Here is a 53,788-nt window from a genome sequence, read left to right as displayed (position 1 = left end):
ATAGGAAATCAGTTGTCTCTATTTACCAATGATATAAAAATGGTAGATGAATATTACTTTTATCCAATATTAAGTATGATTGTCGATATCATTGTGTCTGTTATTATTTTAATATACATTCTTCGCATCCATGTATTTGTAGGATTCATGATGGTTGTGATTGCAGTAGCAACACTTTTGGTGCCGAAGATGATGGAAAAAAGATTGAAAAAGTATTCGAACCAATTGTCTTCTTATTCAGGTATATATAATTCAAAATTAAAGGAGATATTTCAAAATTTCGATATCATATTGGATTTGGGCGTTCTAAAACAGTTCGTGGATAAAGGAAAAGAATGGATTGAAAACATGGAATATAAACAAAGAAATGTAAATATGGCAATATCTTTGACGGGAAACTGGGCTAATTGTATTGCGGCCACTTTTCAATTGATTTTCATGTTGGTGATTGGATTGATGATATTATATGGACATTTAGATATGATATATATGATGCCAATTGTAAATGTTTCTAATAATTTTATTTCGAATTTAAATGATATTTCAAACAATCTTGCTGGATTTAAGTCGGTGTCGGACGTGAATTCGAAATTATTGAATATTATCGATTCTCATGGACAGGCAAATAAGTTTGTATCGAACTATGATGGAAATATTTATTTGGAACATGTATCTTTTGGCTATACTGAAAGTAAGATGATTATTGATGATTTATCTTTCAAATTTGAAAAGGGGAAAAAGTATGCGATTGTTGGTCCGAGTGGTTCCGGAAAATCTACAATTTTAAAATTGATTTTAGGATATTATCCAGTTCAGAAAGGAAATGTGAGTGTTTTGGGTTCTAAGAATGTTTCTATGATTCATCAGGAAAGTCATATATTTGATGACACGATCCGAAATAACTTGAATATGGAGCTTGTACAAACAGATGAAACACTGTTAAAATGTATGGAATTTGTAGATTTACCAGAATTTAAATTAGACCAGAATATTTGTGAGGACGGAAGTAATCTTTCTGGTGGGCAAGTTCAACGAATAGGGATTGCGCGTACAATCGCACATTTAAAAGAGGTACTTTTGTGTGATGAAATAACAGCAAGCCTAGATGCACAGACGGCCATCGAAATTGAAAATCGAATATTGGATTTAAAAGAAGAAACTGTATTATATGTAACACATAAATATTTTGACGAAACACTAAAGAAGTTTGATTGTATTCTTGTATTTAAACAAGGACGGATTGTTGAACAGGGATCATTTGAAGAACTTATGAAAAATAAAGGGGACTTCTTTAGCTTAAAAAACAAGGGACATATTTAGAACCTCTTTCAACATTCAGTGATGAGGTTCAATTCGTGATATAATTAGGAACAAATAATGAATTACTTTGAGGATTAGTAGGTGGACAGTGCATGAATGATTACAGAGGATTATTGATTAAGAAACAACGAAAAGAGTTAGACATATCATTAGAAGCTTTATCACATGGGGTTTGTTCTCCTTCATATCTTTCTAAAATTGAAAATAATATCTTGGTCGCAAATGATGATATATACAATTTGTTGTTTAAAAAATTAGGGATTTCTACGATGGATACAATTAAAGAGGAAAAAATTAAACAGATGTTGGATCTTTTCTTTAAATACTATATGTCATCGGATTCAAAAGTATTTAAGATAATTAATGAGCTTTTGGAATATAAAGATGAGGTTGTGTCATCCTATTTGTTTGTTCAATATCAATTGTTTTTACTGTATGCTTCCGAAATGAATTCTCAAATCAATATATCACTTGCTGAAGTGGAAGCGTATTATTCATACATGGATGATTCGCAAAGAGAATATTTAAATTTGTTTAGATTATCTTCTGGAAATATCGAACTATCTGATAATGAGGAATGGATATTTATACGTAGATTGAAGGCAAAAGCCAATCTATATATGTATCAAAAAAACACTTTTGCGGCATACGATCTGTACAAAACATGTTTAAATTATGCGATTGAATTAGGAAATAAAAAATTGATTGCAGAAATCCTTTGTTCATTAGGATGGCTTTGTCTGGATATAGATTTAAATCAAGCTGAAAAATATTATACAAGTGCAGCTCAGTATGACTCACAATATAGGATGTTGGCTTTTTTTAATCTAGGAGCAACTATGATACAGCATAAGGATTGTATGGAAAAGGGGAATCAATATTTAAAGAAAGGATTAAAATCATGTACGGATGACTTTTTTGCAGTCAAATATAAAGAAGTTTTATTCGTATATGCGATACTAAAAGATAATATTAGTGATGCGAAAAAAATAATCAAAGAATTAGATGATTCTAGCTATATAGACGTTTTCTCTATGATGCTAAATGAGGATTATCAATTGAATGTAGACTATCAGAATCGATTAAAAGAATTAAAAAATGATTCTTCTTTATTTAAATTTTTATTTATAAAAAATTGTGAATACTTGCATAAATATAAAGAGATTTGTGTCGCAAATGATTTTATATAATTTTTAGTTTGTGCAAGATTACCTAATAAATTGAACTTAATATAGACAAGAAACACATTTATTTCTCAATGACAGTTTCTTGTCTTTTCTTTTGTCTTGAAAAATAATAAGCCTAAGGAAAAGGGGTTATTTATGTTTAAACTTGTTCAGAATCATAAAGTATTATATTTTATTTCGCTTATTCTCATTGTTTCATATTCAGTAGTGGATCTATTGAAATCCATCTTGATGAGCTATATATTTGATGATCATCTTCTAGATTCAATTTCAAGCCTTATAGTGATCGTATTGGTATTTTTAGGTGTCTATTTAATTGTTTCCACTTTACAACAATATGTAGTAGAGGTGTTGAAGAATAAAATACGTTATAGTCTTAATCAAAATTTGTATCAATCGTATGCTTCCAGGAATATAGAATCGTTTCAAAAAAAGGATAGCAGTGAGATATTGAATGAATTTAATAATGAAGTGAATGTGGTGATTGATAATTATGTTTCTTCAAAATTAAATGTGTTCTCATTAACCATTTCATTGATACTTGGAAGCCTATATATCGCAAATCTAAGTGTAGAAATATTAATGTTTCTGCTCTTTTGTGCTTTTATAACGATTTTTATAAATAGTATTTTTAAGAATCGTTTAAAGAAGAATCAAATGAATTATTTGGATTCAATGAAGCAATGGCTTTGTTCTATTAAAAATCTGTGTCGCTGTTTTAGTGATATAAAGATTTTAAATTTGGAAAAAGTATTTTGTGACGGTCTGGACATTGAGAATAAGAATATAGAACAAAGTACTCTAAAAAATAATGGATTTATAAAAATACTTACTTCTATAAATTCTTTTATTTCTCAAGCTATGTTTTTTTTGACATTGCTCTTTGGAATTGTGTTAATACATTATAATCGATTAACAGTTGGACAATTATTAGGGATTGCACAAGCCAGTAATATGGTAATTATGCCAATCGTTAATTATGCAAATCTTCGAAATATGATTCAGTCTTCTAAGCCAGTTCTACAAAAACTGTTGGATAATTCAATATGCTCTGAAGAGAATGAACCCATTATTTTTGATGAACAAATTCATGACATTAAGATTAAGCATTTATGTTATTGTTATGGTGTTCGTCAAATATTGGATTTAAGTAATTTGGTAATAGATCAAGGAAAAAAGTATTTAGTCATTGGAAAAAGTGGAGATGGTAAGAGTACTTTTTTAGACATTTTAACAAAGCAGAAGAAAGCAGATGGCATTTATGTGAACGATAAGGATTTGAAGGATGTTCAATTTAGCACCTATGCCGATAAGTTTTCTTATGTGAATCAAGACAATGACTTATTACCATTTTCCTTTGAACAAAATATTACTTTAGGAAGGAAAATGAGTAAATATTCCTTGAAAGATTTAGTAACTATATTTAATTTAGAATCAATATTTGATAAAGAAAGAGACAATCTTGATTTTGAACATTTAAATCTAAGCGGTGGAGAGAAGCAACGTATTTGTTTGGCAAGAGCAATGTACAGAAATAAAAAATGGCTTTTCTTGGATGAGGCGTTTTCTGCAATTGATAAAACAAATTCAGATCGAATACATCAATTCATTTTATCCAATCCAGATCTTACAGTATTGTCAATAGAACATAAAGTAACAAAAGAAACAGTTTCTTTATACGATAAAGTCTTATTGTTTGAAAACAAAAAGATTGTATCTATGGATGTGGAAGAATATTTAAATAGTAGCTTTTAAAAGAGAATACATAATTACAATTCTTTCTTTTTTATGGGTTTTAAATAATTCTTCTTTAAAGTTCTTTCATCTTCAAAAAAAGCTTTTTCTGATTTTGAAAGAGTATGATTTTCTAATTTTAATTCAGTTAGCTTTAATGTACAAATTAAATCAGCTACTTGAAACAATCGATATTGTGATGGAATTACTTTTCTAAATTCTACGTTTTCTAATAAAGCATTAAAAACAGAAGAGAGAACACGGGTTACTTCCACTTGCCCATTATCATAATATATTTTCACAACATCGAAACTACAAAATAAATCCATATTTTCTCGAATTAGCGAGGATAATTGTTTGCTTAATTTACCCGTGGCTTCGATAGAATCCTTAATATGCTTCTTTTCGATATATATTGTTTTGTATGAAATATCAATATGTCTGATAAATGCCATTAATTTTTTTAATATCTTTCTTCTTTCGTCTAGTGACATTCCTTTATATTCTTCTTCTGAACGAATAATTGGACCTGCATGGACACAGTGATTAGATAAGTTTAAATAAGCTAATTCATCATTAAAATGTGATAAATCAAATTGAATATCATTACTTTGGTTGTGAAAAACTAAGGAAATAATATAGTAAGGAGCGTGATAATCATATTCCCCAAAATCTCCAGATTCATCGACGAAAACACTTAATTCCATTACGCACCCTCAACTATCCAAAAGAAATGGCGGGTGTCTTACCCGCCTTTGTGTGGACCCGGGTCTTTCGACCAGCCCTAGCTTTTAAAAGCCTTTTTACACCTTTATTATAGCCAAACAAGACTTTAAAATCAAACTTTTTTCATTTCTTGTAATTCTTCATTTACATCTTTGTATTTTGTTGGATGTTGATCTGTGCAATGGTATTTATTCTTTAAACGATTCATCATATAAGTAGCAGCACTCGTGCCAACTTCATCATTGTCTAGATGAAATACAATTGTTTTAATGTTTGGATGTCTGCTTAAAAATGATTTTAAAAATATAGGAATATCACCATTTGCTTGATTATTTGCACCGGCTAAAGATAAATAGTTCTTTGTAACAAAGTTCTCATTATTTTCTTTTAAGATGGTCATATAAGATAAAAGATCAATAGCTGCCTCAAATACATGAAGTTCATCCCTATTGGTGTTTGTGTAAGAAAAGCTGAAAGCTTTATTACTTCCTGCATGATCTAAATACAAACAAAATCGATAAGAATAAGTGTGTTCATGAATTTGAGAAACAGTATAAAAATCAAAATGAAACGATTGAATATATCCAAATGAATCAGATCAAAGTCATGAACAGTGGAATAAGAGTAAATTAAATGTAAAATTGAAGGATTGACTATGCTTCCATGTAGAGATACAGAAAACAATCGCTAATGTGCTAAATGTAGTGCTTGATTGTAGAGTTCACTGTTCCAACAGAAAGACAGGAATCCAAATAATGTATGATTTTTGCATAATGTTGTCAGTTAAGAACCTTCATTGCATGCGGTGAGGATGATTTTATCTTGCTGTTCTATCGAAAGTAGTGTTTTCCTTAGTTCAAGCATTTTTTCATTTTCGACAATAATTAAATCATTCTTGTTAGAAATTTGGTGGATATTTATGATAATACACCGTTATATTCATTCTTTTAGAATAAAAAGATTATTCATCTTAAAGATTAAATTTTGTCATTTAATGCATTACCCATTATAATTGACCTATGAGAATTGCAGTATTAGAAGATAGTTTGATTCAACAAAAAAGAATACGAAATCTATTAGATTTAAGTCATAGACTTTGTTTCTTTAGTGCAGTTGAAGAATATATGGAATCCAATTCCTATTTTGATTTATTGTTGCTAGATATTGAATTAGGAAATCAAAATGGCATTGAATTCATTAAAAAACATCCAGATAAACAACGCTTTATCGTCTATGTGAGTAGTCATAGTGAATCTATGGCCGATACATTTGATACAAATGTCTTAGGATTTGTTACGAAAGATCGAATAGAAGAAGCCTTAGTCAAAAAGGTAAATCAAGTAGAGATACGTATTCATCAATTAGAGAAGATTGCACTGAATTTACCGTATGAAACAAGGTATGTGTATAGGGATGATATTTTGTATTTTCAAATTGACAATGGCGTTTTCGTCTTATTGAAGGATGGAACGAAATTATCTTTAGTGAATGAAACATTAAAAGAGATAGAGGCTCAGTTATCGGATTCTTTTATCCGCGTAAATAATAATGTGCTTATTAATTTTTCTAAAGTCGATTATTTGGATGTAAAGAATCATAAAATCATTATGTTAAATGGTACGATTATTTCAGTGAGTGTTCGAAGATGGAAAAAGGTAAAAGAGCACTATATTCAGATGAGGACAAGCATATGAATATTCTAATGAACAGTATGTATTATGTTTGCGAACAATGTTTCTATTTAAAAATAACGAAGAATTCACTATATCCAAAATGCATTCTTTCATTCTTATTAAATGGTTTATGTGTGTTTTTAATCGCTGAATATATACATATAAACTGGCTATCTGTATTTCTGCAATTGTTGATTCCCATTCTATGTTTGAATATTTCTACAAAAGAACACCATATATTGGAATCTGTTATTTCAAATTTGATTGTTGTCTTATTTCAAACAATGAATATCCTTCTATTCCGTTCTTTGACTATAGAATATTATGCATCTTCAACAATACTCACAATCGGTGGATGTGCAATCTTTTATCAAATCTTTAAATATGAAAGTTTAGAATTTGGTAAAAATACGAAATATATAATTTCTATAATCCTATTTATATTTAGCTATCTTTATATGTTGTTGATGACAGACTTGTTTTCTAAAGCAGAATTTACATATATGTATTTTATAAAGAACAGCCAAATCTATGTGTTTATGTTTACCATATCTGTTCTTGTGTTATTAAGTGTAGCTATCATTGTTTTTTCTAGAATACGCTCAAAATTAGAGATTGAGATGTATCGAAATTTCATTGAACTATCCAGTCATTATACAGAACAAATGATTCATGAACAGACGGGAATCAAGGAGTTGATTCACGATATGCGAAATTCTTTGGATGATATAAAGGTTCTGTCGCAAAAGAAAGAATATGAGGCAATTGAAGAACAAATCAATCAAGAGTTAGTAAAATATGGAAAGTTATATCCCAATTCTATATGCATAAATCCATATGTGGATGTGATCCTACAAAACTTTATTCAAGAACACAATTTGGATTATGATATACAGATATATGTTCCTAAAAGAATTGATTCTATGGATACACAAGACTTAACAACACTGCTTACATGCGTATTGGATAGTAGCTTAGTTAAAGAAAATGAGACTTTCATGTTTCATATGAATCTAAAGGAGAAAGAGCTAATTTTACATGTTCAATATTCTTTGGACATAAAGAATATGACACCTTCAAATAAATCCATACTGAATATCATTTTGAATAAGTATCATGGAACAAAAATCATGGATTCAAAGGATATGAAAATCATCTTATTTATCGAATAATCGAAATCAATTGACGGTTATTCGATTTTTTTAATGCTTCTTTTCCTTATGTGTATTAATAAAGAAAAGGAGTGGATGAAATGTGATTAAAATACAGAATCTAAAGAAAGTGTATAAAGATTGTGTGGCACTCGATACGGTTTCTATGCACATAAGAAAAGGGGGATTTGTTGCGATTATTGGAGCAAGCGGAAGTGGGAAAATTACTATGCTCAATATTATTGGTGGTTTAGATACGGATTATATGGGAAGTTGTGTAGTTCGAAATAAAGAGATGTCTTCTTTATCGGATGTAGAGTGTTGTACATTAAGAAGTCGATACATTAGTTATGTATATCAATTTTTTAATCTGATTTCTTTTTTGACAGTGAAAGAAAATGTGTGTTTGGCAAGTCAAATTAAAGGGAAAAAAGTGGATGCAAAAGAATTGAATCAAGTATTGAAATTGCTAGGGTTAGAGCATAAAAAAGATCGTTTTGCGAATGAATTGTCTGGAGGTCAACAACAGCGCGTTGCGATTGCTAGAGCGATTCTTGCACATACAGATATCATACTGGCCGATGAGCCAACGGGAAATTTAGATGGTGAGAATGCTGAAAATGTGATGGACATTTTAAAAGCGTTGAATAAAGAGGGGAAAACAATTGTGTTGGTTACGCACGATTTAAAAATCGCAAATTATGCAGACCGAATTATTCGTTTAGAACAAGGGAAAATTGTATGAATATAGTCAAAAAATATAGAAGTCGTAATAAGAAAAGCTATGTTTTATTATTCAGTATTTTGTTTTTGTGCATATTTCTTTTAACTTCTCTCTTTGTAGTAAAAGACTCTTATGATTTATATCGAATCAATGCAGCCAAAAGTTTTTATGGGGATTATGATGTGAAATATACAACTTTTGCGTATACACAAAATAAAGAATATACAGATACATACCTAGATAGTTTAAGTTATGAAACACCAATGCCCTATGTGTATAAAGGTACTTTTGATTCTTTGGTTTCAACTACAGATTTTAGTGTCTATCCAATACGTTTGATAGAAGGAGAGTATCCTAAATCTAATGAGGTGTTGATTCATAAAAAGTATCGGAATAAATATAAGGTGCAGGATACAATAAAATTATATTCGGATCAGAAGTCTAAAGAATATACGATTAGTGGTGTATATGAAAATCTAAATAATCAGCTCGTCAATTATAGTTTTTATACAGCCACGAATTCAAAAAAGGATGCGATGTATGTCTATGCAAATTTAAAAGATAAATCGGCAATCGCAACACTACCCGTACAGGATTATGAATTGAATTCAGATATGGTGGTTGCCAAATATCATTTGAATGTTGAATATGAAAATATTTTTAAATTTCTAATCTTGTTTATGAGTGTATGTTGTTTCTTGTTTGTTTATAGCGTTCTATCTGTACACTTAAAGAAAAAGCAGGCTTTTTATGATCAACTCTACATATTGGGAATGAATAAAAAGAAAATTCGTTTGTATATGATTAAGGAATATACCTTGCTTTTTGCACTGATTGAGTGTATGGGAATCGGATTTACATTATTATTGTGGGGCTTGTTTTTAAAATGGATTCAAATGAATCTTCCATTTAGTTTACATATATCAAAATATCATCTATGTATTTTATTATTGATTTTATTTGTACAATATATATTTGCATTTGGATTGAGTTTAGTACGACCTAAACATTATTTCTTTAGAAAATTGCATATTTCCAATCTATCTTTAATTGAAACAATGAGAAATGGCAATGGTCTGTTTATTGCACTGATTGTTGCGATGAGTTCGATGTTTATATGTGTATCCATGCAGTCATTAACATCTTGGATTCAAACTAATCAACAAGAAGTACAGTATGAATATGATGTGAGTGCCACATTTAATATATTTGATCATACATTGATTCCTGAATTTATTGAGGAATCAAAAGAAATTCTTAAGTCATATGAGCATGAATTTAATTATAACATTCAATGCGATGCGAATATAAATAATGAACAAATAGAAACCAAGATTACAGATGAATATAATGATTTTGTCTTAAGTAATTCATATGAAGATAATGTAAGATTGCATTTGTATAAACAAAGTGGAGAATTGATTGATGTACTCGATATACCGGTAGAAGAACATATAAATAGTGGGGATAATAAAGTTTTGTATATTCCTGAATCAAAAGTAATGGAATGGCTAAATACATATCCAGATACATTTATTACGGGTGATTTGTGGGTAAATACTAAACAATCATCATTACTAAAAAAGAAGCTTGATCATATCCAATTGTCTAGAAGAGATGATTTCTATGTAGTCGATAATAAAACGGACGCAAAGAATCTTGTTGAAATCATGAATATGTGTCAAAAAATCGTACAGTTCTATCAATTTGTATTGATAATCACTTCGATCGTGATCGTATATATGCAGTTGTATCAACATTTCTACTCACATAAGAATGAGTATGATCTGCTGCATACCATTGGCATGTCTTATAAAAAAATTCGTAGGATGTATATAGTGAAATTGTTGGCTTTCATAATAATACTGGATGTGATTGTATTGTTGATTATTAGAACAATTCAAATGGAAGTGGTAGGTTTATATTTAATTGGAAGTCTAATACTCTGTATTTTATTTACCAAAATGATTTTCTATCGTATATACAAGTAATGGATTCAAAATGAATGCAGAATATACATAAAATCGAGTTCAAATAATTAAGTTAATATCAAAAAAGATAGAGAGGTTTACATTAAAAGGCTTAAAGGTTGATTTATATATTTTGATTCATGTTTTTTACTCCCAACTCATTCTTTTTCTCCCAAAATTAGTGTATAATTGGGAGAAATAGTATTCTCTTTGGGAGGAGAAGGAAATGCGAAGTTTTGATTATAGTAATCTTAAAAATCGTACTTGGGATAATGAAATATTGTTTTATGTTGCTAAAATTCATGAATTCAAGGGAAGACAAGAGCTATATTTGCGACAAAAGCCTGTAGAATTAGAGCGTTTGGTTGAGGATAAAACAATATATAGAAATCGTGATGAAAGAGAAATCTTAGGTTATTGAAATTTAAAATCATAATAAAATAGCTAGAAGTTTGTGCTTCTAGCTATTTTCATCGTCTTTTACATATTCTAATATATCACCAGGTTGACAATTTAATACTTCACAAATGGCTTCTAAAGTAGAGAAGCGAATCGCAGAAATCTTACCCGTTTTCATTTTTGATAAGTTGACATTGCTGACGCCAACTTTCTCAGATAACTCTTTTAAACTCATTTTTCGATCGGCCATGACACGATCTAATCGCAATATGATCTTACCCATAATTATAACGTCTCATCACTCAATTGTTGTAGTTCTTGTCCATATCTAAATATATAAGACAATAAATAGATAAGGGCGGCAAAAACGAGGAAGCTTAAGTGAAGACGAATATCAAAATTGATTTGTGTAACATATTTAGTGTTGAAAAGTAAATCGAAGTTGATGGTTTGTTTAAATTGCATAATACGACATACTTCAAGAATATTAAAGACAATACCACCTACAAGAATATACTTGGCAAGGTTTTTCAGATGATTAGAAACACTAACATCAAATGGAGTATGATTCATCGTAATCGTACAAATGGATTCAATTGTTTGTACAGCTTTATATATAATAAATACAAATATAGCGGTGATTAAGAAAATCAATGGTAACCATATTGACATTTTATCTTTGCTTAATGCCGAATCATCATTAAAAGTTAATTGAAGATAGTCAATTCTTATACTTCCAAATAGAGTATTATATACATCCTTGTTGAAGGCATAAAATAAGCTTAGTCCAATTAACAACGCAACAGAGATTAAACAAACCCATCGAACGATTTTTAAAATAAAGCACATTTTCTTTAATAAATCTTTAGACTTATCATTCATGATATTACCTCCTAGCATTAAATAATTAATGTTTAGCGTTAATTTAATTATATATTACATAAATAATAAGTCAATATGATTTACTTCAAAACGCCAATTTCTTCTAAAAATAATTTGCCTGCAAAAGATAATTCTCGATCTTTTCGAATCAAGAATACACTGGAAATATACATACCTGGATCATTGATAGGACGAATAATCATATCCATAGTATGTCTTGTATCCGCATCAGAAAAAGGGATGATTGCGATTGAGTTAAATGTACGTGCCCATTCGATTGCAGTTTCGTTGATGGAGGTAATAATCGCAACATTATACGCAACGGCATGTTGACCAAACACAGTATAAACTGTATTTGAAATATCAAAAGGAATCGCTAAAGGGATGCCTTGAAATTCTTCGATTTCAATAGGCGTAGTTTTCTTGGATAAAGGATGCCCCTTAGGAATCACAGCTACAATGTCATCTTTTTCATACGGAAAAGTTTCTAATGCCCCATATTGAGGAATGCTTGCACGAACCAAGCCAATTTCTGTAATGTTGTTTAAAACATTGGGAACTACAAAATCACTGGCAATTTCATAAACATCATAATTGATATTCGGATGATTGCTCACAAAATCTTCGAATAACTTATGAATGTAATGAACAGAGTTTCCTGCTGGAATAGAAATTTTCAATTGTTCTCTATAGCCTGTATTCTGACTAGAAAGCGAAGTACTAATACTATTTTCAATACGACAAATTTCACGGGCTTTTGTATAAAATATACGACCCGCTTCTGTTAATTCAATGTTTCGACTTCCACGATGAATGAGTTTAGCTCCATATGTTTTTTCAATGTTTTTTAATTGATTACTCAAAGAAGGTTGGGCAATCAACAATTGTTTGGATGCTGCCGAAATACTTCCACAATTTACAATGGCTACAAAGTTACGATAAGAATCAAGTGTCATAATATTTCTCCTATAATATAAATATTATATAACATAAGTAAAAATAGTAATATTAATATATTTATATTTTGCTTATAATACAATTGTTTTTTATTTTTTTGGAGGAGAAAGGTATTATGACAAACATTTTAACGGACATTTTGGCAATTATTGGCGTTGTTTTAAATGGATTGCCACAAGGATTATTGGCACTTACATTTGGATTCGCATCGATTCCAACCGCAATGGCATTCTTTATTGGAGCAATTGGGAATACACTTACACAAAGCGTAGCTCCTATTTCATTTCAGGCAGAAACAATCACATATGCTGGTAGTGCAGGAAAGAATCGTTCAGAGCGTTGTACGATGATTTTCTTTGGTGCTGTAATCATGGCGTTGATTGGAGCTTTTGGATTACTAACTAAAATTGTAGATTTCATTGGAGAAGATATCGCATTCGGTATGATGGCCGGTGTTGGTATTATCTTGACTAAAGCCGCTATGGATATGATCAAAAAGGATAAATTAGCTGGTGGAGTATCGCTTGCGGCAGCATTGATCACATATTTCATCACAAGAAACGATAGTAATACTTTAGTTTATACCATCGTTATTTCAGTTGTGGCTTCATGTATCGCTAATGCGATTTTCAAGAAGGAAAAAGAAAATATTGTCGTTGTAGATGATAAATTCATGCGACAAAAATTCACAATTAACGCAAATGTCATTATGGGTGCTTTAGGAATGGTTTGTCTTAATATTGGTTCAAATATTTCTTTTGGTTCGATTACTGCAAGTATGGCGAGCAGCGGAAACTATAATGTGGATCACTTAACATTGATTTCATCATTAGCTGATATGGGATCTTCTTTCTTTGGTGGAGCCCCTGTTGAATCGATCATTTCCGCAACCGCAAGTGCACCACATCCAGTATGGGCTGGGGTTGCCATGATGGTTGTGATTGGTGTGATTCTAATCATGGGTGTTCTTCCTAAAATCAGTAAGTATGTACCCGCATCTTCTATTGCCGGCTTTTTGTTTGTCTTAGGAATCTTTAAAACAGTAGCACTAGATGCACCAGCAGCACTAGCCGCAAATGCTGCAGTAGGAGGTTCAACATTAGTTGTTACTGCAGTCACAAATCCATTCTTAGGTATGGTTGCAGGAATTGTAGTTAGAATGTTAGGAATCTAATTGGAGGAGAATATGAAAGAATATACGATGGAATTATGTGGAATAACAAGAACACTTTCTTTTATCCCTATCAATGAAACAATGGCATTCGCAAGCTTTGTGGTTTTGGGTGATACAGAACTTGTAGCTGCATGCGCACCAAAACTTGCAGAAATGATTGGGCCAGTGGATGCGATTTTAACAGCTGAGGCAAAAGGAATTGCCTTAGCTTATGAAGTTAGTAAGTGTCTTGGATTAAATGAATTTATTGTGGCAAGAAAAAGTGAAAAGTCATATATGAAAGATGTTGTGAGTGCATCAGTTCATTCCATTACTACAACTGGGGAACAACACTTATATTTGGATGGTGTGGATGCAAGTAAAATTAAAAATAAGAGAATTTGCATCATTGATGATGTCATTTCTACAGGAGAATCTTTGCATGCATTAGAAGTTTTAGCTCAGAATGCGGGAGCTGAGGTTGTAAAAAAAGCAGCACTACTAGCTGAGGGCAATGCTGCAAATCGAGAGGATATTGTCTTTTTAAAGAAACTTCCATTATTCACAAAAACTGATGATGGTTATGGAGAAATGAAATAATAATTATTCTAATAAAACTCGTTTTTACATATAGACGAGTTTTTTTCTTGTTTATGATTTCAGTGATGTTGCCTTAAAAAGACTATTTTCGTGCAAAAAGCACACTTTTCATCCTTATTAATATTTGTGAATTCATATAAAGTGTTATTAAAGGACATTTGGAAAATAATAAAATGATTCTTGAATAAATTTATCGTTTTGAGAATGGATTAAAAAAAGATGTTCGGTCTTAAATATTCTCTTGTATATATTGAAACAGATTTTCAACAGACATGCCATTTTGAACTAATAATTCATTTGGATCATAGTCTGTGTGGAAAGCTTTTGAGATACCATAATTCTTTACTTTTATATCACTATCTCCATAATAAGATGCGATATTTTGACCATATCCAGATACGAGTTCTCCATCTTCTAAAGTTAGAATGTGCGTATGATTTTTCTTTAACTTTTCTAATAACTCTATATCTAATCCAGTTAAAAATCTAGGATTGATGACTGTAATTTGAATGCCAATTTCTTCTTTTATTTTTTCTGCAACTTTTTTTGCTAAAGCTAACATACATCCAACCGCAAAGATTGCGAATTTTTCTCCTTGGATTTCAACTTTATTTTTAAGTACAGAATAATCTGTTTCATCTTTGATTCCACTAGAAACAAAACTTGCGGGAATACGAATACCAACCGGATGATCCTTTTGTGTAGTCGCGTACTTAAACATTTGTTCATATTCTTCTTTTGTGGTTGGTGCTAAATAAATAAGATTTGGGATGTGCGCAAACATTTGGATGTCGCATAGGGCGATATGCGTATTGGAATTCATGCCATAGACACCAGGACTCAACACAAGCATTACTGCTGGATTATCATTTAAACATAAATCGTGTGAAAGCTGGTCATAGGTTCTTTGAAGGAATGGGGCATAGGTTCCAAATACGGCGGTTCCTCCATTTTTGGCAATACCGCTACTCATTGCGACCATGTTTTCTTCGGCGATACCTACATCGATAAATTGTCCACGATCTACATATTCTTGACGAACATCTTGTGTAAAACCAAGTCCCATTGGTGTTCCTGCATTTAATACAATGGCTTTTTCGTTGTTGTCTAGAAGTGTTTTAATGCTGTCAAATACAGTCGTGTCATTACTTCCACTAGTAAAACGAGGACTACCATCTTCCACATGGAAAGGACCACCTGCATGCCATGCTTCTCTATTTTTTTCGGCATAAGCCAAACCTTTTCCTTTAATAGTATGAATATGTAGTACAACAGGATGATCAATATCTTTTACAGAATTGAATAAATCCACCAATTTAAATAGGTCATGTCCATCCTCTAAATAATGGTATTCCAAACCAAAACTTTTAAAGATATTGTTTGTGCAATTTCCATTGGATTCACGAAGTTCCTTTAAATTTTTATATAAACCACCATGGTTTTCAGCAATACTTTGATCATTATCATTCACAATAATAATTAAATTGTTTCTATATTCTCCTGCATAGTCCAAGGCTTCTAAGGCTTCGCCACCAGAAAGAGAACCATCTCCGATAATCGCAATGATGTTTTCTTTTCCATGATTTAAATCTCTTCCTTTTGCCAAACCCAAAGCTAAAGAAATCGATGTAGATGTGTGTCCAATCGTAAAGAAATCGTGTTCACTTTCTTCTGGGTTTGTATATCCAGTTACATCATGAAAGTGTTCTTCATCCAAAAAAGCTTGTTTTCGTCCAGTTAGGATTTTATGTGGATAAGACTGATGAGAAACGTCAAAGACGAATTTATCAATTGGCGAATGAAAAACATAGTGTAATGCAGTAGTTACTTCGACCATACCTAAGTTAGGACCATTATGTCCTCCGGCAAGGGAAATTTTGTGGATAAGTGCATCACGTGTTTCATCTGCCAAAATACGTAATTCATCTAGATTTAATTTTTGAATGTCACTTGGACCATTAATATTTTCTAAATACATGTCATTACCTCCTGTAATTGAAGGTATGATAGCACCTAAAGTTAACTTTAGGTCAAGTATTTAATGAAATATTTTGCCGTTTTGTTTAGTTCCATTCCTTTGCTAGTAGGAAATCACGGATGTTTCGATGCTTGATGCCATTTTGGCTCATGTCAAATTCATCAAGAGAAACAACGTACTTTGGAAAATTATCTTTAATACGATCATAAGCACCGAATTCACGATCAATTGTTTCTTGGGATGCCAATAGATAAGTGACTTGAACATATATTTTTTCGCCTTGTTTATTGCATACAAAATCTATTTCTTTATTGCCATTTCTTCCTACAGTTACATCAAATCCTCGGCGCAATAATTCTAGATATACGATATTTTCTAAAATAAGATTGATGTCTCGCATATTACCACCGAAAATAGCCTCACGGATGCCGTGATCGGCAATATAATATTTTTCATTGGAAGAAAGAATTTGTTTACCTTGTAAATCTTCTCGTTTCACTTGATAAAACAAGTAAGCTTCACAACAGTATTTGATATAGTTCAAAATTGTTTCCGGAGATACAGTTCGCTTTTCGTTTTTTAAAAACTTTGCGAGTGAGGATGCAGAAAAAGTTGTTCCCACATTCGCAATCACATAAGCAATGATTCGTTCTAATAAATCAATATCGCGAATTTTATTTCGTTTCATGATGTCTTTGAGTTGAACAGAGTTAAATAGATCTTGAAGATATTGTTTAGACGGAGCATCTGCATAACGAATGTTTGAAAGATAAGGCATACCTCCGACAATAAGGTATTTTTGAAAACATTGCTGAATGGATGCATCAGGAGTAATCGAATGATACAGTTCCATGAATTCTTTAAAAGAAAATGGATATATCACAAATTCTACATATCGGCCGCCTAAATACGTTGCAAGTTCACTAGATAGTAGATTTGCGTTTGAGCCTGTAATGTAAATGTCACAATCCAACGATACGCGAAAGGAGTTGATACACTTTTCCCAATCCTTGACTTCTTGTATTTCATCAAAGAATAGATAAACTTTTCCTCCTATTTCTGAGGCTCTTGCACTGATTTCATCATGCAGTGCTTGTGCAGTTTGTAAGTGGGAGTAGTTCATATCTTCAAAATTGATAGAGATAAACTGTTTTGGATTGATACCAGACTCTGTAAGCTCTTGTTGAATTAGCTTTAACATGACGGATTTGCCACAGCGGCGAATCCCAGTCATGACTTTGATTAAGTCAGTTCCTATGAATGGACGGATGCGACTCATATATAGTTCACGTTTGATCATAATTTAAAGCCTCCTTTAATTATAGTTTAACACATTTATAAGTGATGAACAGTGTTAAAAATATAAAATCATAAGTTATAACTGATGAAAAATGAAAATGCACGTAATGTTTAAGGTATAAAAATAAAAATACCCATAAGTACAACATGTACGGTGGGACTTGAAAAGTTTGTCCATTCTGTATTGTCAAAGACAATTAATCCAATTGTATCTGGCATTAGGTTACGATAATCTTTTAATGCCAAACAAACTCGTGGTAATAAGAAGAAGTTGGCTACAAAGATTAGAGTACGAACACCAAAACGTAGTTCATTATATAGTAGATCACGTAATGTATCGCTTGTCACATCATCAGCTACAACGTGTGTTTTGCATGTTTTTCCTTTTGTTTCTACTTAATACATGAGGATCTGCCGTAATCATAATGAATTAATCAAATCCATCATCAATTAAGCGTGTTCCTAGATTTAATATAGATTCAGTCATTGATTCATAATAAAGTTCTCCTAAATAAAATGGAGTTTTTTTTGGTATAAGAAAAGCTGTGGACTAAGCGATGTTAAAATCACTTTCTGTCTCACAGCTTTTTCTTTCTTTTATTATGAATGGTAAATGGAATAGACTAAGTCCAATCACTCCAAGCATGATGACTCTAAATAAATAGATATAGTATCCATGATTTAGGTTAAGGAATGGAAGTCCTTCTAATGGTGGTCTTACAATAAACATAAAGTTTGTATCATAAACTGCCAAAATAGAATTCATATATAAATTAAAAATTAATAACGCAAATAATACGACTAAATTGTTTTTAAATGCCTGCATACCTAAGTTCGCATGTTTGAAACGAATCAAATATAGAGAAAACCATGTTAATGTTGCATGATACATGAAACATTGATATACATTGGCTATATTAAATTCAACGCCATACGTTGGAATCAAGATAGCGGCGATTCCTCCACAAGTACCGACAACCGCAAAGAAGTTGATCATTTTTTGTTTTAGTGGACCATCCTTTCCAAAAGTGATGTAGGCCGCAATAAACAATAAGATACTGCAGATATGGAATGGAAGGGATTGCGGATTTAAGTGCATTCCTCCATGTGTACTTGGAATCATATCTGACATCATTTTTGTGGTTTCGCTAAGTAAACATATAAACATAAAGAAGTAACAAGCGTTTTGTAGCGTGAAATCTTCTTTTTTCGCATAGTGATTCATAATTAGGATAAATAGAATACAAATTCCTATCCATATAAAGTGTTTTGTAGTAAACATATGCCCTCTCCCTGTAGTCAACAGATTATATCATTCAAAACATAAGTAAACAATGATAAATTTCTTAAACTTATCTTAAATACAGTGATATACTTAGTCGTTAGTGAGGTTTTTATGAAACGGATTGATTTTGAAAATGATACAGTGACAAGAAATATAGTAAATGCTGCTTTCCCGTTATTGGTAGCACAAATAATGAGCCTTCTATACAACGTTGTGGACCGTATCTATATTGCTCGAATTCCTAGTATTGGAACATACGCATTGGGTGCAATTGGCTTATGTTTTCCTTTAATTGTGATAATAAATGCATTCGCAAATCTATTTGGCAGTGGAGGAGCTCCACTATTCTCCATTAGTCGTGGAGAAAAGAATAGTACAAAGGCAAACTTAGTCATGAATACATCCTTCACAATGTTAGTATTGTGCTCGATTGTTTTAATGATTGTTCTTTATCCTTTGTTGAAGCCTATATTAACCTTGTTTGGAACATCCTCATCAGCTATGAAATATGCCTATCCATATATGATGATTTATCTAATAGGAACACTACCTTCTATGCTTACTTTGGGGATGAATCCATTTATCAATGCACAAGGCTATTCAACAGCAGGTATGTGTTCAGTTTTGATTGGTGCCATTATGAATTTAGTGCTAGACCCAATGTTTATTTTCCTGTTTGGACTTGGCATTCAAGGCGCTGCCATCGCAACCCTCATTTCTCAATGTGTTTCGGCTATATTTGTGTATTGGTTTTTAAAGAATCGTTCGGAATTAAAAGTAAGATTACTTAAAAAAGAGGAATGGATTGTTTGTAAAAGGTATGCGCAAAATATTGTTAGCTTAGGAAGCAGTAGTTTTATTATGCAGCTCACAAACAGTTTGGTTTCGATTTGTTGCAACAACGTACTATCCATTACGGGTGGAGACATTTATATTTCAGTTATGACTATCATTTCAAGTGTGAGACAATTAGTAGAAACACCGATTCACGCAATCAATGATGGTTCTAGCCCAGTTTTAAGCTACAACTATGGAGCTAGAAGAGCAGAACGTATTCGAAAGGCCATTAAGGTAATTTCTATACTAGTCTTTGGCTATACTGCCATAGTTTGGAGTTTCATTATTTTGATTCCACATATATTGATTCAAGTCTTTAGTTCAGATCCTGTATTAATAAGGAATACCGTACCAGCTTTGAACCAATATTTTTCAGCTTTCATATTCATGGATTTGCAGTATATTGGTCAAAATGTATTTAAGTCATTGAATAAGAAGAAACAAGCCATCTTCTTTTCGATATTAAGAAAAGTCATTATTGTCGTTCCTCTTACATATATCATGCCATTATATCTTCATATGGGTACAGATGGTGTTTTCTTGGCAGAACCTGTATCGAATGTGGTTGGCGGAACTCTTTGTTTCGTAACAATGTTAGTAACAATCATGCCAGAATTAAAGAGAATGGAAAATAAAAATGTGATAGAATGATATCCGCGAGGTAGAAAAAATGGTACAAGATATTTATCCACATAAATTACACAATGAATTTGATCCTAATGTACAGGCAACTCAAGAGGATGTATTGCTGTGTATTGTGAATGGAAAGATTTTAATTCATTTAAATTGTTTTGAAAATAAGGAAGTTGTTTTTCCTAAAGTAAAAGAAATACAAATACATTCAGAATATCGTTATTTATTTTCAATTGATAATACAAAATATTTCTTATGTGATATGCAATTAGGAGAGGACCAGATTCCATCTGGATATGGGTATGTTGAAGAGAGAAGTTTGCGTATTGAAGGGATTGGTCCAAAAGACAATTTGTTTGCGGCCATTACTGGAAAACATTTGGCAGATTGGTATCGAGATACTAAATTCTGCGGAAGATGTGGACATAAGATGGTGCATTCAACAAAGGAAAGAGCGATGGTTTGTCCAGAGTGTTATAACACGGTGTACCCAAGAATTATGCCGGCTGTGATTGTAGGTGTAATCAATGGGGATAAGTTGTTGCTGACAAAATATCGTACGGGATTTAAGTATAATGCGTTGATTGCTGGCTTTACTGAAATTGGAGAAACGGTTGAAGAAACGGTAAAACGTGAAGTTATGGAAGAGGCAGGAATCAAAGTCAACAACATTCGTTACTATAAATCTCAGCCTTGGGGAAGTGCTAATGATATTTTGTTAGGGTTCTTTTGTGATGTAAAGGGCAATGATGAAATATCTATGGATACTAATGAATTGAAATATGCGGATTGGGTTCAAAGAGATGAAATTATTCTTCAACCAGGTGAATTTAGTTTAACGAATGAAATGATGAAATTATTTAAGGAAAATAAAGTAGAGTGAAAGTATCACACTCATTCTTCTAAAAATGATGAGGATATGGTACAATAAAGCGTGTAAAAAATATTTATAGAAAATAGGAGTGAAAAATTATGGCAATTTCTGCAGGTGATTTTAAAACAGGATTAACTTTAATCGTTGATGGTGATCCTTGGGTAGTATTAGATTTCCAACATGTTAAACCTGGTAAAGGTGCAGCTATCTTAAAAACTAAGATGAAAAACTTAAAAACAGGGAATACACAAGAAAGAAACTTCAATGCTTCAACTAAATTTGAACAAGCTAATATTTCTAAAAAAGCAGCTCAATTCTCATATGAAGCAGATTCTACATATTACTTTATGGATTTAGAAACATACGATACTTATGAATTAACAGCTGACCAAGTTGATTTCAACAAATACTTTATTGTTGAAGGTGCTGAAGTATCTTTGATGTTCTTCGAAGGAGAATTATTATCTGTTTCTGTTCCAGAAAAAGTTGAATTAACAGTAGCTGAAACAGATCCAGCCATCAAAGGTGCACCATCTAACCAAACTAAAGATGCAACTACAGATACTGGATTAACATTAAGAGTTCCACAGTTCATCGAACCAGGTGAAAAAATCGTTGTATTCTCAACAGATGGAAAATATGCAGGAAGAGCTTAATCGCTCTTCTTTTTTTAACTATGAATAAAGTTGTATTAATTACAGGTGGTGCTCGTGGTATTGGAAGTGCAATCGCATTGGAACTCGCAAAGCATGGTTATGATATTGTCATTAACTATTTAACTTCTAAACAGCCTGCCAAAGAATTAAAAGAAAAAATTGAATCAGAATATCATGTTCATTGTCTTACAATTTGTGCAGATGTATCCGATGTAGATCAAGTCAATATCATGGTTAGTGAAGTTGAAGAGAAGATGGGTGGCGTAGATATACTAATTAATAATGCGGCTGTGGATCTTTCTAATCTATTTCACTTGAAAAATGCCGAAGAATTTAAAAGAACATTAGATGTAAATGTTGTAGGTGCTTTTAATTGTAGTAAAAGAGTCTATAAACACATGTTGGATCAAGAATATGGAAGAATCATCAATATATCAAGTACCAATGGAATTAATACGTATTATCCAATGTGTATCGATTATGATGCTTCAAAAGCAGCCTTGATTTCAATGACACACAATCTTGCGGCTGAATTTGGACCCTATATCAATGTGAATTGTGTTGCTCCAGGCTTTATTGGAACCGATAATGAACTAGATGGCTATGATGAAGAGTTCTTAAAGGAAGAAACAGAAAAAATCATGGTGAAACGTTATGGAAAACCAGAAGAAGTGGCCTATCTTGTTCGTTTCTTAATTAGTGATGAAGCTAACTTCATCAACAATTCCATTATTCGTATCGATGGTGGACAGATGGGTAGCTGTTAAAAAAGTGGTTAAATCCCTATATTTAAAGTGGATTGACCACTTTTATTCTTTATTGATTGAAGTATCGTTTGAATCGATTTGCAACGATTCGCTTATCGTTGCACAAAATAATGCAACGATTCGACAATCGTTTGAAACAAAAAAGATGCACTTGGCATCTTAGTTGTTTTTCATATTTGTTAGGGCAAGAAGAATAGAGAGTTTTCCATATTCTAATGTTAATCCACCTTGCATATATAAAGTATATGGTTCAATGACTGGAGCATCTGCACTTAGTTCGATTGTACTTCCTTGTGTAAAGCTTCCAGCTGCCATAACTTCATCAAATGGATAGCCAGGCATTGGAGCAGCCATAACACGAACAAATGAATCAATAGGACTTGTGGATTGAATGCCTTGTGTAAAGCTAACAAGATTTTCTTTCGAGCCCAGTTCTAAAGTTTGAATGATATCCGTTCTTTCATCATTATAAGCAGGTGATACATTCTTGTATCCTAATTTTTCTAGCATATAAGCTGTAAAAACGGCTGTTTTTAAAGCACTCTTAACGGCATTTGGTGCCATGAAGATACCTTTAAAGAAAGAGTTATTTAAGTTAAAGTTTGCACCCAAATCCTTACCAATTCCAGGAGCTGTTAAGCGTTCAGCAACCATATTGATCAACTCTTTATTACCAGCTACATATCCTCCAGTAGAGGCAATTCCTCCGCCTAAGTTTTTCATCAAGGATCCAACCACAACATCCGCACCAATGTGTCCTGGTTCTAATTTTTCAACAAGTTCACCATAACAGTTATCGACCATGATAATAACGTCTTTGTTTACTTCACGAATCTTTTTGATGATACGCTCAAGCTTTGAAATGGTTAATGATAAACGGTGGGCATATCCTCTAGATCTTTGGATTTCCACTAATTTTACATTGTTTTCTTTTAAACGCTCAACAATCTTATCATCATCAAAATCATCATTCACTAAATCAATTTGTTCATACTTTACACCATTGGCTTTTAAGGATTGTGTAGAATCCCCACATAAACCAATCATTTCCTGCAAAGAATCATATGGAGCACCCGAAATAGAAATCATTGTATCTCCATATTTTAATAGGGCAGATAAAGTTAAATATAAAGCATTTGTGCCACTCATGATTTGAGGGCGTACCAAAGCATCTTCACATCCGAGTACTGTCGCAAAAATACGTTCGATTTTATCACGACCTTCATCGTAGTTACCATATCCGTTGATATCCGCAAAGTCAGAATAAGAAACGTGGTTCTCAATAAATGCAGCTAAGATACGATCTGAATTGTATAAACATACATCATCAATTTTTTTATAAATATCTTTTAAAACGACATCCGATTCTTCTGCCATTTTCAATAAGTCTTTATCAATTTGTTCTAAAATCATAAATAACCTCCAAAAGTCCACTTCTTCTATTATACACGAATTCATGTGTCGTATTCTAATTAATTAACAGTTTAAGACATAATGGATTTTCTAATCATTTTTTATGTAGAATTCTACACTTTTTCCGATTACAAACCAATAAATACATATATAAAAAGTGGCCTATCCTTTGTTCTTGGATTTTTGACCACTTTTTCTGTAGAATTCTACATTTTTCAGGATTTATGAAAACTTAGAATGGATTTGAAGAGATCACCATCTGTTTCAATCATAAATGTGCCATTCTGTACTTCTGTAAAACTCTTTACGATGGCTAGTCCTAAACCATTTCCAGATTCATGCCTTGATTTATCGCCACGTACAAAACGTTCGGTAATATCACTATCAAAATCAAGCGGTGCTTTCGAAGTGTTTTTCATTATGATCACAACCGAATTACCAATATCTTTCACATCCAAAAATACACGTGTGTTTTCAAGAGCATACTTAGAAATATTCGTAAATAAGTTTTCAAAAATACGATACGTCTTATTTCCATCCAAACATACATGAATTTCTTTTTCTGGAAGATTTGTCACAAGCTGAAGATTTTTAGCTTGTAGAAGCTCTTCATTTTCTGCACATACCTGCTCTATAAAATCAATGATGTTAATATCAGAATATTCTAAATCAATATTACCACTATTGGCTTTGGATACTTCAAACAAGTCTGTGATTAGAATGCTTAGACGATCGGTGTATTGATTCAATCGTTCTAAATAACTCTTTTTATCTTCCTCACTAATATTAGGATCATTTAATAACTCTACATAATTTTTAATACCTGTTAATGGTGTTTTTAAATCATGCGATACATTTGAAATCAATTCCGTCTTTAGATTTTGTAACTGTACTTGTTCTTTTACAGCTTGTTCAAAACCATCCTTAATTTGATAGATATTATTATTTAAAGATTGGAATAAGCCAGAATCTGCAGGCTTGATATTTTCAAAATTACCACTCGGTAGATCTTCTGTCATATGTAATATGTCTTGATATTGACTTTGCACATTTTTGATCTTCTTATAGCCCACAACACTAATGCCAATTAATGCTGTAACGACAACAAAGAAAGAGAAGAATGGAATGTTAAGCAATGATATAAACGCAAGAATCAAAATCAGACATATTGAGAAAATAATATACTTTTTAAGGATTTCATCCGATAAATCAGTTGAAATGATTCGTTCTACTTTATTTGAGAAATAAAGAATGAATTTCCCAATCCATGTTTTATGAAAGAACCAATCTTTAATCGATGTTGTAAATTGACATTTTAACCAATATACGGATAAACCAATAAAGAATAGAGTGATGGACCACGCAAGAATGTTCACTCCATATACGATAGGCTGACTCAATTCAATATGATAACGATTTAGAATGTGTAAGAATGTACCTTCAATCGAATAGGTAGTTAATATACATGTACCACTAGCTAGTAGGGCATCAATTGTTAGAAATAATAGGAATGCAGGTTCAAATAACCAGTTATTCACATGTCTAAAGATGTAGGCTTCTTTTTCATACGCATATTTATTAAGGAAGACATATAGAGCGATAATGGCACTACAAATCAAGAAGGAAGTCATAAAGAAATAGGTATATTGATCGGCATCTAAATCTAAGAGGTCAATTAGACTTGTATTATCATAATTTAAAACAGCCGGAATATAGAAAGTTAATACGACATCACTTGGCATATGAAGTGTATAGCCTGGAAATGGCTCTCCATCACAATAATATGTGCCATCACAGTATTCATAATACTTTTCACTGTTATAGTTAATAAGATTCACAATATTATCCGTTACATTTAAAGTATTCGAATCCAAAGTGTCATAATATCTTGTATCTTTTTTCTTTACATTCACATTAAATTGTTTTGAAGTGATTTTATAGTTCACATCACACGTATAAAAGAAGTTTGGATCATTCTCAAAAATATTTTTTGCGCTAGATAAAGCTGAGTTTAAACCTTTTTTTATATCCTTTTGAATATCTTCCGGTGTATCTTTCTCAAAAGTAATGTATTCATACTTTGGATCTTGTTCCAATTTTTTTGCTAGAATAAAAGCTGTAAGATTTTGTTCTAAAGTTTCAGGAAGCTTTGTTGGAGTAGCTGTAGAAACATTTGGATAAAAACTTGTCACTATACAAGAACTAATGATGCATAAAGCACATAGTATTGTTAAAAAAATATTCTTCTTTTTCATTGTATATTCTCCATTTTATAGCCCTGCCCCCATACAACCTTGATGTAGATTGGCTTTTTAGGGTTGGCCTCAATCTTTTCACGTAATTTACGAATATGAACCATAATCGTTTCTGTGTTAATAGCTTCTTCTTTCCATACCAATTCATAGATTTGTTGGCTAGAAAAGACTTGTCCAGGGTGCGAAATCAATAGTTTTAAAATATCAAACTCTTTTGGCGTTAATTTAATATCCCTTGAATTTAACGTCACTCTTTTTGTCGTATTATTTAACACAAGATCACCAATCATATACTCATCTTCGTTCTTTGTCTCATTTTTTAGATTTAAAATTTGTTCATATCTTCTTAAATGCGAACGTACTCTTGCGACTAGCTCCATACTTTGAAATGGCTTGGTGATATAGTCATCGGCACCAATATTTAAACCTGTGATTTTATCGATATCTTCACTTTTTGCACTTAAAAATAGAATCGGAAAGTCATGATGTTTTCTTGCTTCCATGACCATAGAAATGCCATCCATAACAGGCATCATAATATCTACAATGGCTAAATGAATATCATTTGTTTCAATCTTTTCCAAGCCTTCTTTTCCATTTGCGGCAAGAATCACATTGTATCCTTGATTCTTCATATAAATTCCGATGGCTTCACGAATCCCTTGTTCGTCTTCTACCACTAATATTGTATGTTCCATAAAGTTCTCCTTTTAATAATGTAAATAAAATCCAATGCATGCACATAATATTCCAATGTATAACATAATTATAACCACCTTTCGATAATTTGAAACAACTGAGTAAGACCATAAGAATAAGCCATTAAAGATAAGGGTTTACCCAAAAGAATGATCCAGACAAATTTTTTGAGCGACATATGTGTCAATCCTGCCAGCATACACAAGAGATCATCGGGTGCACAAGGTAAGAAAATAGCTAACATAAAGAAGGTATCAAATTTATTTTGATCATATGTATACTTCAAATATTTGTCGTAATCTTTCTTTTTACATAATTTTAGAATGATTCTATGACCATATTTACGAACAAGTAAAAAGATGCATATGGATCCGATACAAATACCTATATAGTTATATATAAATCCATTGACGGCTCCAAAAGCTGTAATACCCAAGGCACTTGATGCACCACCGGGAATAATAGGAATAATCACTTGAATGATTTGTAGAAAAATAAAAAGTAAGGGTGCCAAAATGCCTGCCTTAGATAGTGCAGATTGTAGAAGCTGTGGATTTGTGAAGTATCCTTGTGAAAAGAAATAAACGCAAATAAGAATCATAAGGATAAATCCAAAGTGTGTTATGTTTTGTATGTTTTTATTTGTCATAAATTATCACCATGATTAATATAACGAATAAATATTAATTAACTTTGGTGATAAATCTTAAAGTTTTCTAAATAATTGAATCAAAAAGTTGGAAAAGTTGTTAAAAATGGCATAAAAAAGGTTGGAAAAGTGGATAAAATACAAAAATATGGGTTGGAAAAATAGTGTAAATTGTAATAAATGCTTTATATAAAAGGAAAACAAAAAATTTGTGTCAATTATACACAAGCCTTATTCATAAGCTTCGTATGTACGAATAAGTAATGGAAGTTCAACCACCAACATACCAATCCATCCAGCTAGATATGAGTATGGTAAAGCTTCGATACCTAGATGTAAGCTAAATACAAGTGGAGCAGCCACAATAACTTGAACTGCCATATTCACTAGACTTGAAATGAGCGTAATTTTTAAATCGCCAATCCCTCTAAAGAAACCTTGGATTCCATTGGTGAAGGCAGGAAGAATATACATGATGGAAATTAAATGTAGATAAGTCACTCCATGCATAATAACTTCTTCATCTTGTACAAATAGACACATCAATGGTTTTGCGAAGATAAAACATACTAGAAAGATAAATATACCATAGATAAATTCTAAGACCATTCCGCAACGAAATCCCTCTTGCATACGATTGTTATTTCCGGCACCCTTATTTTGTGCCATTAAAGCTGTCATAGAGTGGGCAATGTTTTGCTCCGGGGTGTACGCAAAATCATCAATTCGATTAACGGCCGTAAAAGCAGCTACAACCGATACACCCATCGTATTGACAATCATTTGAATACCAAGCTTTCCAAGTTGTACAGACGCCTGCTACATTGCACTGGCCCAACCATACGCAATGGTTCTTTTTAATAATGAAATATCAAATACCAGCCATTTTTTACCCAGTTGTAGAAGTGGCACTTTCTTTTGAATATATAGAATGCAGAATAGGCAACATAAAGCTTCACTAATCACAGTAGAAATGGCACATCCTTTACTTCCTGCATGTAAAACAACCACAAAGAATAAGTCTCCAAAGATATTTAGAATGGAACTGATAATTAAGAAATATAGGGGTGATTTACTGTCGCCTAAAGCGCGTAGTGTACTCGCAAAAAAGTTGTATAAAAAGGTAAAGACTAAACCGGCAAAGATGATTTGAAGATAGATAGTAGTCCTATTTAAAATGGATAGATCTACCTGCATAAATTTAAGAATTTGTGGTGAAAAAACTATGCAGACAAGTGTTAATACAAGTGAAAATACAAGTCCTGCAAGCATGGTTGTGCTTATTTGACGAGCAAGTTTTTCTTCATCTTTAGCCCCATAATACATGCCAATCAATATGCTTGCGCCCATACAAAGTCCATTTAGAAAGAGGATGAATAATGTCGTGATTGGATTACAAATTCCGACAGCAGCTAAAGCTTCTTTCCCCACAAAGTGGCCTACAATAATACTGTCAACGGCATTATATGTTAATTGGAATAGATTTCCCAATACTAAGGGAATGGTAAAGTGAACTAACATAGGCATGATTTTGCCTTGTGTCATAATCAAATTTCCTTTTTTTGTTCATATTTTGCGCTTTTTCATCCAAAAATTCAATATTATGTTAGAATAGTCTCATGAAAATTTCAGTAGAACAATTAAAACAATTAAATAAAGAAGAATATATCTTAATTGATATACGTGATGCCGAAGAAGCCTTTAAAAATCCAATCGAGAACAGTATTGTATTAAGTGGAGAAAGTGTTTTATCCAAAGAATTTGATTCAACTAAGAAGATTATTGTCGTTTGCGCACAAGGCTATGTCAGTGATATAGTGGCACAAAGATTGCAGGAAAAATATGAAGCATATAGTGTGGATGGTGGATATGTTTCAATTGTTATGGATAAGATGAACACAAATGTGTCGGATGATTTTTGCGCTCAAGTCGAAAGAAGCATTATTAAAACGTATCGAAGAAAGATTTGGTCAAAATTTACCAAAGCCATCCGTGATTATGAGCTTGTCAAAGAAGGAGATTGTATTGCGGTATGTATTTCGGGTGGAAAAGATTCGATGTTGATGGCAAAGTGTTTTCAAGAACTGCATAAACATTCACCGGTTCCTTTTGATGTGAAATACATTGTGATGGATCCAGGTTATTCAAAAGAAAATCATGATGTGATTGAAAGAAATGCCCAAAGGCTAAATATTCCAATTGAAATCTTTGAGAGTGATATTTTTGACAACGTTTTTAATATTGAAAAGAATCCATGTTATATTTGTGCAAGAATGCGAAGAGGTCATTTATATAACTATGCTAAGAATTTAGGGTGTAATAAAATAGCGTTGGGACACCATTATGATGATGTGATTGAAACCATTTTAATGTCTATGCTTTATGGGGGACAAATTCAAACGATGATGCCCAAGTTACATTCAAATAACTTTAAGGGGATGGAAGTCATTCGACCTTTATACTTGATTCATGAAGATGATATTAAGGCTTGGGCTAAACACAATGATTTGTATTTTATTCAATGTGCATGCAAATTCACTCAGGCTTGCGCTAATGAAACATGTTTAACACAATCTAAGTCAAAGCGTTTAGAAATGAAAAACTTAATCAAGGAATTGAAGAAAGTCAATCCGTTTGTCGAACAGAATATTTTTAAGAGCGTCGAAAACGTGAGCCTTAAAACCGTGATAGCCTATAAGGATGATCACGCAAGACATCACTTTTTAGATACGTATGATGAAGAGGGAAATGAATAGTTTCTCTCTTTTTCATTATATTTACAAAAATGTAATAATTTACATTGACTATTTTTCACTACGTTCTATAATGGAATTATTGTGGAGGAAACGAATTATGTATAAAACAGAAAGCTTTAAACCAGATACTTTTAAACCAGCTCGTTTTGAGTCAGATGGAAAAATTACATTGTCAGGAAAAGAAATTCCATATCATACAATTTGTGAAGACAATGTCATTTATGGACCAGATGGAAATCCTGTCGCATCGATTTTTACGTATGCCTATTTTAGAAGTGATGTAGAAGATACATCCAATCGTCCTGTTGTCTTTGCGTATAATGGAGGTCCTGGATCAAGTTGTATGTATGTACATGCAGGTTTTTTAGGAACACGTCGTATGCAGTATGATGAAGTGGATCGTGAAAGTGCTTTTGGACCTTATAAAGTCATCGATAATCCAGATTGTTTGATTGATATTGCGGATATTGTATTGATTGATCCTGTTGGAACCGGATATGGTGTATTGATTGATGAAAGTAAAAAGAAAGATTTCTTTGGCATTGAACAAGATGCAGAAGCCTTATTGACAGTGCTTGAAGCTTGGGTTCGTCGTTATAATCGTGGCTTGTCACCAAAATATTTATGTGGCGAAAGTTATGGATGTACTCGTAGTGCAGTCGCTGCTGGAATTGCTGCCACAATGGGAAGAGAAAGAGGCTATGGTATTGCCTTTGATGGTATTGTATTTATTGGAAATACAGTTACTGTAGGTAAATACTTTGGTGAAGGCTTACCTGTTGAAACAAGTGTATTGGGATTCCCAACATATGCAGGGGTAAACTGGTATCACAATCATCCAACCAATCAAAGTGTAGAAGATTTTGTAAAAGAAGCAAAGGCTTTCGCAGACCATGATTATGTACTTGCACTTTATAAAGGAGAAGCCATTTCGGAAGAAGAAAAAGAACATATCTTAGAAAAGGTAAGTTATTATACAGGTGTTTCTAGAGAATACTTGATTCGTCATGGCTTGAAAATTGATGATGATGACTATCGTCAAGAAGTATTAAAGACAAAAGGAAAAGCTGTATCTCGCTATGATGGTCGTGTAACTCGTCCTTTATTAGAGCCTGAACAAGATGAAATCAAAAAGGCATTGTGGGATGATGCGACAGCCGATCGTTATGATACATTCTTCTATGCAGCCTTTACAGGAGATCTACTTCCAAAATTAAATGTAAAATTAGACCGTAACTTTATTCCAGGAACTGATTATTATATGCATTGGAATAAAGAAGAAAAGAAAGGTACAACCGCAGAAGAATTACGTTATGCCTTGACGCGAAGACCAGGAATGCGAGCATTCTTTGCGAATGGATGGTTTGATCTATGTACTGAATTTGGATATGCATGGCACACAATGGATCATGCTGGACTTCCTAGTGATCGTGTATTCTGGAAAGGGTACCAAAGTGGACATATGATTTATCTTGGTGAAGATAATGTTCATGAATTATGTTCAGATATTCGTGATTTTATTCAAGGAAAGAATCCTAAATCTCAATTTTAATAAATGGCTCACTTTGGTGAGTCTTTTTTTCTTGTGATGATAAATAAAGGAAATATAGTGGAAAAATAGTGAACTTTTAATGGAAAAAATTGGCTTTTTGAAAGTCACAACGGAATCACCGAAATGTTTTAATGAAACATTTCTCATTTTCGTTAAAATATACAGATAAACATTTGTGAATTTCGTTAAATATGTGTATTGAACATTTTTAAAATTCGTAAGTAATTGTGATAAAAGATAAAACCGTTGGATTACTACCCAACGGTTTTCTTATATGACATTTTTGTGCGCATATCCTTTAATCGATCTAGTGCGGCAAGTAAGGTTTCATCTTTTTTCGCAAAGTGGAAACGAATATAGCGATTTTCTTCTTCTTTAAAGAAACTAGATCCAGGAACTGCTGCCACACCTACGTTTTTAATCAGATCTACACAAAAGTCTAAATCAGAATCATAGCCAAACTCACTGATATCGACCATAACATAGTAAGCTCCTTGCGGTTCGGTATGTGGAATATTCAATTCTTTTAAGCCATTGATGAATAGATCTTTCTTATGTGTATATAGCTTTTGTAGTTCATCATAATAAGCATCACTAAATTCAAGCCCTACTACAGCTGCTTCTTGAAGTGGAGCAGCAGCACCAACCGTTAAAAAGTCATGCACTTTTTTGAGTTGTTCGATGATATTTTCAGGGGCAATACAATAACCTAAACGCCACCCTGTAATGGAATACGTTTTAGATAGGGAACTACAAGAAATAGTTCTTTCAAACATACCCGGTAAAGAGGCAAAATATGTATGTTTGTATGGGGCATATACAATATGTTCATATACTTCATCCGTAATCACATATGTATCATATTTTATGGCAAGACTAGCAATATATTCCAACTCTTCTTTTGAGAAGACTTTTCCGCAAGGATTGCTTGGATTGCATAAAATCAACGCTTTCGGATTTTGTTTAAACGCATTTTCTAATTCTTCTTTATCAAAGTTGAATACAGGTGGATGTAAAGGAACATAGATTGGATTGGCACCACAAAGGATAGTGTCTGCACCATAGTTTTCATAAAATGGGGAGAAGACAATCACTTTATCGTTTGGATCACAAACACTCATCATGGCCGCCATCATGGCTTCGGTACTTCCACAAGTGATAACGATATTTTTGTTGGAATCTAAATCTAGATTCATATATTTTGATTGTTTCTTGGCTAAGGCATCTCTAAAGTTTTGGGCACCCCAAGTAATCGCATACTGGTTATAATCTTCATGAGCAACTTGTTCGAGTCGATTCAATATTTCTTTTGGTGGATCAAAATCAGGGAATCCCTGCGATAGATTGATCGCATCATATTGATTTGCGATTCTTGTCATTCGACGAATCGCAGAATCTGTAAATGTCTTAGTTCTTTTTGATAATTCTTTCATAATCGCACTTCCTTTTTTCATTTTTTGCATTGTATCATTTTTGGGGGAAATGTAAAATAAAATTGAGGTGATATTCGATGGAAAAATCTAAAGTATACTATACGGATTTTCATACCCGTAAATTAGGTGAGGGTCTACCTACAAAATTGCAATTGTTGGCAAAAAAAGCAGGAATTACCGAATTGGATTTAGACGGAAAGTTTGTCGCAATCAAAATGCACTTTGGAGAATTAGGAAACATTGCATATTTACGCCCAAATTATGCACGTGCCATTGTGGATGTGGTAAAAGAATTAGGGGGAAAACCATTCTTGACCGATTGTAATACAATGTATCCAGGATCAAGAAAGAATGCTTTGGAACACTTAGAGTGTGCTTGGCAAAATGGCTTTACACCACTTACTGTAGGATGTCCCATTTTGATAGGAGATGGACTAAAAGGAACGGACGATATTGAAGTGCCTGTCGTTGGTGGAGAATATTGTCAAACAGCTAAGATTGGTCGAGCTATAATGGATGCCGATGTCTTTATTTCTTTGACACACTTTAAAGGTCATGAATCAACTGGATTTGGTGGAACCATTAAAAATATAGGTATGGGATGTGGTTCACGTGCTGGTAAAAAAGAACAACACTGTTCAGGTATTCCGCATGTTGATGAAAAATTATGTCGTGGTTGTAAACAATGTCTTAAAGAATGTGCGAATGATGGATTGGAATATGATGAAACAACACATAAGATGCATATTAATGAAACAAATTGTGTTGGCTGTGGGCGCTGTTTAGGCGCATGTAACTTTGATGCGATCTCCTTCAATAACTATAATGCGAATGAATTATTGAATAAGCGTATGGCGGAATACACAAAAGCTGTTGTGGATGGACGTCCTAACTTCCATATTTCTTTGATTGTGGATGTTTCACCAAACTGTGACTGTCATGCCGAAAATGATTTACCGATTCTACCAAATATTGGAATGTTGGCATCTTTTGATCCACTTGCCCTAGATCAAGCCTGTGTAGATTTATGTATGAAGGCAAAACCAATGCCAGGATCACAATTAGATAAACATCTACATGATCCAAACTTCTGTGATCATCATGACCATTTCACAAATTCGACACCGGAATCGGAATGGAAATCTTGTTTAGAACATGCACAAAAGATTGGCTTGGGAAATCGAGAATATGAATTAGTTGAAATGAAATAAACCGTAGCTAGGCTGCGGTTTTATTTAAAATGCGAACTAAAATTGGAACAACGATCAATTGAAGGATGATTCCAGGAAGACAAGTAATAAAGCTTGCCGTCATAAATACAGATAGTGTATAGCCTTGCGTACTTAGTACAAATGTGTTGATTAAGCCATTCACGATTCTTCCTACAAGCATCGCAATAATTAAACTCATGTATAATTTTGACATTTCGTTTTTGATATTGATGTGTTTTTCACATAAACCAGTAACTAAACCATATACAGCTAGTTCAATCATCATTTGGGGCAAAATCATAGCTGGAGGCATTCCTGTTGTCATACTGGAAAGAAAGGGCGTGATGATTCCACATGCCAAACCGTATGGGGCTCCACAAAATAATCCACAAATCAATACAGGAATGTGCATGGGTAAAAATATGCTTCCGGCATTTGGTATCACATGAAAGGCCATGGGAAGCAATACGCCTATCGCAATGCATAGAGCACAAGATACTAATTTTTTTGTTGTACTTTTCATAATCTAAATTCCTCATTCTTTAAAAAACAAATTCTTTTAAACGAGAAAATGCTTCTTCTACTAAGCTTGTTGGTAAAGCTAAATTCATTCGAATCGTATTGGGGTTCATAAAGGGACGCCCATCTTGCCAACATACACCATAGCGAACGCCTTTCTTTAAAAGTTCATCCATGGTGATATCGTGTGTATCTAAATACTTTGTGCAATCTAGATACAACATATATGTTCCTTCTGGTTTTATGACTTCAATACCTTTGAAATGAGTGTGGATAAAATCTATCGCAAAATCTACATTATTCGCAATTACCTCATTAAGCTCGCTAACCCAATCCAATCCATCTTTACAATATGCACCCATAAGGGCATGAATACTTAATATGTTAGGTGAATTATAGTGGGATAAAGAAGCCTGTTTATTTAATCGATCACGCAGATATTTGTCATAAACAATATGGTAGGAACCGACTAAACCTGCAAGATTGAATGTCTTACTTGGAGCATAAGCGGCAATCGTTCTTTTCTTGGCATCTTCACTTACGAATTGTGTAGGAATATGCGTATTTTCTTTACGTACTAGATCCGACCAGATTTCATCACTAAAAACTAAAACATCATGTTTTTTACAGATATCCATGAATTTTTGGATTTCTTCCTTTTTCCAGACTCTTCCCGTTGGATTGTGTGGAGAACAAAATAGTGCAAAATGAATATTGTGTTTGATGATCTTCTTTTCAATATCCTCATAATCAAGTGACCAGTTATTCTCTTTTATTAATGGACTATCAATAATTTTTCTTCCTAGATTATTTAATGTATGAATAAATCCAATATAACAAGGGGATTGTACTAGAATGGCTTCACCGCTAGATGTAAAAGCTTCTAAAGCACTCGATAATATACCAAGAACACCATTTTCATATCCGATAGCTTCTTTTTCTACATCTATGCCATGTGTTTCTTTTTGCCAGAACTGAATGGCTTTATAGTAATCTTCTGGCATTTCAAAATAACCAAAATGAGGTTCATTGATGCGGTTGATCATGTGTCTTTGAATGTTTTCGAAAACAGGATAGTTCATATCTGCAACCCACATAGGAATCCTAGAAAAATTTGGATCTACCTCTACATCTTTGATAGGTAATACATCAAGGGCGAGTGCATCATGGCCTTGACGGTTTAATAGTGTAGTAAAATCGTATTTCATGATAAAAAACTCCTTATTAATTTAATAATATAATTTGAAAAGTGAATATGCAATTTGATATTTGCTTTTTTTCTTGTTGGTTTTGTGGGATGATTAGATTAGAAAGAAGGGATGCATATGCGCACAAGATTCTATAATGCACGAGTACTCACAATGAAAGATTTTGATATCTTTTTAGGTGAAGTTTGGGTGGAAGACAATAAGATTTCATATGTAGGTAAATACAAAGAACATGATTGTTTGTTTGACCGGGAAATAGATGTACAAAAGAATCTAATTATGCCAGGATTTATTAATGCACATACACACTCTGGAATGACATTTTTAAGATCAATAGCCGACGATATGCCACTTCAACAATGGCTTAACGAAAAGGTATTTCCTATTGAGACAAAACTTTCGGAAGAAGATATTTATTATTTTTCTAAGTTAGCTATATTAGAATATCTAACGAGTGGAATTACCACAAATTTTGATATGTATTTAAATCCTGAAGCTATTGTTAAGGCAAGCTTAGACATGAAATATCGTACAGTCTTATGTGGAGCTGTTAATGATTTTTGTCTATCTGTAGAAGATGTAGAACGCTGTTTTAATGAATATAATCAAGAAAATAGTTTGATTTCTTATGTCCTTGGCTTTAGTCATGAATACACCAACTCCAAAGAAAAGATTCAACAAGTAGCTGCATTATCTCATAAATATAAAGCAACCGTTTATACACATTTAAGTGAAACAGAATATGAAGTAAATACATGCAAAGAAAAGACGGGACGCTCTCCTGTTGAGTACTTATGTGATCTAGGTGTATATGACTATGGTGGAGGGGCTTTTCATTGTGTGCATATGAGTGAACATGATTTGGATTTGTTTAAAGAAAAACATTTAAATATCGTCACGAATCCAGCATCCAATCTAAAACTAGCTAGTGGTATAGCTCCTATTCAAGCAATGCTTCAACGAAATATAAATGTATGTCTAGGAACAGATGGTGCGGCAAGTAATAACTGTCTAGATATGTTTAGAGAAATGTTTTTGGTGACAGGACTAGCTAAATATAAAAACTGTGATGCTTCTGCAGTCGATGCTTATGAAGTGTTGAAAATGGCAACTGTAAATGGAGCTAAAGCTTTAAATTTAAATTGTGGTGTGCTTGAAGCTGGAAAGTTGGCAGATTTAATTATTTTAGATCTATATCAACCGAATATGCAGCCAATGAATAATATCGCAAAAAATATTGTATACAGTGGATCTAAATCTAATGTAAAATGTACGATGGTCAATGGAGAAATTCTATATGAAGATGGACATTTTTATGTAGGATTTGAGATTGAGGCACTATATGATGAAATACAAAAAAGAGTAGAAAGGTTAAAGTAATGAATATACAGATTTTTGGTAAGAATAAGTGTTTTGATACAAAGAAAGCACAACGCTATTTTAAAGAAAGAAATATTAAGTTTCAGTTTATTAATTTAGACGAAAAAGAAATGAGTAAGAAAGAATTTGAGAGCGTGCTTAGACAAGTTGGCATCGATTCCATGATTGATTCAAAGGCGAAGGATAAAGAATTATTGACAATGTTGAATTACTTGTCGGATAAAGAAGATAAAGTGTATCTCAATCAACACATATTAAAAACGCCAATCGTGCGAAATGGCAAATTGGCGACAGTAGGCTATGAACCAAATGTATGGAAAACATGGGATTAGTCTTTGTATAAGAAACAATCTTTTTCATGAGAATAAATCACACCGATGGCTTGAAGATAGGAATATATAATGGTACTTCCTACAAACTTCATGCCTCTTTTTTTTAGATCGTTTGAGATGGAATCCGAAAGAGTCGATGTAGTTTTTCCTATTTCATAAATAATCTTTCCATGTGTAAAAGTACATAAATAATTATAAAAAGTTTGATACTCTTCTTGAATGGATTTAAAAATCTTAGCATTTGAAATACTCGCTTTGATCTTTAATTTGTTTCGAATAATATTTGGGTTGTTACTTAATTGTTCGATTTTCTTTTCGTCATACTCAATGACTTTATCAATGTCAAAATCATCATACGCCTCTTTAAAAGCTTCTCTTTTATTTAGAACACACTGCCAACTAAGACCTGCCTGAAAAGATTCAAGGATCAACATTTCAAATAGATATTCTTCATCAGTATTCAGTTTTCCCCATTCATAATCATGATATTCAATATATTTTGGATTGTTTAGATTACACCATGTACATCGTTTCATGATTCCATTTTAAAGTAGATAAAATGTGAATTCAATGATAAAATTGAAACAGTTGGTTATTCTCACTCGAGAATAACGGAAAGGATTTTATGCAAGATTCATTTGGTCGAAATATAAATTATATGCGAATCTCATTAACTGACAGATGTAATTATGCTTGTTACTATTGTAAGCCAGACATCTCAAAACATCTTTGTCATTCGGATATATTGACGTATGAACAAATCTTAAATATTTGTAGATGTGCTATTTCTTTGGGTATTACTCGATTTAAAATCACGGGTGGAGAACCCTCACTTCGTAAAAGTTATATTGATTTTATTCGTAGATTGAAAGAAATAGATGGTGTAGAACAAGTGACTTTAACGACAAATGGAAGTTTATTTTCTTTTACAGATTTAGATGAACTAAAAAAAATAGGGCTTGACTGTATTAACTTTTCAATCGATACACTTGATGAAGCGGAATATTTGAAAATATGTAAAAAGAACAATTTGAAGAAGGTTTTGTTGAATTTAGAATATGCCTATCAGATTGGTATTAGGGTGAAAGTAAATTGTGTTGTGGACAATCTATTTTCAATTTCTCGATTTGAATCTATGTTAGAACTTATCAAAGATAAAAAGATTGCGTTACGCTTTATTGAATTGATGCCATTAAAAAATAGTGATCGAAACACAAAAATGAATGAATTAATTGAATATGTGCAAAAGAATTACATATTAAATGTATATGATCATAAGCTTGGTAATGGACCAGCCCACTATTATACAATACCAGAGTTTCAGGGATATATTGGTTTTATTGAAGCGTTGCATAATAAGTTTTGTAGTGAATGCAATCGTGTACGCTTAAGCAGTGTAGGACGTTTGAAATTATGTTTATTCCATATGGATGGTGTGGATTTAAAACCTTATCTAAATAATTTGGAAGAACTAGAAAAAGTGATGAGAGAATGGATATTCAAAAAGCCCAAGGAACATCATTTTGAAGAAGAACATTCATCGACGGTGATGAATGAAATTGGAGGATAAAATGGAATTAACACATTTTGATGAACATGGAAATGCACGTATGGTGGATGTAAGCAAGAAGGATATCACTTCAAGAAGTGCTTGTGCCGTTGGAAGTATATTAGTAAATAAAGAGATTGTTGAAAAAATAGAACATAGTGATATGAAAAAAGGAGATGTACTTGGTGTAGCTCGTATTGCCGGAATCATGGGCGTAAAAAAGACGAGTGATTTGATTCCTTTGTGTCATCCTTTAATGATCAATAAGGTCAATATTGATTTTGAGATTGATAAAGTGAATTGTTTGATCTATGCCTATTGCGCAGTGAAGTGTAATGGGAAAACAGGTGTAGAAATGGAAGCTTTGACAGGTGTAAATATTTGTCTTTTGACAATTTATGATATGTGTAAAGCTGTAAGTAAAGATATGGAAATAAAAAATGTGCATTTGGTTTCTAAATCAGGAGGAAAAAGCGGGGATTTTGTATGGAAGGAATAATTAAGGCAATTTGTATTAGCGAACAAAAGGGAACAGAAAAACATCCGGTTCAAGATATTGAAATCATTGAAGATCATGGACTAGAAAAGGATGCGCATGCAGGTAAATGGCATCGCCAAGTTTCTTTATTGTCCTATGAAAAGCGTGAAGAATTTAAGGTCAAAGGTGCCAATGTAGAAGATGGTGCCTTTGGAGAAAATTTACTTGTTTCAGGTATTGAATTCACAAGTTATCCTGTAGGAACACAATTTAAAATTGGGGATGTATTACTCGAACTGACGCAAATCGGTAAAAGTTGCCATTCTCATTGTGCTATCTATCATCAAGTAGGACAGTGTATCATGCCTCATCAAGGTGTATTTACACGTGTAATACATGGCGGTCACATTTGTGTTGGGGATACCGTTGAAGTCATTGAAAATAAAGATTCTAGAATGCGTGTAGCTGTATTGACATTAAGTGATAAGGCAAGTATAGGGCAAAGAAAAGATGAGAGTGGTCCGTTGATTGAAAAGATTATGACAGAACATGGATACAATGTGACAAGTGTGACAGTGATTGCGGATGACGAAAATGAAATTGTTTCGCAATTGATTAATTTAAGTGATCGTTGCCAAAATGATTTGATTCTTACTACCGGAGGTACTGGATTGAGTTTACGTGATGTGACACCAGAAGCCACAATGAAAGTCATGACTAGAAATGTTCCAGGTATTAGTGAAGCATTGCGCTATGAATCAATGAAATACACAAATAAGGCGATGTTGTCACGTGGTGTGAGTGTATTAAGAAATAAAACGTTGATTATTAACTTGCCAGGAAGTCCTAAGGCGGTTAAGGAAAGTCTAGATATAATTTTAGGCCCATTAAAACATGGCTTAGAAATCATGAAAGGTGAAGCGAGTGAGTGTGCAAGGAAGTAATTTGGATTTAACGCCAATTTGGATATCTTTAAAAACCGCAAGTATCACAATTGTGATTACCTTTATTCTTGGTTTACTTACTGCATGGTGGATTTATTCAAGAAAGAGTGAAGCTTTGAAAATGATCTTTGATGGAATCTTTACTTTGCCTATGGTTTTGCCACCTACAGTAGCTGGCTTTTTCTTGTTGATGATTTTTGGTGTAAATCAACCCATAGGCAAATTCTTTATGAATGTATTTGGTGTTCGCATCGCATTTAGTTTTAGTGCGACTGTGATTGCAGCTGTGGTCATTTCATTTCCACTCATGTATCGAAATTCTAGAGGTGCTTTTGAACAAGTGGATACAGATTTAGTATATGCCGCAAGAACTTTAGGAATGAGCGAATGGAACATTTTCTTGAAAGTATTGATACCCAATGCCTTGCCAGGAATTATTAGTGGTGGTGTACTTGCGTTTGCGCGTGGTTTAGGTGAGTTTGGGGCAACCGCCATGCTTGCAGGAAACATCATAGGAAAAACTCGAACACTTCCTGTAGCTGTATATAGTGAAGTGATGAGTGGCGATATGGAATCGGCCGCCTTTTATGTATGGGTGATCATTGGTATTTGTTTTATAGCTGTGATCTTGTTGAATCTATATCAGTTGTATGTTCGAAAGAAAAGGAGTTTCTAAATGTTGGAAGTACAAATATATAAGAAACTTGCAGAGTTTGATTTAGACGTTTCCTTTCAAGTGGACGACTATATTTTAGGGCTTATGGGCGCTTCAGGATCTGGTAAAAGTATGACATTAAAATGTATAGCTGGAATTGAAACGCCAGATCAAGGACGGATTGTCTTGAATGGCCGTGTTTTATTTGATTCAGAAAAGAAAATAAATGTACCGATTCAAAAACGAAATGTAGGCTATATGTTTCAAAGCTATGCTCTATTTCCAAATATGAATGTATATGAAAATATTAGTGTGGGATTAAGGGCTAGAAAAGTAAAAGACGTGGATATCGTGGTTCAAAAAGTGATGCAGCAATTTCGGATTTTTGAACTTGCTTCAAGATATCCCAAACAATTATCGGGTGGACAAAGACAAAGGGTGGCATTGGCTCGTTTAATGGCTTATGAACCCGATGTTCTTTTATTGGATGAACCATTTAGTGCTTTAGATGAAGATTTGAAGGAAGATTTATTACAGGAACTTAAAAGTGAGCTTCAAATTTCAAAACCGGTTATTTTTGTATCGCACGATAAAGAGGAAGTAAATTATTTGTGTGATCTAAAATATAAAATTAAACAAGGAGAGATCATATGAAAAAAGGTTTAAGTATTTTATTGGTTGGAGTTATGGTCACAAGTTTATTTGGATGTAGTTTTAATGAACCAAAAGAACAAGTAAAACTTACAATTGCGGCAGCCGCAAGTTTGGAAAACGCATTTGAAGATAAATTGATTCCAATGTTTGAAAAAGAATATTCAAATGTAACGATTGAAGGTGTTTATGATAGTAGTGGAAAATTACAGCTTCAAATTGAAAAAGGATTAGATGCCGATGTATTTTTTAGTGCAGCTACAACACAGATGAACGCTTTAAAAGATGAAGATTTAGTGGATGCCGATTCAATTTCAAATGTATTAGAGAATAAATTGGTGTTGATCAAAGGAAAAGATAGCACTACAACAGTCACTGGATTTGACAATATTGGGGATGCTTCCATTATTGCGATTGGAGATCCAGAAATAGTTCCTGCAGGAAGCTACGCAAAAGAGGCTTTGACAAATTTAGGTGTATGGGATTTTATTCAAGATCGTTTAAGCTTAGCAGGAAATGTAACGGAAGTATTGTCTCAAGTTGAAACACAAAATGCAGAAATTGGTTTAGTTTACGCGACAGATGCTGCAAGTAGTGATAAAGTAGAAGTAGTGGCAGAGTGTAATAATTCATTATTAGCTACACCAGTATTATATCCAATAGGTCGTGTATCGAGTACAAAGCATAAAGATGAAGCCAATTCATTAATTAAATTCTTAAAGAGCGATAAAGCTTTAAAAGTATTTAAGAAATACGGATTTAAAAAAGGAGAGTAAGATGAAATTAATCAAGACACAGGATGCCGTAGGGCATATACTTTGTCATGATATAACACAGATCATTAAGGGTGTCACAAAAGATGCCCTTTTTCGTAAGGGTCATATTGTGACAGAAGAAGATATTCCTTTATTATTATCAGTTGGAAAAGAACATTTATACGTTTGGGAAAATGATGAGAGTATGATGCATGAAAATGATGCAGCCATGGTTTTATTAGACATGTGTAAAAATGAGTACATGTCGTATGGTGAAATCAAAGAAGGGAAAATTGAATTAAAAAGTGAGATTCACGGACTGTTTAAAGTAGATCGTAAGGCTTTGTTTACAGTAAATTCATTTGGGCAGATGATGATTGCGACTAGACACTCAAACACAGTAGTAAATCCAGGTGATAAACTTGCGGGTATGCGCATTATTCCTTTGGTGATTGAAAAGGAAAAAATGAAAAAAGTAAGTTCTTTGATTTCTTCTCCGATTCTTGAAATTAAGCCGTTTGTATTAAAAAAAGCAGCTGTGATCACAACAGGAAGTGAAGTATATAAAGGAAGAATTCAAGATACATTTACACCAGTGATTCAAGATAAATTGGCTGAATTTGGGTGCGAAATGGTATATCACGCGATTTGTGACGATGACGATAAAATGGTGACAGAAAAAATCAATGAAGCTTTAAAACAAGGCGTGGATATTGTTTTATGTACGGGTGGAATGAGTGTGGATCCAGATGATCGAACACCCCTTGCGATTAAGAATACAGGGGCGAATATTATTAGCTATGGTTCTCCAGTTCTTCCTGGAGCTATGTTTTTACTTGCCTATAAAGGAGAAGTTCCAATTGTTGGACTTCCCGGATGTGTCATGTATGCCAAAAGAACGGTATTTGATTTAATACTTTGTCGTTTACTTGCCAAAGATGCAGTGACATATGAAGAGCTATGTGATTTAGGTGAAGGTGGATTGTGCTTAGGATGTGATATTTGCACATATCCGAATTGTGGATTTGGAAAATGAGATATAAACTAAAAATTCAAATTGGTAATAATGAACCAAATTTTGGCAAAGGCGTTGTAGAACTATTGGAGTTATGTGATAAGTACGGTTCTCTATCAAAGGCTTATAAAGAAATGGGAATGTCAAATTCAAAGGCTTGGAAAATCATCAAAAGAGCTCAAGAAGATTTAGGGTATGAGTTGGTTTCTACAACGAGTGGTGGAAGTCATGGTGGAGGCTCTTGCTTAACTTTAGAGGGAAAAGAATTGGTACGTAAATATAAATTGTTTCAAGAAAAAATAGAAATATATTCAAAACAAGTGTTTCAGGAAGTATTTGAAGATGAATAAAGAGGAAGTATTGATTATTACTTTTAAAAGTATTCAAGATGTTCTAGATTTGGAGTCAAAGACAAAAAACGGGCGTATGATACCTGTTCCAAGTTGCGTTAAGGCAGGATGTGGCATGTGTTTTATGTCGAAAGATCTAGATGAGGAAAAGTGGAAAATATTTTTAAAAGAACAAAACGTTTTGTATGAGGATATAGTAAGGGTGAATTTTTAATGAATGAAAAAATATATTGTAAGAGTGGGGGATGTAGTGCCAAATTGGGCGCTAAAAAATTGAGTCATATTCTAGAAAAAATTGATTCTTATAAAGATAGTCATGTCTTGGTTGGCTTTGATTCAAGAGATGATGCAGCTGTTTATCAAATCGATGAAAATCATGCGTTTGTATCTACTTTGGATTTCTTTCCACCTATGGTTGAAGATCCATATTTGTATGGTCAAATTGCAGCAACAAATGCACTCAGTGATATTTATGCGATGAATGGTACGCCTAAAACAGCTTTAAATATTGTGTGTTTTCCAGAAAATGAAGATTTGAATATTTTAGGTAAAATCATTGAAGGCGGAAATAGTAAGTTAGTTGAAGCTAAGTGTGCTTTGGTAGGTGGACACTCTATTCGTGATGATTCCATTAAATATGGATTGAGTGTAACAGGTTTAGTGAATCCAATAGATGTAAAGAAAAATAATGGTACAAAAAGTGGAGATGTTTTGGTTTTGACAAAGCCTTTAGGTGTTGGTTTAACTTTAAATGCGTTGCGTATGGATGATTGTTCAAAATCAATGCAGGAAAGAGTTTTTAAAAGTATGACTACATTAAACAAGTATGCGTGTGATATTTTAAAAAAATATGATGTGCATGCTCTAACGGATGTAACAGGCTTTGGCTTGTTGGTGCATTTAAATGAGATGTTAGACGGAAAAAATAGTGCATTGATTTATAAAGATTCGATTCCATATTTTGATGATTGCCAAAAGTATGTCGAAGAGTTTTATTTAAGTGGGGCAGCACAAACCAATCGCAAAAGTGTAGAGGGTAAGATTTATTTTGATTGTGATTTTTTTACAGAGGAAATTTTATTTGATCCACAAACAAGTGGTGGCTTATTAGCTAGTGTATCTAAAGAGGATTTAGAAAAGCTAGAGATAGATTTTAAGGAAAATAATCTTGAATTGTATGTTGTGGGTGAAGTCATTGATAAAAATGAATATAATGTATATGTGAGGTAGTAAGATATGAAAACTTTAGATTGTAGAGGATTGGAGTGTCCACTTCCAGTTGTAAAGACAAAGGAAGCTTTAAAAGAAGAAAATGTAGTTTCAACAATTGTGGATAATGAGATTGCGGTTGAAAACTTAACGAAGTTTGCGAAAGTAAAAAATTATACGGTAAATTCTAAAAAAGAGGGTAAGGATTATATTGTTGAAATTTCAAAGGGTGATGAAGAAGCTGATTTTGAAGTAGAATATACTTATGCAGATTGTAGCTTGGCTAAGCCTAAAACGGTTGTAGTGTTCGCCAGTAATGTGATGGGTTCCAATCCGGATTTAGGTGCGATTTTAATGAAATCATTTATTTTCTCTTTGACAAAACAAGATGTTTTGCCAGATGAAATGATTTTCTATAATGAGGGTGTAAAAATCACAACGACAAAGAGTGAAACTTTAGAAGATTTAAAATATTTAGCGGATAATGGAGTAGAAATTGTAAGTTGTGGAACTTGTTTAGATTTCTTCCATTTAAAAGAAGAACTTCAGGTGGGGTCAGTCACAAATATGTATGATATTGTAGAAAGAATGGAGAAGGCTGATAAAATTATCAAGCCATAAGGATTATGAATAAATGTGTTATTGTGCGTGGTGGAGGAGACATAGCGACAGGGACAATATATAAACTTGTGAAAAGTGGATTTCAAGTATTGGTGTTAGAAGTTGAAAAGCCAAGCGCAATACGAAGGAATGTTGCCTTTTGTCAGGCTGTGTATGAACAAAAATTTACGGTTGAAGATATGACTTGTGTTTTAGTTTCAACGATAGAAGAAGCTAAAAAAATAATGGCTAAAAATCAAGTCGCCATGATGATTGATCCTAGTGGCGAAATAATTTCTAAAATAGAACATATTGCCTTGGTGGATGCGATTCTTGCCAAGAAGAATTTAGGTACGACAATAGATATGGCACCCATCACAATTGGCTTAGGTCCTGGCTTTTGTGCAGGAAAAGATGTACATGTGGTTGTAGAAACGATGCGTGGGCATAATCTAGGACGATTGATCTACCAGGGATATGCTTTGCCAAATACGGGTGTTCCTGGAAATATTAAGGGATATTCAAAAGAAAGAGTGATTCATTCTCCTTGTGCAGGTGTTTGTCACAATGTCAAAAAGATTACAGATATCGTTGAAAAAGGAGAAATTATTGCGTATATCGGAGAGATACCCGTGTATGCGAGCATGTCAGGTTTACTTAGAGGATTAATTCAGGATGGGTACAATGTAACATCTGGATTTAAAATGGCAGATATTGATCCTAGAGTGGATGAATATCAGAATTGTTTTACAATTTCTGACAAGGCACGTTGTATTGGTGGAGGCGTTTTGGAGGCGATACTGCATGGTTTATCTTGATCAAGCTGCGACTAGCTTTCCTAAATTAGAGGAAGTCAAACAAGCTGTAATGAGGGCATTCGATGTGGCAGGCAATGCGAATCGTAGTTCAAATATGGATTCTTCACGTTTGATTTTTGAAACAAGAAGAAATATTGCACAGTTTTTTGGCTTGTCTGATTTTCATCGTGTTATTTTAAATGGTGGAAATACCGAGAGTTTAAATACTTGCATTAAAGGAATCTTAAAAGAAAAAGATCATGTGATTACTACCTATGCAGAGCACAATAGTGTGCTTCGTCCTTTATATGAGTTAGAAGAAAAAGGAATAATCACATTAACGATATGTGCTCCTTATTTAGAAGATATTAAAAAGCATATTCAAAAGAATACTCGAATGGTTATCATGACACACAGTTCCAATGTGACAGGTGAAATCTTTGATGTGGATTTAATTGGACAATATTGTAAAGAATGTGGTGTCCTATTTATGGTGGATGCAGCTCAAAGTGCAGGTCACATTCCTGTGTCTATGGAAAATATAGATGTTTTATGTTTTAGCGGCCATAAAGGTTTATTAGGGATTGCTGGTATTGGTGGCTTTTGTGTAAAAGACATGGAAGTAAAACCATTGATTTCTGGTGGAACAGGTATAGATTCTTTTAATCCACAAATGCCCAAGGCATATCCAGAACATTTAGAGGCGGGTACGCAAAATATTGTAGGGATTGCGGCTTTAAATGCAGGGATTCAATATGTTCAATCTCATCAAAAAGAGATTGTGGAAAAGGAATGTTTTTTACTTCAAAAATTATATGAAGGTTTATCTGGTTATGTAGAGTTTTATTCATCTTTAGAAAATTCGACACCTATTGTGGCAATAAATATTCCAGGTAAAGATAGTGCTTATGTGAGCGATTTATTAAATTATAAGTATGGTATTGTGACGCGTTGTGGTGCGCATTGTGCGCCCTTGATGCATAAACATTTAAAGACAGAAGAAAGGGGAATTGTACGTTTGTCTATATCGTTTCAAAATACAATAGAAGATATTGATTTTGTGGTACGTGCAATCCAAGAGATTTCAAATGATTATTAGTGTAATTGGTTCGGGTGGAAAAACAACGTATATCCACGAGTTAAAAGATAAATATGTTTCTTTAAATAAGACCGTTTTAATGTGTACAACGACGCATATGTTGATTGAAGAAGATACATTAGTCGATCCTGGTTATGATGAAATCATGCAAAGAATTGAAGCATATGGATATTGTCATGCGGGAAATCGTTGTGGTGACTTGAAAATTGAGGCGTTAGATGAAGAATTGTTAAATCAATTAAAACAAGTGGTGGATGTGATACTGATAGAGGCGGATGGTTCTAAATATTTACCTTTGAAGTTTCCTAGCGCTAATGAACCAGTCATTGATTCAGATACGGATGAGATTGTGTTGATTTCAAATCTAAATGGATTAAATCAACCAGTAAAAGATGTGGTACATCGTTACAAGCTTACAAATTTAGATCCAAGTGAACTTGTAACACCTAGAATTATGCAAGATTTAATACGTGCTTATTTAAAGAAACTAAATAAACCTGTTACAATTCATGTGAATGGAGCTAGTGATTTGTATACGCGTTGTGTAAAGGCTTTATTAGAAGAAAATGTCGATGTGAATCTCATTCGAAAGGAATGGTTTAATATGCAGCCTAAGCTAGTGATTTTAGGTTGTGGTCATGTCAGTCAGTATTTGGCTAAAATGGCTAGTATATTAGAACTATATACGATTGTGATTGATAATCGTAAAGAATTTGCGAATTCTCAACATTTTCCTACGGCCGATGAAATTCATTGTATCGATTATGCTCAAATGGATTCTGTATTACCAGATGAAGAGAATGCTTGTTATGTGATCGTAACAAGAGGACATAAGGATGATCGTCTTTGTCTAGAAAAGACGATTCATAAGCCTCATTTATATTTGGGTATGATTGGAAGTAAAGGAAAAGTAAAAAAGACATTTGATGCTTTGATTGAAGAAGGATATTTGAAGGAAGAATTATCGAATGTGCACGCTCCAATTGGTTTAGATATTAAGGCACAGACGCCGGCTGAGATATCGATTAGTATTTTGGCTGAACTTATTGAAATAAAAAATACAAAGTTTAGTTCAAGTGTTTCGAAAGAATTATTAGAATCCAATATGCATGGAACTTTATGTATCATCATCGATAAAAAGGGTTCAGCACCTAGAGGAATTGGCAGCATGATGTTAGTGCATAAAGATGGAGTCATTGATACGATTGGTGGAGGAAAAGTTGAATATCAGGCTATTTTAGATGCCAAAGAATGTAAGAAAGTCATGATTAAAGAGTATGATTTATCCAATGCAGAAAGTGCAACACTAGGCATGATTTGTGGTGGATATAATAAAGTCTTGTTTATACCGGTATAGAGGAGGGATTGGATTTGAAGAAAAGAAGAAGACGAGTAAGAAAGTCAGTGATTTTTGTGATTGTTGTATTACTTTTGATTATTGCGTTGTTGATTTCGATGATCGCAAAAAAAGTTAGTGATAAAGAGGTAAGTGAACCTAAACAAGAAAAGACAACAGAAACAAAAAAAGAGAATAAGAAGCAACAAACAAATTTACCAAAGGTGAAAAAAATAAATCAAAGTGGTGACCCATATGAGAATACAGTAACGGTTTCGGATTTAGATTCAATCTATATTCTTGTGAATAAGTATTCAGGATTACCAGCAGATTATGAACCAAGTGATTTAGTTCAGGTACCTTCGAGTGGTGAAAATGAGAATGTGCGTATGCGAAAAGAAGCGGCAGAGGCATTTGAAAAGTTGATTGAGGCAGCATCAAATGAGGGGTTCATTTTGAATGCTTGTTCAGCTTATCGTTCTTATGCATACCAAACAGATTTATTTAATGGTGGAGCTGCAAGTTATGGCGAAGAGTATGCGGATCGTTATTGGACTCGTCCAGGATATAGTGAGCACCAATCTGGATTAGCTGTCGATATTCGTATGGATAATGATTGTAGTGATTTAGATGCCGTTCGATATAATTCGCACTATGATTGGTTGTTAGAAAATATGCATATGTATGGCTTCATTTTGCGTTATCCTGATGATAAGGAAGATAAAACTAAAATTGCTCCTGAAAGCTGGCACTTGCGTTATGTGGGTCAAGATTTGGCAACGTATTTGTATAAAAATAATTTAGCGTTAGATGAATATTATGGAGCTTAGGCAATCGTTGGATTGCCTTTTTTTGATTTATCAAATGGTATATTGTATACTAAAAATGACGTATATAAAGGATAAATACATGATGATTGATAAAAAGATAATAGTAGGTGTAAGAAATAAGGATGCGAATGCGAAAAAAGAGCTTATTTCATTGACGCGAAATCATTTGATACAAACGATTTACAAGCGATATATTGGCTTAGAAGAAAAAGAAATCAATGATATCTTACAGGCAACGTATACATATGCATTTATGCATATGGATAAATTGAGTGATGATAAAAATTTTTTAAAATGGATTACGGTCTTGTTGAATAAACAATTGCGTGAGTATATGCAGGCTAAAGAACATGCAGATGTAACTACAGCTTTGCGTGGACTTCCTCAATATAGACAATCGGATGTGGATGATTGTTTAAATGAGATGCCAGAAAATCAAAAGACAGTGACAATCATGCATTGTTTAGGGAAACTGAAAGAGAAGGATATCGCGAATCGTTTAAAAATGAGTGAAGAGGGAGTGGCTCGCTTATTAAAGAGTGGTAAACAAAAAGTGAAAGATGTATTGGATAAGAAGTGACAATGATATTTATTATTGTCCTTTTTTTTGATTTCGCATAAAATGTAGGCATATGAAAAGAGACACAAAAAGAGTATTAATACTATCACTTAAAATAGGTGTAGGAAGTGCAATTGCGATCATCTTAGCTTATTTTTTCAAATTGGATAATCCAACAAGTGCAGGAACGATTGCGTTGTTATCTTTGTTGACGACAAAGTGGGGAACAATGAGGCTTGTTCTTAGAAGAATTTCCACCTTCTTTGTGACAATTTTATTCTGTTTTATTTTCTTTGAATTAATTCCAAGCCATTGGATAGCTTTTGGACTTGTGATTGCGTGCTTAGTTGGGTACAGTGAAAAAATGAAGTGCCAGAATACATTAAGTGTAAATGCGATGATTGCCGTGCATTACTTGAGTTATTTGGATTTTAGTCTTCACTTTATGATGAATGAGTTTTATTTGATTTTAATTGGGGCCATTATTGCCTTCTTATTGAACTTGGTTCATGATTATAGTGGGGAAGAAGAGTATTTGAATTCTTGTATGATTTATATGGAGGACAAGATTCAGAGCTTGATGTATCAAATTGTTCACTATATTCAAAGTGAAGAAAGAAATACAACAATTTGGAAGGAATTAGAAGATATTAAGGTACAGGCAGAAAAGTATATTCATATTGCGATGGAATATCAGGATAACACGTTTACGAGTTTGCCGGATTATTATATTCGTTATTTTGAAATGCGAGCTTTACAATGTGACATTCTGCATATGTTGCACTATAAGATTCGAAAGATTCGTAAGATGCCAAAAGAGGCGAATGAATTAGCGAATTATATTGAATATTTAATTCCGTTTATTCATGAAAAAAATGATCCGCAGCCTCAAATTACTTCACTTCATCAGATGTTCAAAAACAAGCAGGGGGAGGCTCTTCCTAAAAGTCGAATTGAATTTGAATCAAAGGCAATGTTTCTGCATATTTATATGGATTTAGAAGAGTTTTTATACACAAAAAAGAAGTTTATTGATCAAACGACAGAGGAACAGAAAAAGTTGTATTGGAGATGATATACATGAAATCAATCATTATTGTAACTGTTGTATCTATTATAGTTTCTATTGGAATCTATAAAGGAATTCGTAAAGTATTATATAAAAAGGATGTCACAAATAAGGCTAGTTTTGCCAGATTAATAAAATATATTTTGGTTTTTATTAATGGAATGATTTTTCTTGGACAATTTGAACAGACAAAACCTATAATGTCCTATCTTGCTGCATCGAGTGGAGTGGTTGCCCTAGTTTTAGGTGTTGCGGCTAAAGATGCCTTTGGAAATCTATGTAGTGGTTTAATGATTTTAACATTTAAACCCTTTGTCGAGGGTGATTTAATTAAAGTCAATCAAGGTGAATTAATTGGTTATGTTGAAAGTATTCGTTTTCGTCATACGATTATTCGTACATATGAAAGTAATCGTATTATTGTGCCAAATGCAACATTGAATTCGGCTACGATTGAAAATGCATTTTTTCAAGATACACGAAAAAATAACTATTTAGAAATTGAAGTTTCTTATGGAACAGATATTGATTTGGCGATAGATATTTTAAAGAGTTTAGTTGAAAAAACAATGAATGAATATGAAATTCAAAGTGAGGATCCAATTGAAGTAAAAGTAATCAATTTTTCTACAACAGGCATTGATTTGCGTGTTGTTGTTCCAAGTAAAACGAGTTTAGAGGGTTTTGATATGCTCGCAAAAATTCGTTATGAACTTATAAAAGAGTATGAAAAAGCGAATATTCATTTTGGAAATTATTCAGTAGAGGTAAGTCAATCATGATAAAAGTATATACAGAAGTCTTGGGATTTAATAATTTAATGTATCGCTACATGAGTTTACCTAACTCATTATCTTTGGCGGATTTAGCTTATTATACATTGGCATCTTACTTATCTGAAGAATATGCGGACTTTGTGATTGAGTCGAATGGTATTCCTTTTGCGTGTCCAAATTGTGAGGATGAACAATTTAATAAGTTACCTTGTGCTTCATTGATTCAACCAGATTTCAAAGAGGGAGATACTTTTAAGATGGTTTATGATTTAGAAGAGCCTTTTGAGATTGAAATTCAAGTTGAAAAAGTAGATGATATAGAAGAAGAGTCTAGTGTGATTAATGGTCGTGGTTTTGCGATTTGGGATGGCTTTAAAGAATTTCAGGATTATTATTATCAATCCATGGAATTATTTAAAGAATATGTGAAAGCGAATGATATGAATTTATCGGATTTTCCTGTGGATGAAGATCTTGATATTATTGAATTAAACAAGGTATTGGAAGATAATTTTGAAGAATTAAAAGATGTGTATGAGGGTGAGTAGATGAAAGTATATGAAATGAGTTTTCGTGATATGGATCAAAAAATGGTAGAGATTCATGGCGTGAAAATGGTTAAGCTTTTAGAGAAGATGGGATTAAAGTTAGATAATCTATATGGTGCATTAATGTATGGTTATATCGATCATAATGCGGGCTTTATTTTTGAAATCGTAGCTTTGGAAACAAAGAAACGTAATATTGAATATCGTATTGTGCCGATTGGTGTATCTTGTAAGATTTGTCGTTTTGATGTGCAGGAAATGGATATTCAAATTTTGGATAATGTGAATGTGGAATTGTTCCAAGATAAGATTGATATGGTTGAAAAGGCTACAGAAGTTTCTAAAGAATTAGAAGA

At 32.9% G+C, this 53,788-nt stretch carries 57 protein-coding genes and 1 pseudogene; 39 read left to right on the top strand and 19 right to left on the bottom strand.

What is annotated here, in order from left to right; genetic code table 11:
• From EUBIFOR_RS12185 to EUBIFOR_RS07530, 3 genes are all read left to right on the top strand, one after another.
• A partial coding sequence (locus EUBIFOR_RS12185; protein WP_003865406.1) for an ATP-binding cassette domain-containing protein occupies positions 1–1,320 on the top strand: 1,320 nt, incomplete at its 5' end.
• Positions 1,321–1,412: 92 nt separating this feature from the next.
• Positions 1,413–2,510, top strand: a complete 1,098-nt coding sequence (locus EUBIFOR_RS07535; protein WP_003865405.1) for a helix-turn-helix domain-containing protein — start codon at positions 1,413–1,415, stop codon at positions 2,508–2,510.
• 132 nt (positions 2,511–2,642) lie between these two features.
• Positions 2,643–4,262, top strand: a complete 1,620-nt coding sequence (locus EUBIFOR_RS07530) for an ATP-binding cassette domain-containing protein (protein WP_040466339.1) — start codon at positions 2,643–2,645, stop codon at positions 4,260–4,262.
• A 14-nt stretch (positions 4,263–4,276) separates the two neighbouring features.
• On the opposite strand, the gene EUBIFOR_RS07525 is transcribed toward EUBIFOR_RS07530, so the two are convergent.
• Positions 4,277–4,948 carry a DUF3800 domain-containing protein gene (locus EUBIFOR_RS07525; RefSeq protein ID WP_003865403.1) on the bottom strand — a complete coding sequence of 224 codons (672 nt, stop codon included), beginning with the start codon at positions 4,946–4,948 and terminating at the stop codon, positions 4,277–4,279.
• A 131-nt stretch (positions 4,949–5,079) separates the two neighbouring features.
• The gene (locus tag EUBIFOR_RS07520) at positions 5,080–5,475 is read right to left on the bottom strand and encodes a toprim domain-containing protein (RefSeq protein WP_003865402.1); all 396 of its coding nucleotides are present in this window, start codon (positions 5,473–5,475) and stop codon (positions 5,080–5,082) included.
• 511 nt (positions 5,476–5,986) lie between these two features.
• On the opposite strand from EUBIFOR_RS07520, the gene EUBIFOR_RS07515 reads away from it, so the two are divergent.
• The 5 genes from EUBIFOR_RS07515 to EUBIFOR_RS07495 all read left to right on the top strand — a co-directional run bounded on the left by EUBIFOR_RS07515 (position 5,987) and on the right by EUBIFOR_RS07495 (position 10,906).
• The gene (locus EUBIFOR_RS07515; protein ID WP_003865401.1) at positions 5,987–6,661 is read left to right on the top strand and encodes a LytR/AlgR family response regulator transcription factor; all 675 of its coding nucleotides are present in this window, start codon (positions 5,987–5,989) and stop codon (positions 6,659–6,661) included.
• The gene (locus tag EUBIFOR_RS07510) at positions 6,658–7,812 is read left to right on the top strand and encodes a hypothetical protein (protein WP_040466338.1); all 1,155 of its coding nucleotides are present in this window, start codon (positions 6,658–6,660) and stop codon (positions 7,810–7,812) included. The genes EUBIFOR_RS07515 and EUBIFOR_RS07510 overlap by 4 nt, the downstream gene beginning before the upstream one ends.
• 82 nt (positions 7,813–7,894) lie before the next feature.
• Positions 7,895–8,536 carry an ABC transporter ATP-binding protein gene (locus EUBIFOR_RS07505; protein WP_003865399.1) on the top strand — a complete coding sequence of 214 codons (642 nt, stop codon included), beginning with the start codon at positions 7,895–7,897 and terminating at the stop codon, positions 8,534–8,536.
• The gene (locus EUBIFOR_RS07500; RefSeq protein WP_003865398.1) at positions 8,533–10,506 is read left to right on the top strand and encodes an FtsX-like permease family protein; all 1,974 of its coding nucleotides are present in this window, start codon (positions 8,533–8,535) and stop codon (positions 10,504–10,506) included. The genes EUBIFOR_RS07505 and EUBIFOR_RS07500 overlap by 4 nt, the downstream gene beginning before the upstream one ends.
• 205 nt (positions 10,507–10,711) lie before the next feature.
• Positions 10,712–10,906, top strand: a complete 195-nt coding sequence (locus tag EUBIFOR_RS07495) for a hypothetical protein (RefSeq protein WP_003865397.1) — start codon at positions 10,712–10,714, stop codon at positions 10,904–10,906.
• Positions 10,907–10,945: 39 nt separating this feature from the next.
• Here the strand turns inward: EUBIFOR_RS07495 and EUBIFOR_RS07490 are convergent, their stop codons facing one another.
• The 3 genes from EUBIFOR_RS07490 to EUBIFOR_RS07480 all read right to left on the bottom strand — a co-directional run bounded on the left by EUBIFOR_RS07490 (position 10,946) and on the right by EUBIFOR_RS07480 (position 12,722).
• Positions 10,946–11,167, bottom strand: coding sequence for a helix-turn-helix domain-containing protein (locus EUBIFOR_RS07490; protein WP_003865396.1), 222 nt, complete (start codon positions 11,165–11,167; stop codon positions 10,946–10,948).
• Between the two features lie 2 nt (positions 11,168–11,169).
• Positions 11,170–11,766, bottom strand: coding sequence for a DUF2975 domain-containing protein (locus tag EUBIFOR_RS07485; protein ID WP_040466337.1), 597 nt, complete (start codon positions 11,764–11,766; stop codon positions 11,170–11,172).
• Positions 11,767–11,846: 80 nt separating this feature from the next.
• Positions 11,847–12,722 (bottom strand): LysR family transcriptional regulator, encoded by an 876-nt coding sequence (locus EUBIFOR_RS07480; RefSeq protein WP_003865394.1) that lies wholly within the window; start codon positions 12,720–12,722, stop codon positions 11,847–11,849.
• 116 nt (positions 12,723–12,838) lie between these two features.
• Here EUBIFOR_RS07480 and EUBIFOR_RS07475 point away from each other — a divergent pair, with 116 nt between their 5' ends.
• Together EUBIFOR_RS07475 and EUBIFOR_RS07470 are read left to right on the top strand one after the other, a co-directional pair.
• Entirely contained in the window at positions 12,839–13,897 is a 1,059-nt protein-coding gene (locus EUBIFOR_RS07475) for a guanine permease (RefSeq protein ID WP_040466336.1), read from the top strand.
• Between the two features lie 12 nt (positions 13,898–13,909).
• Entirely contained in the window at positions 13,910–14,476 is a 567-nt protein-coding gene (locus tag EUBIFOR_RS07470) for a phosphoribosyltransferase family protein (protein WP_040466335.1), read from the top strand.
• A 229-nt stretch (positions 14,477–14,705) separates the two neighbouring features.
• On the opposite strand, the gene EUBIFOR_RS07465 is transcribed toward EUBIFOR_RS07470, so the two are convergent.
• The 4 genes from EUBIFOR_RS07465 to EUBIFOR_RS07450 form a co-directional block, all read right to left on the bottom strand.
• Positions 14,706–16,454, bottom strand: coding sequence for a 1-deoxy-D-xylulose-5-phosphate synthase (locus EUBIFOR_RS07465; protein ID WP_003865391.1), 1,749 nt, complete (start codon positions 16,452–16,454; stop codon positions 14,706–14,708).
• Positions 16,455–16,539: 85 nt separating this feature from the next.
• Entirely contained in the window at positions 16,540–17,754 is a 1,215-nt protein-coding gene (locus EUBIFOR_RS07460; protein WP_003865390.1) for an ATP-binding protein, read from the bottom strand.
• Positions 17,755–17,864: 110 nt separating this feature from the next.
• On the bottom strand, positions 17,865–18,101 hold the full coding sequence (locus tag EUBIFOR_RS07455) for a type 1 periplasmic-binding domain-containing protein (protein ID WP_040466334.1): 237 nt from the start codon (positions 18,099–18,101) through the stop codon (positions 17,865–17,867).
• A gap of 202 nt (positions 18,102–18,303) precedes the next feature.
• Complete coding sequence (locus EUBIFOR_RS07450) at positions 18,304–19,035, bottom strand: TMEM164 family acyltransferase (RefSeq protein ID WP_003865388.1); 732 nt, start codon at positions 19,033–19,035, stop codon at positions 18,304–18,306.
• Between the two features lie 84 nt (positions 19,036–19,119).
• On the opposite strand from EUBIFOR_RS07450, the gene EUBIFOR_RS07445 reads away from it, so the two are divergent.
• From EUBIFOR_RS07445 to EUBIFOR_RS07430, 4 genes are all read left to right on the top strand, one after another.
• A complete protein-coding gene (locus EUBIFOR_RS07445; protein ID WP_261795753.1) occupies positions 19,120–20,526 on the top strand; it encodes an MATE family efflux transporter in 1,407 nt (468 codons plus the stop codon).
• Positions 20,527–20,545: 19 nt separating this feature from the next.
• On the top strand, positions 20,546–21,391 hold the full coding sequence (nudC, locus tag EUBIFOR_RS07440; RefSeq protein ID WP_003865386.1) for an NAD(+) diphosphatase: 846 nt from the start codon (positions 20,546–20,548) through the stop codon (positions 21,389–21,391).
• 89 nt (positions 21,392–21,480) lie between these two features.
• Entirely contained in the window at positions 21,481–22,038 is a 558-nt protein-coding gene (gene efp, locus EUBIFOR_RS07435) for an elongation factor P (protein WP_003865385.1), read from the top strand.
• 20 nt (positions 22,039–22,058) lie between these two features.
• Entirely contained in the window at positions 22,059–22,805 is a 747-nt protein-coding gene (locus EUBIFOR_RS07430) for an SDR family NAD(P)-dependent oxidoreductase (protein WP_003865384.1), read from the top strand.
• Positions 22,806–22,964: 159 nt separating this feature from the next.
• On the opposite strand, the gene EUBIFOR_RS07425 is transcribed toward EUBIFOR_RS07430, so the two are convergent.
• The 6 genes and pseudogenes from EUBIFOR_RS07425 to EUBIFOR_RS13130 all read right to left on the bottom strand — a co-directional run bounded on the left by EUBIFOR_RS07425 (position 22,965) and on the right by EUBIFOR_RS13130 (position 29,366).
• Positions 22,965–24,218, bottom strand: a complete 1,254-nt coding sequence (locus tag EUBIFOR_RS07425) for a methionine gamma-lyase family protein (protein WP_040466333.1) — start codon at positions 24,216–24,218, stop codon at positions 22,965–22,967.
• Positions 24,219–24,433: 215 nt separating this feature from the next.
• Positions 24,434–26,473 (bottom strand): sensor histidine kinase, encoded by a 2,040-nt coding sequence (locus EUBIFOR_RS12180; RefSeq protein WP_003865381.1) that lies wholly within the window; start codon positions 26,471–26,473, stop codon positions 24,434–24,436.
• Entirely contained in the window at positions 26,470–27,171 is a 702-nt protein-coding gene (locus EUBIFOR_RS07415; RefSeq protein ID WP_003865380.1) for a response regulator transcription factor, read from the bottom strand. The genes EUBIFOR_RS12180 and EUBIFOR_RS07415 overlap by 4 nt, the downstream gene beginning before the upstream one ends.
• 68 nt (positions 27,172–27,239) lie before the next feature.
• Positions 27,240–27,773 carry a VTT domain-containing protein gene (locus EUBIFOR_RS07410; protein ID WP_244264161.1) on the bottom strand — a complete coding sequence of 178 codons (534 nt, stop codon included), beginning with the start codon at positions 27,771–27,773 and terminating at the stop codon, positions 27,240–27,242.
• A 279-nt stretch (positions 27,774–28,052) separates the two neighbouring features.
• A pseudogene (locus EUBIFOR_RS13135) lies at positions 28,053–28,619 on the bottom strand (MATE family efflux transporter); the annotation flags it as partial.
• A gap of 21 nt (positions 28,620–28,640) precedes the next feature.
• On the bottom strand, positions 28,641–29,366 hold the full coding sequence (locus EUBIFOR_RS13130) for an MATE family efflux transporter (RefSeq protein WP_003865377.1): 726 nt from the start codon (positions 29,364–29,366) through the stop codon (positions 28,641–28,643).
• Positions 29,367–29,440: 74 nt separating this feature from the next.
• Between EUBIFOR_RS13130 and EUBIFOR_RS07400 the strand changes: the two genes are divergently transcribed.
• Both EUBIFOR_RS07400 and EUBIFOR_RS07395 read left to right on the top strand, forming a co-directional pair.
• Positions 29,441–30,577 carry a PP-loop family protein gene (locus tag EUBIFOR_RS07400; RefSeq protein WP_003865376.1) on the top strand — a complete coding sequence of 379 codons (1,137 nt, stop codon included), beginning with the start codon at positions 29,441–29,443 and terminating at the stop codon, positions 30,575–30,577.
• A gap of 97 nt (positions 30,578–30,674) precedes the next feature.
• Positions 30,675–32,129: a S10 family peptidase gene (locus tag EUBIFOR_RS07395; protein WP_050755957.1), complete on the top strand. Its 1,455-nt coding sequence runs from the start codon at positions 30,675–30,677 to the stop codon at positions 32,127–32,129.
• A 254-nt stretch (positions 32,130–32,383) separates the two neighbouring features.
• Here the strand turns inward: EUBIFOR_RS07395 and EUBIFOR_RS07390 are convergent, their stop codons facing one another.
• A complete protein-coding gene (locus EUBIFOR_RS07390) occupies positions 32,384–33,562 on the bottom strand; it encodes a pyridoxal phosphate-dependent aminotransferase (protein ID WP_040466332.1) in 1,179 nt (392 codons plus the stop codon).
• A gap of 77 nt (positions 33,563–33,639) precedes the next feature.
• On the opposite strand from EUBIFOR_RS07390, the gene EUBIFOR_RS07385 reads away from it, so the two are divergent.
• Positions 33,640–34,773: a DUF362 domain-containing protein gene (locus tag EUBIFOR_RS07385; RefSeq protein ID WP_003865373.1), complete on the top strand. Its 1,134-nt coding sequence runs from the start codon at positions 33,640–33,642 to the stop codon at positions 34,771–34,773.
• Between the two features lie 7 nt (positions 34,774–34,780).
• On the opposite strand, the gene EUBIFOR_RS07380 is transcribed toward EUBIFOR_RS07385, so the two are convergent.
• A complete protein-coding gene (locus EUBIFOR_RS07380) occupies positions 34,781–35,296 on the bottom strand; it encodes an ECF transporter S component (protein ID WP_003865372.1) in 516 nt (171 codons plus the stop codon).
• Between the two features lie 19 nt (positions 35,297–35,315).
• The gene (locus EUBIFOR_RS07375) at positions 35,316–36,500 is read right to left on the bottom strand and encodes a MalY/PatB family protein (protein WP_003865371.1); all 1,185 of its coding nucleotides are present in this window, start codon (positions 36,498–36,500) and stop codon (positions 35,316–35,318) included.
• A gap of 117 nt (positions 36,501–36,617) precedes the next feature.
• Between EUBIFOR_RS07375 and EUBIFOR_RS07370 the strand changes: the two genes are divergently transcribed.
• Together EUBIFOR_RS07370 and EUBIFOR_RS07365 are read left to right on the top strand one after the other, a co-directional pair.
• Complete coding sequence (locus EUBIFOR_RS07370) at positions 36,618–37,880, top strand: amidohydrolase (RefSeq protein WP_050755956.1); 1,263 nt, start codon at positions 36,618–36,620, stop codon at positions 37,878–37,880.
• Complete coding sequence (locus tag EUBIFOR_RS07365; RefSeq protein ID WP_003865369.1) at positions 37,880–38,212, top strand: arsenate reductase family protein; 333 nt, start codon at positions 37,880–37,882, stop codon at positions 38,210–38,212. Before EUBIFOR_RS07370 ends, EUBIFOR_RS07365 begins: the two co-directional genes overlap by 1 nt.
• On the opposite strand, the gene EUBIFOR_RS07360 is transcribed toward EUBIFOR_RS07365, so the two are convergent.
• The gene (locus EUBIFOR_RS07360; protein WP_003865368.1) at positions 38,209–38,748 is read right to left on the bottom strand and encodes a DNA-3-methyladenine glycosylase I; all 540 of its coding nucleotides are present in this window, start codon (positions 38,746–38,748) and stop codon (positions 38,209–38,211) included. The genes EUBIFOR_RS07365 and EUBIFOR_RS07360 overlap by 4 nt on opposite strands.
• Before the next feature lie 89 nt (positions 38,749–38,837).
• On the opposite strand from EUBIFOR_RS07360, the gene moaA reads away from it, so the two are divergent.
• The 20 genes from moaA to EUBIFOR_RS07260 form a co-directional block, all read left to right on the top strand.
• Positions 38,838–39,782, top strand: coding sequence for a GTP 3',8-cyclase MoaA (gene moaA / locus EUBIFOR_RS07355; protein ID WP_040466330.1), 945 nt, complete (start codon positions 38,838–38,840; stop codon positions 39,780–39,782).
• Position 39,783: 1 nt separating this feature from the next.
• Entirely contained in the window at positions 39,784–40,260 is a 477-nt protein-coding gene (gene moaC, locus EUBIFOR_RS07350; RefSeq protein WP_147587402.1) for a cyclic pyranopterin monophosphate synthase MoaC, read from the top strand.
• Positions 40,248–41,183, top strand: a complete 936-nt coding sequence (locus EUBIFOR_RS07345) for an MOSC domain-containing protein (protein WP_003865365.1) — start codon at positions 40,248–40,250, stop codon at positions 41,181–41,183. The genes moaC and EUBIFOR_RS07345 overlap by 13 nt, the downstream gene beginning before the upstream one ends.
• Positions 41,164–41,859 (top strand): molybdate ABC transporter permease subunit, encoded by a 696-nt coding sequence (modB, locus tag EUBIFOR_RS07340; protein WP_244264160.1) that lies wholly within the window; start codon positions 41,164–41,166, stop codon positions 41,857–41,859. The genes EUBIFOR_RS07345 and modB overlap by 20 nt, the downstream gene beginning before the upstream one ends.
• Entirely contained in the window at positions 41,860–42,492 is a 633-nt protein-coding gene (locus EUBIFOR_RS07335; protein ID WP_003865363.1) for a sulfate/molybdate ABC transporter ATP-binding protein, read from the top strand.
• Complete coding sequence (gene modA / locus EUBIFOR_RS07330; RefSeq protein ID WP_003865362.1) at positions 42,489–43,265, top strand: molybdate ABC transporter substrate-binding protein; 777 nt, start codon at positions 42,489–42,491, stop codon at positions 43,263–43,265. The genes EUBIFOR_RS07335 and modA overlap by 4 nt, the downstream gene beginning before the upstream one ends.
• Position 43,266: 1 nt before the next feature.
• Complete coding sequence (locus tag EUBIFOR_RS07325; RefSeq protein WP_003865361.1) at positions 43,267–44,280, top strand: molybdopterin-binding protein; 1,014 nt, start codon at positions 43,267–43,269, stop codon at positions 44,278–44,280.
• Positions 44,277–44,609 carry a winged helix-turn-helix domain-containing protein gene (locus tag EUBIFOR_RS07320; RefSeq protein ID WP_003865360.1) on the top strand — a complete coding sequence of 111 codons (333 nt, stop codon included), beginning with the start codon at positions 44,277–44,279 and terminating at the stop codon, positions 44,607–44,609. Before EUBIFOR_RS07325 ends, EUBIFOR_RS07320 begins: the two co-directional genes overlap by 4 nt.
• The gene (locus tag EUBIFOR_RS07315) at positions 44,602–44,823 is read left to right on the top strand and encodes a putative Se/S carrier protein (RefSeq protein ID WP_003865359.1); all 222 of its coding nucleotides are present in this window, start codon (positions 44,602–44,604) and stop codon (positions 44,821–44,823) included. Before EUBIFOR_RS07320 ends, EUBIFOR_RS07315 begins: the two co-directional genes overlap by 8 nt.
• Positions 44,823–45,839, top strand: a complete 1,017-nt coding sequence (gene selD, locus EUBIFOR_RS07310; RefSeq protein WP_003865358.1) for a selenide, water dikinase SelD — start codon at positions 44,823–44,825, stop codon at positions 45,837–45,839. Before EUBIFOR_RS07315 ends, selD begins: the two co-directional genes overlap by 1 nt.
• A gap of 6 nt (positions 45,840–45,845) precedes the next feature.
• Positions 45,846–46,439: a sulfurtransferase-like selenium metabolism protein YedF gene (yedF, locus tag EUBIFOR_RS07305; protein WP_003865357.1), complete on the top strand. Its 594-nt coding sequence runs from the start codon at positions 45,846–45,848 to the stop codon at positions 46,437–46,439.
• Between the two features lie 5 nt (positions 46,440–46,444).
• The gene (yqeB, locus tag EUBIFOR_RS12975) at positions 46,445–47,236 is read left to right on the top strand and encodes a selenium-dependent molybdenum cofactor biosynthesis protein YqeB (RefSeq protein ID WP_003865356.1); all 792 of its coding nucleotides are present in this window, start codon (positions 46,445–46,447) and stop codon (positions 47,234–47,236) included.
• On the top strand, positions 47,223–48,314 hold the full coding sequence (locus EUBIFOR_RS12970) for an aminotransferase class V-fold PLP-dependent enzyme (RefSeq protein WP_003865355.1): 1,092 nt from the start codon (positions 47,223–47,225) through the stop codon (positions 48,312–48,314). The genes yqeB and EUBIFOR_RS12970 overlap by 14 nt, the downstream gene beginning before the upstream one ends.
• Positions 48,304–49,671, top strand: coding sequence for a selenium cofactor biosynthesis protein YqeC (yqeC, locus tag EUBIFOR_RS07290; protein ID WP_003865354.1), 1,368 nt, complete (start codon positions 48,304–48,306; stop codon positions 49,669–49,671). Before EUBIFOR_RS12970 ends, yqeC begins: the two co-directional genes overlap by 11 nt.
• Positions 49,672–49,685: 14 nt before the next feature.
• On the top strand, positions 49,686–50,480 hold the full coding sequence (locus tag EUBIFOR_RS07285) for a M15 family metallopeptidase (protein WP_050755955.1): 795 nt from the start codon (positions 49,686–49,688) through the stop codon (positions 50,478–50,480).
• A gap of 82 nt (positions 50,481–50,562) precedes the next feature.
• The gene (locus EUBIFOR_RS07280; protein WP_167528775.1) at positions 50,563–51,060 is read left to right on the top strand and encodes a sigma-70 family RNA polymerase sigma factor; all 498 of its coding nucleotides are present in this window, start codon (positions 50,563–50,565) and stop codon (positions 51,058–51,060) included.
• Between the two features lie 52 nt (positions 51,061–51,112).
• Positions 51,113–52,114: an aromatic acid exporter family protein gene (locus EUBIFOR_RS07275; protein WP_003865351.1), complete on the top strand. Its 1,002-nt coding sequence runs from the start codon at positions 51,113–51,115 to the stop codon at positions 52,112–52,114.
• A 5-nt stretch (positions 52,115–52,119) separates the two neighbouring features.
• Entirely contained in the window at positions 52,120–52,890 is a 771-nt protein-coding gene (locus EUBIFOR_RS07270) for a mechanosensitive ion channel family protein (protein WP_040466326.1), read from the top strand.
• Positions 52,887–53,432, top strand: coding sequence for a hypothetical protein (locus tag EUBIFOR_RS07265; RefSeq protein WP_003865349.1), 546 nt, complete (start codon positions 52,887–52,889; stop codon positions 53,430–53,432). The genes EUBIFOR_RS07270 and EUBIFOR_RS07265 overlap by 4 nt, the downstream gene beginning before the upstream one ends.
• On the top strand, positions 53,433–53,788 hold a 356-nt coding region (locus EUBIFOR_RS07260; RefSeq protein WP_003865348.1), incomplete at its 3' end, for a hypothetical protein.

This window comes from Holdemanella biformis DSM 3989, from assembly GCF_000156655.1.
Taxonomy (GTDB): Bacteria; Bacillota_I; Bacilli_A; order Erysipelotrichales; family Erysipelotrichaceae; genus Holdemanella; species Holdemanella biformis.
Note: the sequence above shows the minus strand (reverse complement) of the source record. Positions and strands in the feature narration are given on the sequence as shown.

Coding starts and splice junctions, on each gene's coding strand:
- EUBIFOR_RS07390 (WP_040466332.1), bottom strand. CDS start 33,562: ATGAAAGAATTATCAAAAAGAACTAAGACATTTACAGATTCTGCGATT.
- EUBIFOR_RS07495 (WP_003865397.1), top strand. CDS start 10,712: ATGCGAAGTTTTGATTATAGTAATCTTAAAAATCGTACTTGGGATAAT.
- EUBIFOR_RS07415 (WP_003865380.1), bottom strand. CDS start 27,171: ATGGAACATACAATATTAGTGGTAGAAGACGAACAAGGGATTCGTGAA.
- EUBIFOR_RS07370 (WP_050755956.1), top strand. CDS start 36,618: ATGCGCACAAGATTCTATAATGCACGAGTACTCACAATGAAAGATTTT.
- EUBIFOR_RS12180 (WP_003865381.1), bottom strand. CDS start 26,473: ATGAAAAAGAAGAATATTTTTTTAACAATACTATGTGCTTTATGCATC.
- EUBIFOR_RS07395 (WP_050755957.1), top strand. CDS start 30,675: ATGTATAAAACAGAAAGCTTTAAACCAGATACTTTTAAACCAGCTCGT.
- modA (WP_003865362.1), top strand. CDS start 42,489: ATGAAAAAAGGTTTAAGTATTTTATTGGTTGGAGTTATGGTCACAAGT.
- EUBIFOR_RS07470 (WP_040466335.1), top strand. CDS start 13,910: ATGAAAGAATATACGATGGAATTATGTGGAATAACAAGAACACTTTCT.
- nudC (WP_003865386.1), top strand. CDS start 20,546: ATGGTACAAGATATTTATCCACATAAATTACACAATGAATTTGATCCT.
- EUBIFOR_RS07365 (WP_003865369.1), top strand. CDS start 37,880: ATGAATATACAGATTTTTGGTAAGAATAAGTGTTTTGATACAAAGAAA.
- EUBIFOR_RS07385 (WP_003865373.1), top strand. CDS start 33,640: ATGGAAAAATCTAAAGTATACTATACGGATTTTCATACCCGTAAATTA.
- yqeC (WP_003865354.1), top strand. CDS start 48,304: ATGATTATTAGTGTAATTGGTTCGGGTGGAAAAACAACGTATATCCAC.
- EUBIFOR_RS07485 (WP_040466337.1), bottom strand. CDS start 11,766: ATGAATGATAAGTCTAAAGATTTATTAAAGAAAATGTGCTTTATTTTA.
- selD (WP_003865358.1), top strand. CDS start 44,823: ATGAATGAAAAAATATATTGTAAGAGTGGGGGATGTAGTGCCAAATTG.
- EUBIFOR_RS07500 (WP_003865398.1), top strand. CDS start 8,533: ATGAATATAGTCAAAAAATATAGAAGTCGTAATAAGAAAAGCTATGTT.
- EUBIFOR_RS07375 (WP_003865371.1), bottom strand. CDS start 36,500: ATGAAATACGATTTTACTACACTATTAAACCGTCAAGGCCATGATGCA.
- EUBIFOR_RS07315 (WP_003865359.1), top strand. CDS start 44,602: ATGAATAAAGAGGAAGTATTGATTATTACTTTTAAAAGTATTCAAGAT.
- EUBIFOR_RS07380 (WP_003865372.1), bottom strand. CDS start 35,296: ATGAAAAGTACAACAAAAAAATTAGTATCTTGTGCTCTATGCATTGCG.
- EUBIFOR_RS07280 (WP_167528775.1), top strand. CDS start 50,563: ATGATTGATAAAAAGATAATAGTAGGTGTAAGAAATAAGGATGCGAAT.
- EUBIFOR_RS07515 (WP_003865401.1), top strand. CDS start 5,987: ATGAGAATTGCAGTATTAGAAGATAGTTTGATTCAACAAAAAAGAATA.
- efp (WP_003865385.1), top strand. CDS start 21,481: ATGGCAATTTCTGCAGGTGATTTTAAAACAGGATTAACTTTAATCGTT.
- EUBIFOR_RS07335 (WP_003865363.1), top strand. CDS start 41,860: ATGTTGGAAGTACAAATATATAAGAAACTTGCAGAGTTTGATTTAGAC.
- EUBIFOR_RS07275 (WP_003865351.1), top strand. CDS start 51,113: ATGAAAAGAGACACAAAAAGAGTATTAATACTATCACTTAAAATAGGT.
- EUBIFOR_RS07535 (WP_003865405.1), top strand. CDS start 1,413: ATGAATGATTACAGAGGATTATTGATTAAGAAACAACGAAAAGAGTTA.
- EUBIFOR_RS07410 (WP_244264161.1), bottom strand. CDS start 27,773: ATGATTCTTATTTGCGTTTATTTCTTTTCACAAGGATACTTCACAAAT.
- EUBIFOR_RS13130 (WP_003865377.1), bottom strand. CDS start 29,366: ATGACACAAGGCAAAATCATGCCTATGTTAGTTCACTTTACCATTCCC.
- yqeB (WP_003865356.1), top strand. CDS start 46,445: ATGAATAAATGTGTTATTGTGCGTGGTGGAGGAGACATAGCGACAGGG.
- EUBIFOR_RS07450 (WP_003865388.1), bottom strand. CDS start 19,035: ATGTTTACTACAAAACACTTTATATGGATAGGAATTTGTATTCTATTT.
- EUBIFOR_RS07400 (WP_003865376.1), top strand. CDS start 29,441: ATGAAAATTTCAGTAGAACAATTAAAACAATTAAATAAAGAAGAATAT.
- EUBIFOR_RS07325 (WP_003865361.1), top strand. CDS start 43,267: ATGAAATTAATCAAGACACAGGATGCCGTAGGGCATATACTTTGTCAT.
- EUBIFOR_RS07430 (WP_003865384.1), top strand. CDS start 22,059: ATGAATAAAGTTGTATTAATTACAGGTGGTGCTCGTGGTATTGGAAGT.
- EUBIFOR_RS07425 (WP_040466333.1), bottom strand. CDS start 24,218: ATGATTTTAGAACAAATTGATAAAGACTTATTGAAAATGGCAGAAGAA.
- EUBIFOR_RS07320 (WP_003865360.1), top strand. CDS start 44,277: ATGAGATATAAACTAAAAATTCAAATTGGTAATAATGAACCAAATTTT.
- EUBIFOR_RS07510 (WP_040466338.1), top strand. CDS start 6,658: ATGAATATTCTAATGAACAGTATGTATTATGTTTGCGAACAATGTTTC.
- EUBIFOR_RS07270 (WP_040466326.1), top strand. CDS start 52,120: ATGAAATCAATCATTATTGTAACTGTTGTATCTATTATAGTTTCTATT.
- EUBIFOR_RS07530 (WP_040466339.1), top strand. CDS start 2,643: ATGTTTAAACTTGTTCAGAATCATAAAGTATTATATTTTATTTCGCTT.
- EUBIFOR_RS07345 (WP_003865365.1), top strand. CDS start 40,248: ATGGAAGGAATAATTAAGGCAATTTGTATTAGCGAACAAAAGGGAACA.
- EUBIFOR_RS07265 (WP_003865349.1), top strand. CDS start 52,887: ATGATAAAAGTATATACAGAAGTCTTGGGATTTAATAATTTAATGTAT.
- EUBIFOR_RS07460 (WP_003865390.1), bottom strand. CDS start 17,754: ATGATCAAACGTGAACTATATATGAGTCGCATCCGTCCATTCATAGGA.
- yedF (WP_003865357.1), top strand. CDS start 45,846: ATGAAAACTTTAGATTGTAGAGGATTGGAGTGTCCACTTCCAGTTGTA.
- EUBIFOR_RS07360 (WP_003865368.1), bottom strand. CDS start 38,748: ATGAAACGATGTACATGGTGTAATCTAAACAATCCAAAATATATTGAA.
- moaC (WP_147587402.1), top strand. CDS start 39,784: ATGGAATTAACACATTTTGATGAACATGGAAATGCACGTATGGTGGAT.
- EUBIFOR_RS07490 (WP_003865396.1), bottom strand. CDS start 11,167: ATGGGTAAGATCATATTGCGATTAGATCGTGTCATGGCCGATCGAAAA.
- EUBIFOR_RS07480 (WP_003865394.1), bottom strand. CDS start 12,722: ATGACACTTGATTCTTATCGTAACTTTGTAGCCATTGTAAATTGTGGA.
- EUBIFOR_RS12970 (WP_003865355.1), top strand. CDS start 47,223: ATGGTTTATCTTGATCAAGCTGCGACTAGCTTTCCTAAATTAGAGGAA.
- moaA (WP_040466330.1), top strand. CDS start 38,838: ATGCAAGATTCATTTGGTCGAAATATAAATTATATGCGAATCTCATTA.
- EUBIFOR_RS07525 (WP_003865403.1), bottom strand. CDS start 4,948: ATGGAATTAAGTGTTTTCGTCGATGAATCTGGAGATTTTGGGGAATAT.
- EUBIFOR_RS07465 (WP_003865391.1), bottom strand. CDS start 16,454: ATGTATTTAGAAAATATTAATGGTCCAAGTGACATTCAAAAATTAAAT.
- EUBIFOR_RS07475 (WP_040466336.1), top strand. CDS start 12,839: ATGACAAACATTTTAACGGACATTTTGGCAATTATTGGCGTTGTTTTA.